The 56552-nt window shown below is 61.2% G+C and carries 53 protein-coding genes and 1 other RNA gene; 26 read left to right on the top strand and 28 right to left on the bottom strand.

All coding sequences use genetic code 11. The features are described 5' to 3' along the window. Nucleotides 1–31 precede the first annotated feature (31 nt). The 3 genes from P3C29_RS03020 (at nt 32) to P3C29_RS03010 (ending at nt 2481) form a co-directional block, all read left to right on the top strand. On the top strand, nt 32–349 hold the full coding sequence (locus tag P3C29_RS03020) for a DUF2388 domain-containing protein (RefSeq protein WP_010167882.1): 318 nt from the start codon (nt 32–34) through the stop codon (nt 347–349). Between the two features lie 160 nt (nt 350–509). Then, nucleotides 510–1181: an outer membrane beta-barrel protein gene (locus tag P3C29_RS03015; RefSeq protein ID WP_201125650.1), complete on the top strand. Its 672-nt coding sequence runs from the start codon at nt 510–512 to the stop codon at nt 1179–1181. Between the two features lie 160 nt (nt 1182–1341). Next, the gene (locus P3C29_RS03010) at nt 1342–2481 is read left to right on the top strand and encodes a DegT/DnrJ/EryC1/StrS aminotransferase family protein (protein WP_010167886.1); all 1140 of its coding nucleotides are present in this window, start codon (nt 1342–1344) and stop codon (nt 2479–2481) included. Nucleotides 2482–2523: 42 nt separating this feature from the next. On the opposite strand, the gene gcvH is transcribed toward P3C29_RS03010, so the two are convergent. From gcvH to P3C29_RS02965, 9 genes are all read right to left on the bottom strand, one after another. Beyond that, nucleotides 2524–2907, bottom strand: coding sequence for a glycine cleavage system protein GcvH (gcvH, locus tag P3C29_RS03005; RefSeq protein ID WP_010167888.1), 384 nt, complete (start codon nt 2905–2907; stop codon nt 2524–2526). A gap of 51 nt (nt 2908–2958) precedes the next feature. Then, the gene (gene gcvT, locus P3C29_RS03000; RefSeq protein WP_010167890.1) at nt 2959–4041 is read right to left on the bottom strand and encodes a glycine cleavage system aminomethyltransferase GcvT; all 1083 of its coding nucleotides are present in this window, start codon (nt 4039–4041) and stop codon (nt 2959–2961) included. A 156-nt stretch (nt 4042–4197) separates the two neighbouring features. Then, nucleotides 4198–5814, bottom strand: a complete 1617-nt coding sequence (locus tag P3C29_RS02995; RefSeq protein WP_275963887.1) for an iron ABC transporter permease — start codon at nt 5812–5814, stop codon at nt 4198–4200. A gap of 178 nt (nt 5815–5992) precedes the next feature. After that, nucleotides 5993–6997 carry an extracellular solute-binding protein gene (locus P3C29_RS02990; RefSeq protein WP_169386881.1) on the bottom strand — a complete coding sequence of 335 codons (1005 nt, stop codon included), beginning with the start codon at nt 6995–6997 and terminating at the stop codon, nt 5993–5995. A gap of 95 nt (nt 6998–7092) precedes the next feature. Beyond that, the gene (locus P3C29_RS02985) at nt 7093–8310 is read right to left on the bottom strand and encodes a 2-octaprenyl-3-methyl-6-methoxy-1,4-benzoquinol hydroxylase (protein ID WP_275963991.1); all 1218 of its coding nucleotides are present in this window, start codon (nt 8308–8310) and stop codon (nt 7093–7095) included. Between the two features lie 9 nt (nt 8311–8319). Next, entirely contained in the window at nt 8320–8805 is a 486-nt protein-coding gene (locus P3C29_RS02980; RefSeq protein WP_010167898.1) for a DUF4442 domain-containing protein, read from the bottom strand. After that, on the bottom strand, nt 8798–9985 hold the full coding sequence (gene ubiH, locus P3C29_RS02975) for a 2-octaprenyl-6-methoxyphenyl hydroxylase (protein WP_275963886.1): 1188 nt from the start codon (nt 9983–9985) through the stop codon (nt 8798–8800). Before ubiH ends, P3C29_RS02980 begins: the two co-directional genes overlap by 8 nt. Further along, nucleotides 9982–11304: a Xaa-Pro aminopeptidase gene (gene pepP, locus P3C29_RS02970; RefSeq protein ID WP_010167901.1), complete on the bottom strand. Its 1323-nt coding sequence runs from the start codon at nt 11302–11304 to the stop codon at nt 9982–9984. Before pepP ends, ubiH begins: the two co-directional genes overlap by 4 nt. Before the next feature lie 20 nt (nt 11305–11324). Further along, the gene (locus P3C29_RS02965) at nt 11325–11882 is read right to left on the bottom strand and encodes a YecA family protein (RefSeq protein ID WP_003213952.1); all 558 of its coding nucleotides are present in this window, start codon (nt 11880–11882) and stop codon (nt 11325–11327) included. Nucleotides 11883–12020: 138 nt separating this feature from the next. Between P3C29_RS02965 and P3C29_RS02960 the strand changes: the two genes are divergently transcribed. From P3C29_RS02960 to P3C29_RS02945, 4 genes are all read left to right on the top strand, one after another. Continuing rightward, nucleotides 12021–12230, top strand: coding sequence for a TIGR02449 family protein (locus tag P3C29_RS02960; protein ID WP_003213954.1), 210 nt, complete (start codon nt 12021–12023; stop codon nt 12228–12230). After that, nucleotides 12227–12544: a cell division protein ZapA gene (locus P3C29_RS02955; RefSeq protein ID WP_003213956.1), complete on the top strand. Its 318-nt coding sequence runs from the start codon at nt 12227–12229 to the stop codon at nt 12542–12544. The genes P3C29_RS02960 and P3C29_RS02955 overlap by 4 nt, the downstream gene beginning before the upstream one ends. Nucleotides 12545–12574: 30 nt before the next feature. Further along, a non-coding RNA gene (gene ssrS, locus P3C29_RS02950) (6S RNA) lies at nt 12575–12753 on the top strand. Nucleotides 12754–12809: 56 nt separating this feature from the next. Continuing rightward, on the top strand, nt 12810–13439 hold the full coding sequence (locus P3C29_RS02945; RefSeq protein WP_275963885.1) for a 5-formyltetrahydrofolate cyclo-ligase: 630 nt from the start codon (nt 12810–12812) through the stop codon (nt 13437–13439). Between the two features lie 7 nt (nt 13440–13446). Here the strand turns inward: P3C29_RS02945 and P3C29_RS02940 are convergent, their stop codons facing one another. Further along, nucleotides 13447–13596, bottom strand: coding sequence for a hypothetical protein (locus P3C29_RS02940; RefSeq protein WP_003213959.1), 150 nt, complete (start codon nt 13594–13596; stop codon nt 13447–13449). Nucleotides 13597–13792: 196 nt separating this feature from the next. On the opposite strand from P3C29_RS02940, the gene P3C29_RS02935 reads away from it, so the two are divergent. The 4 genes from P3C29_RS02935 to P3C29_RS02920 all read left to right on the top strand — a co-directional run bounded on the left by P3C29_RS02935 (nt 13793) and on the right by P3C29_RS02920 (nt 19182). Further along, on the top strand, nt 13793–14242 hold the full coding sequence (locus P3C29_RS02935; protein WP_201125655.1) for an EVE domain-containing protein: 450 nt from the start codon (nt 13793–13795) through the stop codon (nt 14240–14242). 139 nt (nt 14243–14381) lie between these two features. After that, entirely contained in the window at nt 14382–15347 is a 966-nt protein-coding gene (locus tag P3C29_RS02930) for an HlyD family efflux transporter periplasmic adaptor subunit (RefSeq protein ID WP_275963884.1), read from the top strand. Then, a complete protein-coding gene (rbbA, locus tag P3C29_RS02925) occupies nt 15344–18064 on the top strand; it encodes a ribosome-associated ATPase/putative transporter RbbA (RefSeq protein WP_275963883.1) in 2721 nt (906 codons plus the stop codon). Before P3C29_RS02930 ends, rbbA begins: the two co-directional genes overlap by 4 nt. Continuing rightward, the gene (locus tag P3C29_RS02920; RefSeq protein WP_275963882.1) at nt 18064–19182 is read left to right on the top strand and encodes an ABC transporter permease; all 1119 of its coding nucleotides are present in this window, start codon (nt 18064–18066) and stop codon (nt 19180–19182) included. The genes rbbA and P3C29_RS02920 overlap by 1 nt, the downstream gene beginning before the upstream one ends. Before the next feature lie 118 nt (nt 19183–19300). Here the strand turns inward: P3C29_RS02920 and P3C29_RS02915 are convergent, their stop codons facing one another. Next, nucleotides 19301–19708, bottom strand: a complete 408-nt coding sequence (locus P3C29_RS02915) for a flagellar basal body-associated protein FliL (RefSeq protein WP_201125657.1) — start codon at nt 19706–19708, stop codon at nt 19301–19303. Between the two features lie 149 nt (nt 19709–19857). On the opposite strand from P3C29_RS02915, the gene P3C29_RS02910 reads away from it, so the two are divergent. The 3 genes from P3C29_RS02910 (at nt 19858) to glpT (ending at nt 23148) form a co-directional block, all read left to right on the top strand. After that, entirely contained in the window at nt 19858–20835 is a 978-nt protein-coding gene (locus P3C29_RS02910; protein ID WP_010167930.1) for an NADPH:quinone oxidoreductase family protein, read from the top strand. 75 nt (nt 20836–20910) lie between these two features. Further along, nucleotides 20911–21528 (top strand): flagellar basal body-associated protein FliL, encoded by a 618-nt coding sequence (locus P3C29_RS02905; RefSeq protein ID WP_275963881.1) that lies wholly within the window; start codon nt 20911–20913, stop codon nt 21526–21528. Nucleotides 21529–21810: 282 nt separating this feature from the next. After that, nucleotides 21811–23148, top strand: coding sequence for a glycerol-3-phosphate transporter (gene glpT / locus P3C29_RS02900; RefSeq protein ID WP_010167932.1), 1338 nt, complete (start codon nt 21811–21813; stop codon nt 23146–23148). On the opposite strand, the gene P3C29_RS02895 is transcribed toward glpT, so the two are convergent. Together P3C29_RS02895 and P3C29_RS02890 are read right to left on the bottom strand one after the other, a co-directional pair. Then, entirely contained in the window at nt 23145–23798 is a 654-nt protein-coding gene (locus P3C29_RS02895) for a gamma-glutamylcyclotransferase (protein ID WP_010167933.1), read from the bottom strand. The two genes, glpT and P3C29_RS02895, sit on opposite strands and share 4 nt — an antisense overlap. A gap of 40 nt (nt 23799–23838) precedes the next feature. Further along, on the bottom strand, nt 23839–26232 hold the full coding sequence (locus tag P3C29_RS02890) for a TonB-dependent receptor (RefSeq protein ID WP_275963880.1): 2394 nt from the start codon (nt 26230–26232) through the stop codon (nt 23839–23841). 327 nt (nt 26233–26559) lie between these two features. Between P3C29_RS02890 and P3C29_RS02885 the strand changes: the two genes are divergently transcribed. Then, nucleotides 26560–27036, top strand: a complete 477-nt coding sequence (locus P3C29_RS02885; RefSeq protein WP_201125660.1) for a sn-glycerol-3-phosphate transporter — start codon at nt 26560–26562, stop codon at nt 27034–27036. A gap of 52 nt (nt 27037–27088) precedes the next feature. Here the strand turns inward: P3C29_RS02885 and P3C29_RS02880 are convergent, their stop codons facing one another. The 6 genes from P3C29_RS02880 to P3C29_RS02855 all read right to left on the bottom strand — a co-directional run bounded on the left by P3C29_RS02880 (nt 27089) and on the right by P3C29_RS02855 (nt 34394). Next, nucleotides 27089–28057, bottom strand: coding sequence for a CDP-6-deoxy-delta-3,4-glucoseen reductase (locus P3C29_RS02880; RefSeq protein ID WP_201125661.1), 969 nt, complete (start codon nt 28055–28057; stop codon nt 27089–27091). Then, nucleotides 28057–29523, bottom strand: a complete 1467-nt coding sequence (gene ubiD, locus P3C29_RS02875) for a 4-hydroxy-3-polyprenylbenzoate decarboxylase (protein WP_003213983.1) — start codon at nt 29521–29523, stop codon at nt 28057–28059. Before ubiD ends, P3C29_RS02880 begins: the two co-directional genes overlap by 1 nt. Before the next feature lie 89 nt (nt 29524–29612). Further along, the gene (locus tag P3C29_RS02870; protein ID WP_275963879.1) at nt 29613–31598 is read right to left on the bottom strand and encodes an acyltransferase family protein; all 1986 of its coding nucleotides are present in this window, start codon (nt 31596–31598) and stop codon (nt 29613–29615) included. A 155-nt stretch (nt 31599–31753) separates the two neighbouring features. Beyond that, nucleotides 31754–33013: a transcription termination factor Rho gene (gene rho, locus P3C29_RS02865; RefSeq protein WP_008438874.1), complete on the bottom strand. Its 1260-nt coding sequence runs from the start codon at nt 33011–33013 to the stop codon at nt 31754–31756. A 234-nt stretch (nt 33014–33247) separates the two neighbouring features. Continuing rightward, nucleotides 33248–33577 (bottom strand): thioredoxin TrxA, encoded by a 330-nt coding sequence (gene trxA / locus P3C29_RS02860; RefSeq protein ID WP_003213989.1) that lies wholly within the window; start codon nt 33575–33577, stop codon nt 33248–33250. 121 nt (nt 33578–33698) lie between these two features. Continuing rightward, the gene (locus P3C29_RS02855) at nt 33699–34394 is read right to left on the bottom strand and encodes a FadR/GntR family transcriptional regulator (protein ID WP_201125663.1); all 696 of its coding nucleotides are present in this window, start codon (nt 34392–34394) and stop codon (nt 33699–33701) included. A gap of 254 nt (nt 34395–34648) precedes the next feature. Between P3C29_RS02855 and P3C29_RS02850 the strand changes: the two genes are divergently transcribed. The 4 genes from P3C29_RS02850 to P3C29_RS02835 are packed head-to-tail and all read left to right on the top strand — an operon-like array spanning nt 34649 to nt 37495. Further along, a complete protein-coding gene (locus P3C29_RS02850; RefSeq protein WP_275963878.1) occupies nt 34649–35434 on the top strand; it encodes a transporter substrate-binding domain-containing protein in 786 nt (261 codons plus the stop codon). A gap of 21 nt (nt 35435–35455) precedes the next feature. Beyond that, nucleotides 35456–36124 (top strand): amino acid ABC transporter permease, encoded by a 669-nt coding sequence (locus P3C29_RS02845; protein WP_003213995.1) that lies wholly within the window; start codon nt 35456–35458, stop codon nt 36122–36124. Then, a complete protein-coding gene (locus tag P3C29_RS02840; protein ID WP_275963877.1) occupies nt 36121–36771 on the top strand; it encodes an amino acid ABC transporter permease in 651 nt (216 codons plus the stop codon). Before P3C29_RS02845 ends, P3C29_RS02840 begins: the two co-directional genes overlap by 4 nt. Beyond that, nucleotides 36758–37495 (top strand): amino acid ABC transporter ATP-binding protein, encoded by a 738-nt coding sequence (locus P3C29_RS02835; protein WP_201125664.1) that lies wholly within the window; start codon nt 36758–36760, stop codon nt 37493–37495. The genes P3C29_RS02840 and P3C29_RS02835 overlap by 14 nt, the downstream gene beginning before the upstream one ends. Nucleotides 37496–37499: 4 nt before the next feature. Here the strand turns inward: P3C29_RS02835 and P3C29_RS02830 are convergent, their stop codons facing one another. The 4 genes from P3C29_RS02830 to P3C29_RS02815 all read right to left on the bottom strand — a co-directional run bounded on the left by P3C29_RS02830 (nt 37500) and on the right by P3C29_RS02815 (nt 42115). Continuing rightward, nucleotides 37500–38090, bottom strand: coding sequence for a hypothetical protein (locus tag P3C29_RS02830; RefSeq protein ID WP_275963876.1), 591 nt, complete (start codon nt 38088–38090; stop codon nt 37500–37502). Further along, complete coding sequence (locus P3C29_RS02825) at nt 38056–40515, bottom strand: fimbria/pilus outer membrane usher protein (RefSeq protein WP_275963990.1); 2460 nt, start codon at nt 40513–40515, stop codon at nt 38056–38058. Before P3C29_RS02825 ends, P3C29_RS02830 begins: the two co-directional genes overlap by 35 nt. 55 nt (nt 40516–40570) lie before the next feature. Next, the gene (locus P3C29_RS02820; RefSeq protein ID WP_275963875.1) at nt 40571–41287 is read right to left on the bottom strand and encodes a fimbria/pilus chaperone family protein; all 717 of its coding nucleotides are present in this window, start codon (nt 41285–41287) and stop codon (nt 40571–40573) included. A 123-nt stretch (nt 41288–41410) separates the two neighbouring features. Next, nucleotides 41411–42115, bottom strand: coding sequence for a DUF1120 domain-containing protein (locus P3C29_RS02815; protein ID WP_345952305.1), 705 nt, complete (start codon nt 42113–42115; stop codon nt 41411–41413). A 431-nt stretch (nt 42116–42546) separates the two neighbouring features. Here P3C29_RS02815 and ppx point away from each other — a divergent pair, with 431 nt between their 5' ends. Beyond that, nucleotides 42547–44049 carry an exopolyphosphatase gene (gene ppx, locus P3C29_RS02810; RefSeq protein WP_275963874.1) on the top strand — a complete coding sequence of 501 codons (1503 nt, stop codon included), beginning with the start codon at nt 42547–42549 and terminating at the stop codon, nt 44047–44049. Between the two features lie 232 nt (nt 44050–44281). On the opposite strand, the gene ppk1 is transcribed toward ppx, so the two are convergent. Next, complete coding sequence (gene ppk1, locus P3C29_RS02805) at nt 44282–46510, bottom strand: polyphosphate kinase 1 (protein WP_010167964.1); 2229 nt, start codon at nt 46508–46510, stop codon at nt 44282–44284. A gap of 18 nt (nt 46511–46528) precedes the next feature. Further along, the gene (hemB, locus tag P3C29_RS02800) at nt 46529–47542 is read right to left on the bottom strand and encodes a porphobilinogen synthase (protein WP_010167966.1); all 1014 of its coding nucleotides are present in this window, start codon (nt 47540–47542) and stop codon (nt 46529–46531) included. Between the two features lie 229 nt (nt 47543–47771). Between hemB and P3C29_RS02795 the strand changes: the two genes are divergently transcribed. Then, nucleotides 47772–48410: a DedA family protein gene (locus P3C29_RS02795; protein WP_010167968.1), complete on the top strand. Its 639-nt coding sequence runs from the start codon at nt 47772–47774 to the stop codon at nt 48408–48410. Here P3C29_RS02795 and P3C29_RS02790 read toward each other — a convergent pair. Beyond that, entirely contained in the window at nt 48391–49626 is a 1236-nt protein-coding gene (locus tag P3C29_RS02790; protein ID WP_275963873.1) for a sterol desaturase family protein, read from the bottom strand. The genes P3C29_RS02795 and P3C29_RS02790 overlap by 20 nt on opposite strands. A 115-nt stretch (nt 49627–49741) precedes the next feature. Between P3C29_RS02790 and elbB the strand changes: the two genes are divergently transcribed. Then, nucleotides 49742–50407, top strand: coding sequence for an isoprenoid biosynthesis glyoxalase ElbB (gene elbB, locus P3C29_RS02785; protein ID WP_201125669.1), 666 nt, complete (start codon nt 49742–49744; stop codon nt 50405–50407). Here the strand turns inward: elbB and P3C29_RS02780 are convergent. Continuing rightward, complete coding sequence (locus tag P3C29_RS02780) at nt 50404–50856, bottom strand: YaiI/YqxD family protein (RefSeq protein WP_010167973.1); 453 nt, start codon at nt 50854–50856, stop codon at nt 50404–50406. The two genes, elbB and P3C29_RS02780, sit on opposite strands and share 4 nt — an antisense overlap. A 2-nt stretch (nt 50857–50858) precedes the next feature. Then, complete coding sequence (locus P3C29_RS02775) at nt 50859–52754, bottom strand: FTR1 family protein (RefSeq protein ID WP_275963872.1); 1896 nt, start codon at nt 52752–52754, stop codon at nt 50859–50861. Between the two features lie 306 nt (nt 52755–53060). Here P3C29_RS02775 and P3C29_RS02770 point away from each other — a divergent pair, with 306 nt between their 5' ends. Genes P3C29_RS02770 through P3C29_RS02755 form a run of 4 tightly spaced genes read left to right on the top strand, consistent with a single transcriptional unit; the run spans nt 53061 to nt 56204 of the window. Next, nucleotides 53061–54458: a hypothetical protein gene (locus P3C29_RS02770; protein WP_275963871.1), complete on the top strand. Its 1398-nt coding sequence runs from the start codon at nt 53061–53063 to the stop codon at nt 54456–54458. Nucleotides 54459–54468: 10 nt separating this feature from the next. Continuing rightward, nucleotides 54469–54840, top strand: coding sequence for a YcfL family protein (locus P3C29_RS02765; RefSeq protein WP_003214024.1), 372 nt, complete (start codon nt 54469–54471; stop codon nt 54838–54840). 29 nt (nt 54841–54869) lie between these two features. Next, the gene (gene lpoB / locus P3C29_RS02760) at nt 54870–55457 is read left to right on the top strand and encodes a penicillin-binding protein activator LpoB (protein WP_275963870.1); all 588 of its coding nucleotides are present in this window, start codon (nt 54870–54872) and stop codon (nt 55455–55457) included. Nucleotides 55458–55460: 3 nt separating this feature from the next. Further along, nucleotides 55461–56204 (top strand): penicillin-binding protein activator LpoB, encoded by a 744-nt coding sequence (locus P3C29_RS02755; protein WP_134327516.1) that lies wholly within the window; start codon nt 55461–55463, stop codon nt 56202–56204. The last annotated feature ends 348 nt before the right edge of the window (nt 56205–56552 follow it).

Below are 56552 nucleotides of genomic sequence, written 5' to 3'. Positions count from 1 at the left end.
TGTACAGATAACCCAGTCGGAGTCACCCATCATGCGTCTAAAATATGCTGTCGCTACCCTCGCTGTGCTTTCCCTTCCTGTCGGTTCAGCCATGGCCGACAGCTTCTGGCGTAATGTCATCTCATCGGGTGCCACCACCGGCTCGACGTACCTGACCTTCAAGGACCACAAAATGGTGGTCGCCGCTCAAGACGACGCCGGTAGCTTCGTCGCCAGCGACGGCAGCATCCGTGGCCCATACCTGGAAGCTGCGATGCAGAAGGTCCGCGCCGATAACCCTGGCCTGAAAGCCACGGACATGGACCTGGCCAACGCGATTCTGGCGAAAAACGCCATTGCTTCCGAGTAACACCGCCACCTGAAAAATGCCGCTCTTTGGGAGCGGCATTTTTTTGCCCAATTTTCCTACGGTCAATGCTGGCGATTCCCCATTCGAACAGGAAAAGTCCTGTCGAGCTGCCCGCACGCCACGCAACAAGCTGTCGATTCCCTTTAGCCCAAGTGAATCGATGACCATGCAAAAACTCTCCTGCGCGCTTCTGCTCGCCGCGATTGCCACCCCCCATGCCCAGGCAGAAGGCTGGTACGGGTCGGCAAAGCTCAACAGTGCTCGCCAGAATCTCTCCAGCGCCCTGCTGACCAGCCCCCGCGTCACCGATCGGGTGTCGGCCCCTGATAGCAGCAAAACCTTCACCGGATCATTCGCCTTGGGTTATGCCTTTGCCGATGGCTGGCGCCTGGAAGGGGAATACACCACCCCCAGCCAGTCGAACTTCAAATCCCAATGGGCGCCATTCAATGCCAACGTCAACAGCCTGCAGGCCGACAGCCAGCGCTTGATGCTCAATGGTTATAAAAACATCCCGATCAACGAGTGGCTGTCGTTCTACGGCATAGCGGGAGTGGGTTTGGCCCAGATTGACGCCGAGGGTTACCAGACCAACAAGACCCGGCGCTTCGCCAGCAACCGCCAGCACAATTTCGCCTACAGCGTAGGCCTGGGGCTGGACGCCAAGGTCAGCGAAACCCTGACCCTGGGCACCGGCTGGCGCTACGTGGACATGGGCAGGATTGAAACCGGCTACAACACCTTCGCCAACCGTATCAACGCCCGCGACGAGCAGCTGAAGGGCAAGCTCAAGGAGCAGAATGTGTTTCTGGAGGCCCGCGTAGCCTTCTAGGCCAAGCCCCAGGGATGCCGCCGCCAAGGCGGCATTTTTTGACCAGAGGGTGACGATTCATTCACAGACGACAGGCTATATTCAGTCGAACCGTGCAACCATGCCCGGCATTGATATGCTTTTTTCTCATCGTCTACCTGAAACGGATGCCTTCAACGCCATGAGCCAACTGCCCTTTCTGCCGTTTTCCAAGCCCACCATTGATGAAGCCACCATCTCGGCGGTGGGCGACGTACTGCGCTCCGGCTGGATCACCAGCGGGCCGAAAGTGCAGGCGTTCGAAGCGCAGCTGTCGGAATACTTTGGCGGGCGCCCGGTGCGCACCTTCAACTCGGGCACCTGCACCATGGAGATTGCCTTGCGCATCGCCGGCATCGGGCCCGGGGATGAAGTCATCACCACCCCGATCTCGTGGGTCGCCACTGCCAACGTGATTCTGGAGGTCGGCGCCACGCCAGTGTTCGCCGATATCGACCCGGTCACCCGCAATATCGACCTGGCCCAGGTAGAAGCGGCAATCACCCCGCGCACCAAGGCGATCATCCCGGTGTACCTGGCCGGCCTTCCCGTGGACATGCCGCTGCTCTACGCACTGGCCAACAAGTACAACCTGCGCATTGTCGAAGATGCTGCCCAGGCCCTGGGCTCCAGCTGGGATGGCGAACGTATTGGCTCTACGGGCGATTTCGTGTCATTCAGCTTCCAGGCGAACAAGAACATCACGTCGTCCGAAGGCGGCTGCCTGGTGTTGAACACCCCTGAAGAAGCACGCCTGGCCGAGAAATATCGCCTGCAAGGCGTTACCCGCACCGGCTTCGACGGCCTGGACGTGGACGTGCTCGGCGGCAAGTTCAACATGACCGACATTGCAGCGGCCATCGGCCTGGGTCAGTTTGCCCATATCGAGAAGATCACCGCCCACCGCCAGGCACTGGCGCGGCACTATTTCGAGTGTTTCGGCAGTGATTTTGAAGCGCAGTACGGTGCGCAATTGCCACCGGCCGATTTCGAAAACAGCAACTGGCACCTGTTCCAGCTGGTACTGCCGGAGCGCCAGGACGGTTTGCCGGCCCGTGCCACATTCATGGAGCAGATGCAGGCCCATGGCGTCGGCATTGGCTATCACTACCCGCCGATCCACCTGCTGAGCTTGTACAAGGCGCAGGGATTCAAGGAAGGCATGTTCCCGGTAGCGGAAAAAGTGGGGCGTTTGATTGTGTCGCTGCCGATGTTCACGGCGATGACGAAAGCGGACGTAGAGCGTTCGGTAGCGGCGGTAAAAGCGGTGTTGAAGCGCTGACAAAACCTTTGCGGGAGCCGGTTGCCGGCTCCCGCAGCGGGATCACTCGCCGATGGCAGCCTTGTAACCGGCAGCGTCCAGCAGTTTTTCCAAGTCAGCCGGGTTGCTTGGCTTGAGCTTGAAGATCCAGGCGCCGTAAGGGTCGGAGTTCAACAGCTCTGGCTCACCGCTCAAGGCGTCGTTCACCGCGATCACTTCGCCAGCAATCGGCGAGTAGATATCCGAAGCGGCCTTCACCGATTCAACCACGCCGGCCTGGTCAGCCGCCTTGAACACGTTGCCGACTTCGGTCAACTCAACGAACACCACATCCCCCAATGCTTCCTGGGCATGGTCCGAGATCCCGACGGTCACGGTGCCGTCAGCTTCCAGACGGGCCCATTCGTGACTTTCGGCAAAACGCAGGTCGGCAGGGATATCGCTCATAGTCTGTGTCCTCAAGAAAAAATGTCAGCGGCCATTGGCCCGCCGGAAAAGTTAAATCAATGTTTTGCCATGGCGCACGAACGTCGGCTTGACCACCCGAACCGGGTACCACTTGCCGCGGATTTCCACCTCGGCCCGGTCAGCAGTCGCCGACGGCACACGTGCCAGGGCAATGGATTTGCTTAGCGTAGGAGAGAAACTACCACTGGTGATCTCTCCTTCGCCAACATTGGCGATACGAACCACCTGATGTGCGCGTAAAACCCCACGCTCCTCCAGCACCAGGCCGACCAACTTGGACTTCACACCTGCTGCTTTTTCGGCTTCCAGGGCGGCACGGCCGATGAAATCACGCCCGGCCGGCTCCCAGGCGATGCTCCAGGCCATGTTGGCCGCCAAGGGCGATACGTCCTGGTGAATATCCTGACCGTAGAGGTTCATGCCGGCCTCAAGGCGCAGCGTGTCGCGGGCGCCGAGGCCGATGGGGGAAATGCCTGCGCCGACCAGATCGTTGAAAAACGCCGGGGCCTGCTCGGCCGGCAGGACAATTTCCAGGCCGTCTTCACCGGTATAACCGGTGCGCGCAATAAACCAGTCGCCATCGGCCAGGCCTTCAAAGGGCTTGAGCTGGTGGATCAAGGTGGCGCGAGACTGAGTCACCAGCTCAGCGATCTTCTGCCGGGCGTGGGGGCCCTGAATGGCAAGCATGGCCAACTCGGGACGCTCGTGAAGCCGGGCCTGATAGCTGCCGAGCCGGGCCTGCATCCAGGCCATGTCCTGGTCACGGGTAGCGGCGTTGACCACCAGCCGGTAACCACTCTCGGTACGGTAGACAATCATGTCATCCACCACGCCGCCTTGCTCGTTGAGCATGGCGCTGTACAACGCACGGCCGCAGCCGTGCAATCGGTCAACATCATTGGCCAGCAAATGCTGGAGCCATTCCTTGGCCTGGGGGCCTGTGATATCGATCACGGTCATATGGGATACATCAAACACCCCGCAATCGCGTCGCACCTGATGGTGTTCCTCAACCTGCGAGCCGTAATGCAAAGGCATATCCCAACCGCCAAAATCGACCATTTTCGCGCCAAGGGCGAGATGCAGGTCATACAGAGGCGTGCGCTGTCCCATGGGTTTCTCCTTCCGGGCGTGGCGAAGGTGCGGACGGTTGCCGTTCGGGCTACACACCTTGAAATACAAGGCCTGTAGCCGCGTTCAGCGACCCGATCTGGAAGATCGACCGCACCGAATGCCGCGCATTGTAGCCTCAAGGCGTAGGACTGGCACCTAGCCGATTTGTCTCGCCGAACGTCGGATCAGCCCGATGACCGGTAACAGGCCCACCAACACCAGGGTCAGGGCCGGCAGAGAAGCCCGCGCCCACTCGCCTTCGCTGGTCATCTCGAAAATCCGGACCGCCAGCGTGTCCCAGCCGAACGGGCGCATCAGCAAGGTGGCCGGCATTTCCTTGAGCACATCGACAAACACCAGCAACGCCGCACTCAGGGTGCCCGGCAGCAAGAGTGGCAGATACACTTTGCAAAACAGTCGCGGCCCGCTGACTCCCAGGCTGCGGGCAGCTTCGGGCAAGGACGGACGGATTCGCGCCAGGCTGTTTTCCAGCGGCCCATAGGCCACCGCAATGAAACGCACCAGATACGCCAGCAAGAGCGCCGACAGGCTACCCAGTAACAGCGGTTTGCCGGCGCCACCCAGCCAGCCTGAGACCGGGATCACCAGTTCGCGATCCAGGTAGCTGAACGCCAACATGATCGACACCGCCAGCACCGAGCCCGGCAGCGCGTAACCCACGTTGGCCAGGCTGATGCCGGAGCGGATGGCCCGCGTGGGTGCCAGGCGATGGGCGAACGCCAGCACCAGGGCCACGCTGACGGTGATCAGGGCCGCCATCCCCCCCAGGTACAGGGTATGGACGATCAGACCGGCGTAGCGCTCGTCCAGGTCGAAGCGGCCGCGCTGCCAGAACCAGGCCACCAGTTGCAGCATCGGAATCACAAACGCGCAGGCAAACACCAAGCCGCACCAAACGCTGGCCGCCACCGCCGTGAACCCGCGCAGGTGGTACAGCGCCTTGCCGCGAGGCCGCTCATTGCTCGGCCGGCTGGCGCCCCGGGCGCGGCGTTCGCCGTACAGCACCAACATCACCACCAGCAACAAGAGGCTGGCCAACTGCGCCGCACTGGAAAGACTGAAAAAGCCGTACCAGGTCTTGTAGATGGCGGTGGTAAAGGTGTCGAAGTTGAACACCGAGACCGCGCCGAAATCCGCCAGGGTTTCCATCAGCGCCAGGGCTACGCCCGCACCGATGGCGGGGCGCGCCATGGGCAACGCTACGCGCCAGAATGCCTGCCATGGCGACTGGCCCAATACCCGCGCCGCTTCCATCAGGCCTTTGCCCTGGGCCAGGAAGGCCGTGCGCGCCAGCAGATAAACGTAGGGGTAGAACACCAGCACCAGCACGATGATCACGCCGCTGGTTGATCGCACGCGTGGCAGGCGCAAGCCCATGCCGAACACGTCGCGCAACAGGGTTTGTACCGGGCCGGAGAAGTCCAGCAGGCCGACGAACACGAAGGCCAGGACGTAGGCGGGAATCGCGAAAGGCAGCATCAAGGCCCAGTCCAGCCAACGCCGGCCGGGGAATTCGCAGAGGCTGGTCAGCCACGCCAGGCTGACGCCCAGCAGCGTGACGCCCACACCAACACCCAGCACCAGGGTCAGGGTGTTACCCAACAGGCGCGGCATCTGGGTTTCCCAAAGATGGGACCAGATCTGTTGGTCGATGGTCTGCCACGACAGCAACAGGACGCTCAGCGGCAACAGCACCAGGGCGGCGACGGTGAAGACCGGCAGGTACCAGCGGCGTTGGGCGGGATGGGCCAAAAGGATCGGATCTCTGGGAATAATATCTTGAACTCGCCACAACACAGTGTGGGAGCCGGGCTTGTCGAACCGTCGCACCGCCGCGATGCAGGCACCACGGTGTGTCAGTCACACCGTGGTGATGCTATCGCAGGCAAGCCAGCTCCCACACTGTCTTGCGGTGTCTTGAAGAGTCTACTTAGTTCCAGCCAGCCCGATCCATCAAGCGAATGGCCTCAGCCTGACGTTTGCCCGCCACTTCCACCGGCAATGTATCGGCCACAAACTTGCCCCAGGTCGCGACTTCCGCCGACGGCGGCACCGCCGGGTTGGCCGGGAATTCCTGGTTCACGTCCGCAAAGATCTTCTGCGCTTCCGGCGTGGTCATCCACTCCACCAGCGCCTTGGCGGCCTCCGGATGTGGCGCATGTTTGGTCAGGCCGATGCCCGACAGGTTGACGTGCACCCCACGGTCGCCCTGGTTCGGCCAGAACAGCTTCACCGCCAGGTCCGGCTTCTGCTTGTGCAGGCGGCCGTAGTAGTAGGTATTGACGATACCGACGTCGCACTGCCCGGCATTGATCGCCTCCAGCACGGCGATGTCATCGGAGAACACGTCGGTGGACAGGTTGTTGACCCAGCCCTTGACGATCTCCTCGGTCTTGGCCGCGCCGTGGGTTTCGATCAGGGTGGCGGTCAGCGACTGGTTGTAGACCTTCTTCGCGGTACGCAGGCACAGGCGGCCTTCCCACTGCTTGTCGGCCAGGGCTTCGTAGGTGGTCAGGTCGCCCGGCTTCACGCGATCAGTGGAGTAGGCGATGGTGCGCGCGCGCAGGCTCAAGCCGGTCCAGGCATGGGCCGAAGAGCGATATTGAAGGGGAATATTCTTGTCGATCACCGCGGAGGTGAACGGTTGCAGGATGCCCATCTGCTCGGCTTGCCACAGGTTGCCGGCGTCGACGGTGAGCAGCAGGTCGGCGGTGGCGTTTTCACCTTCGGCCTTGATGCGCTGCATCAGCGGCGCTTCCTTGTCGGTGATGAACTTGATCTGCACGCCGGTCTTCTTGGTGTAGGCGTCGAACACCGGCTTGATCAGTTCGTCGATACGCGAGGAGTAGACCACGACTTCGTCGGCCGCCTGCACGGTGGTGCTGCCGATAAGGGTGAGTGCCAGGGCAGTCAGGAGGCGCTTGGGTGCCAACATGGGTGCGGTCTCTCATTTGCAAAAAGAGGGCAAATGATAAGGACTCACATTTGGTAGCGCTCGGCGGAGGCGTTACCAGATGTTGCACTGCCCCCTCAGGCCTTGGCCAGCTCCGGTAAATCCCCGGTCAAACCCAATGCCTGGCGCACGAACAGCGCCTTGGCCTCGGGCATCTGCTCGACCACCTTCAACCCGGCATTGCGCAACCAGCGCAACGGCAGTTGATCGGCCTGGAACAACCGTTCAAAACCTTCCATCGCAGCCATCAGCGCCAGGTTGTGCGGCATGCGCCGACGCTCGTAACGGCTGAGCACCTTCACCTCCGCCAGGCGCTCGCCGCGCTCATTAGCGGCCAACAGCACCTCGGCCAGCACCGCCGCGTCGAGGAAACCCAGATTGACGCCCTGCCCCGCCAGCGGATGAATGACGTGGGCCGCATCGCCAATCAACGCCAGCCCCTCGGCCACGTAACGCTTGGCATGGCGCTGACGCAACGGCACGCACAGCCGTGGATCGGCGCTTAACACCGTGCCCAGGCGGCCTTCGAAGGCCAGCTCCAGCTCACGGCAGAAGCTTTCGTCGTCCAGCGCCATCAAACGCTCGGACTCACTCGGGGTGGTCGACCAGACGATCGAACACCAATCCTCCTGCCCGTCCCGCACCAGCGGCAAGAAGGCCAGCGGGCCGTTATCGGTAAAACGCTGCCAGGCCGTGCGCTGATGCGCCTGGCTGCTGCGCACGCTGGTGACGATGGCGTTGTGCAGATAATCCCACTCTCGGGTGGCGGTGCCCGTGAGGCGGCGCACGGCCGAGTTGGCACCGTCTGCTGCGACCACCAGCGGCGCGCGCAAGGTGCGGCCGTCGGCCAGGGTCAGCAGCCAGTCATCACCGGAGCGACGCATCTGCTCCAGGCGCGCATTGGCCAGCAGGCCCAGGTCGCAGTCATGCAGGCGATCGAGCAAGGCATCCTGGACCACACGGTTTTCGACGATATGCCCCAGCACCTCGGCATGCACGCTGGCCGCCGAGAAGTGGATCTGCCCGGTGCCGCTGCCGTCCCACACCTGCATCTCGGCGTACGGGCTGGCGCGTCGCTCGACGATCCCGTCCCACACGCCAAGGCGCTCGAGGATGCGCTGGCTGGCCGCCGACAAGGCGCTCACCCGCGGCTCGAACGCGGCTTGCGGGTCGAACGGCTTGACGCTGAGCGGGCTGCCATCGAGCAGCAGCACCTGCAGGCCACTGCCCTGCAACGCCAGCGCCAGGGCGCTTCCGACCATTCCGGCCCCGACAATCAGCACATCTGCGCGCATGTCCATGCTTTAAGCCTGTCTCGATTGCGGCTTGCGCCGCACGTAAAGGGTTTTGTCGACCCGCGCCACCAGGGTGCCGGAGCCGTCATGAATCTGCACCTTGAGCTGCGGCAGGTATTTGTCGCCGCTGGCGGTGTGCTGGCGAATCTCGTCCAGCAAGGCATCGTCGATGGAGAATTCGGCATACACCGGGCCCTTGCCCGGCGAGATGAAATCGATGCTCGCGGCCTTGTCCCAGACAATGTAGTCGCGGCCCAGGTTCTCCATCAGCAACAGCATGTAGAACGGGTCGACCATCGAATACAGGCTGCCGCCAAACTGCGTGCCCACGTAATTACGGTTGTACCAGCCCAGGCCCATGCGCACCTTGGCGTGACGGAAATCGGCGCTGAGGTGCTGCACCCGAACCCCGGCACCGAGGTACGGCGGGTACAGGGTCAGGAACCAGCGCAGCAGCCGCGCCTTGCCCAGGCGTTGGGTCAGCCACTCACGCATCGGGACGGGTGCCCAGGCCCATGGCCTGGCGGGCGAACCAGCGTTTGGCCGGCGGCAGCAAGTCCAGGCCCAGCAAGCCCATGTTGCGGCCCAGCGCTACCAACGGCTGGGCACTGCCAAACAATCGGGTCACCTGATCGGAGAAACCAACCGTGAGTTTCTGGTCCATGCGCTGACGCTCGCGGTACGCCTGCAGTGTCGCCAGGTCGCCCGGTACTGCCGGCCCGGCCAACAAGGCCTCGGCCAGGGCGTAGGCATCGCGCAGGGACAGGTTGAAGCCCTGGCCGGCAATCGGGTGCAGGCTGTGGGCGGCATTGCCGAGCACGGCCAGATGGGAGCGCACTTGCTCTTCCGCTTCCACGAGGGTCAACGGGTACAAGTAACGGGCACCGACCTGCTTCAGGGTGCCCAGGCGGTAGCCGAACACGCCCTGCAATTCACTGAGGAAGCTGCGCTCGTCCAGCTCGGCCAGACGCTGGGCGTCCATGCCGATGCGGGTCCACACCAGCGCGCAACGGTTGTCCGGCAACGGCAGCAAGGCCATCGGCCCTTCGTCGGTGAAACGCTCGAAGGCCTCGCCGTTGTGGGCTTCGCTCGGGGTGATGTTGGCGATCAGCGCGCTCTGGTTGTACGGGCGTTTTTTAACGCCGATACCCAGTTGTTCGCGCAAGCCGGAACGGCCGCCATCGGCCAGCACCGCAAGGTCGCACTCCAGCTCGGTTTCGTCATTCAGGGTCAGGCGGTAGCCATCGGCAAGCGGCTCCATGCGGGTGACTTCCGCCGGGCAGCGCCAACTGACCACCTCTTTGTCCAGGCCTTGCCACAGGCATTGGCCGAGCCAGGCGTTTTCCACCACGTAGCCGAGGGCGGGCACGCCTTCTTCCATGGCCGACAGGCGCGCAGTGGAGAAGCGGCCACGGTCCGACACATGAATCTGCTTGATCGGCTCGGCGCGGCGGGAAATCTCCTGCCACACGCCCAACCGTTGATAAATCTGCCGAGCGCCGAAGGACAGCGCCGAAGAGCGCGCGTCATAACTCGGCTGGTAACTGTCGCCGGGGGCGAACGGCTCGATCAGCACGATCTTCCAGCCACGGGCCTTGGCCCCCGCCTGCAACGCCAAGGCGAGGCTGGCGCCCACCAGGCCGCCGCCGATAATCGCCAGGTTGACCCGGCTCATCGGGCGCTTGCCATCAGTGCTTCGATCTCGGCAACGGACTTGGGCACGCCACCGGTCAGAATTTCACAGCCTTGCTTGGTCACCACCACGTCGTCCTCGATGCGTACGCCAATGCCACGCCATTTCTTCGCCACGTTCTGGTTGTCGGGCGAGATGTAAATCCCCGGCTCAACGGTCAGCGCCATGCCGACTTCCAGCACCCGCCACTCGCCGCCCACCTTGTATTCGCCCACATCGTGCACATCCATGCCCAGCCAGTGGCCGGCGCGGTGCATGTAGAAGGCTTTATAGGCTTCGCTGGCGATCAACTCGTCGACGTCACCCTGCAACAATCCCAGCTTGACCAGCCCGGCGGTGATCACTTGCACCGTCGCCTCGTGGGCCTGGTTCCAATGCTTGTTCGGGGCGATTTCGGCAAAGGCGGCTTCCTGGGAAGCCAGCACGATTTCGTAAATCGCCTTTTGCTCGGCGGAGAACTTGCCGCTCACCGGCCAGGTGCGGGTGATGTCGCTGGCGTAGCAGTCGATCTCACAACCGGCATCGATCAACACCAGGTCGCCGTCCTTGAGCACTGCGTCATTCTGCTGGTAATGCAGGATGCAACTGTTGCGCCCGGAGGCGACGATGGAGCCATAGGCCGGCATCTTCGCCCCGCCCTTGCGAAACTCGTAATCCAGCTCCGCTTCCAGGCTGAACTCATACAAACCCGCGCGACTGGCCTGCATCGCCCGCACATGGGCCGCGCAGGAAATCCGCGCGGCCTCGCGCATCACCTTCACTTCTGCCGCCGATTTATACAGGCGCATGTCGTGAAGCAGATGATCCAGGGCAACAAATTCGTTCGGTGGCTGGGCGCCGAGGTGCGCTTTAGAGCGGATCACGTTGATCCACTCCATCAGGTGCCGGTCGAACTCGGCGTTGCTGCCCATGGCCGAGTACACCCGGTCGCGGCCTTCGATCAGGCCGGGCAGGATGTCGTCGATATCGGTGATCGGAAACGCGTCGTCGGCGCCAAACTCGCGGATCGCGCCTTCGGTGCCGGCCCGCAGGCCGTCCCACAGTTCGCGCTCGGCATTGCGCTCACGACAGAACAGCACGTACTCGCCGTGCTGGCGGCCGGGCATCAGCACGATCACCGCTTCCGGTTCCGGGAAGCCGCTCAGGTACTGAAAGTCGCTGTCCTGACGGTAGACGTGCTCGACGTCACGGTTGCGGATAGCAACCGCGGCTGCCGGCAGGATGGCGATGCTGTTGGGTTCCATCTGCGCCATGAGCGCCTTGCGGCGCCGGGTGTATTCCGCTTTGGGGATATGGATCATGGGCAGATGGGCTTCCTTTCTTAGTGCAGCGACGGCTTGGGTGCAGCGGGCTCAGCCGATTTACGGGTCTCGGTGAACAGCAGCAGCGGCGCGACGCGCAGGTATTCCATGACTTCCATGTAGTCGCTTTCGCCGTCTTCGGACTCTTCCAGGGCGTCTTGCACCTGCGAGATGGCGGCCAGGTCTTGCAGCACTTCCTGGGCATCGGTGCTCAGGTCGAGGCCGCCGGCGTTCACGCCAAAGCCGTGGAGGAAGCCTTGGCACCATTGGCCCAGTGCTGCAGCGCGCTCGGTGAGCGGTGCGTCATCGGTAGGCAGCAGCAACACGACGGTGACGTCATCACCGGTCAGTTCGCCTTTGACCATCTCTTGCAGGCCGATAAGGGCGTTGCGCACGTTTTCGGTGGGCTCGGTTTCCAGCAGCTCGGCGACGTCGGCCAGCCAGTTGTCGGCATCAAAGCCGACACCGGTGCAACTGCGGCCCAACAGCACGCCGTGCAGCTCGGCAGGCGAGCAAGGATGACCGCTGGAGCTCAGCAGTTTGGAAAAAGCATCGTACGGGGAGTTCTGAATGGGCATGGTGAGCTAGGCGCCAGACGGCGCAATGTCTAGAATGAAGCGCTGTATCCTAGCATCGGCAGACGTACCAAGACTATCGAGGGCGTCAGATCGTTTATCCAGCAGTTGCCATTCATCAGACAAATCCAGTGGAACCCAATGGAAGACACCGACCTGCAAGCGCTGATGGCCAGACTCGAGCTGCTAATTAACCGGGTCGAGCAACTTAAGAGCCAAAACGGACTCCTATTAGCTCAGGAAAAGACCTGGCGCGAGGAACGCGCTCACCTCATTGAAAAAAACGAAATCGCCCGGCGTAAGGTCGAATCGATGATTTCGCGCCTGAAGGCCCTGGAGCAAGACTCATGAGTTCAAGCAATAGCGTCACCGTGCAGATTCTCGACAAAGAATATTCGATCATCTGCCCACAGGAAGAACGCAGCAATCTGGTGAGCGCTGCCCGCTACCTGGACGGCAAGATGCGTGAAATACGCAGCAGCGGCAAAGTCATCGGCGCCGATCGCATCGCCGTGATGGCCGCGCTGAACATTACCCACGATTTACTGCATAAGCAGGAACGGCCTGACGTGCAGGCCAGCGGCTCGACGCGTGAGCAGGTACGCGACCTGCTGGAGCGGGTCGATCTGGTACTTTCTACCGATCCAGAGCCACCCAAGGGCTGATTGCGGCGTCGGTTTCGGGTATACTCGCCCCACTCCCTGGCGTGCTTGCCAGTCGGCGATGTCCCTGAGCCGATTCGCACTACCCTGGAAGTTACACGTTGGGCTGGTGTGCATGTCCGCTAGACGGAAAGCCTTAAAGCCTACTGTTTCTTCCACCTTGAACTTTCGGGTTCAAGGGCTAAGTCGACAGCGGTTCTGTCGGGGAGCCTGATTCCCAAATCCAATGCCAGTCTCAGGACTGGCATTGTTTTATGAGCCGAAAACCATGACCGAACCTGCGCCGCTTTCCCGCCCGCAACTTCGACGCATGCTGCGCAAAGCCCGCCGCGCCCTCACGCCCAGCGAGCAACGCCAGGCCGCCCTTGGCCTGTATCGGCAACTGGCACAGCACCCGCTGTTTCGCCGGGCCAAACACATATCCTTATACCTGCCGACGGACGGTGAAATCGATCCGCGCCTGCTGCTGCGCGCTGCACAGCGCCGGGGCAAGGCGACGTACCTGCCGGTGCTCAGCGCGTGGCCGCGAACCAAGATGGTGTTCCAGCGGGTGCGCCCTGGCGAGAAGCTGAGCCCCAACCGTTTTCGCATCCTTGAGCCACAGGTGAATGTCAGCCGTCAACGCAAGGTCTGGGCGCTGGACCTGGTGCTGCTGCCTTTGGTGGGCTTCGATGATGTGGGTGGGCGACTGGGCATGGGCGGCGGCTTTTATGACCGCAGCCTCGCCTACACGGCCCGCCGCAAATCCTGGCGCAAGCCGACGCTGTTGGGCCTGGCTCATGAATGTCAGAAGGTCGAACGATTGGCGCAGGCAAGCTGGGATGTACCGCTTGAGGGCACAGTCACCGATAAGGATTGGTATAGGGCAGGGACGCTACTGGAATCAGCAGCGCCTTAAAGACGGGTCAGCGCTTGAACGGTTGCGGCTGTTGCTGTGCGAGTTCAATCGGTGCGTCAGTCTTGTTCGACCACAAGCTCTGCGCATAGCCGGTGGTCACAACGCCCAGGCCGAACAAAATAACCAAAATCCATAGTAAATCCGGTTTGCGTTTCATCGATTGCCCCCCTTCAGGCATCTTGCACACGATGACAGCAACGTTCCATTAGTAGTCCGTGCCAGCTGCGTCAAGCTCAAAACCCCGGCATTCTGCGGTAACGTGAACCAACACGCAAACCTTGACGCCAACCGACCGTCGGTTTGTCATAAAATTGCAGGACAACTTTCCCAATCGCCTTTTGAGGAGAAAAAACATGGCCTATTGGCTGATGAAATCCGAGCCCGATGAACTGTCGATCACCGGCCTGGAAAAGCTCGGAGAGGCCCGGTGGGATGGGGTTCGCAACTATCAGGCACGCAACTTCCTGAGGGCGATGGCAGTGGGTGACCACTTCTTTTTCTACCATTCCAGTTGCCCGGAACCGGGGATTGCCGGCATCGGCAAAATCGTCGAGGCGGCCTACCCGGACCCCACCGCACTGGAGGCTGACAGCCATTATTTCGACGCCAGGGCGACACCCGAAAAGAACCCGTGGAGCGCAATCAATGTCGCCCACGTCGAGACGTTCCCGAAGGTCCTGGGGCTGGGTTATCTGAAACAGCAAACCGCCCTCGCCGACTTGCACCTGGTACAAAAAGGCAGCCGCCTTTCGGTGATGCCCGTCACCGCCGAGCAGTGGGCCGCGGTGCTCGGCCTGCGCTAAAAGGCAGAACCCTGCGGTCACGCCCATGGCGCATGCATCTGCGCGTCAACCGGGTTAGGCTGGCGCTTCATTTGACCCGCATCAAGGGCCTTCGGGCAGGATCGGTCAAACTAGGACGCTAACGCCGCAGGATGCACCCATGTCGACGAACCACCGCACCTCCCATCTTTTCGCCATTCCATTGATTGTCTTGCTGCTGGCTGCCGGCGGCTTCGGCTATTGGCAATCCACCCAGGACCGCCTGCCCGAAGGCTTGAGCATGGGCAATGGCCGGCTGGAATCGACTGAAGTGCAGATCGCCACCAAGATCCCCGGGCGCCTGGCTGAAGTGCGGGTGGATGAAGGCGACAAGGTGCTCAAGGGCCAGTTGCTGGCGCGCATGGACACCCGCACCCTGGAAGCCCAGCGCGCCCAGGCCGAAGCCGAAGTGCTGCGGGCCAGGGAAAATTTCGCAGCCGCCGAAGCCAATGTGCAACTGCGCCAGAGCGAGCAACTGCTGGCCAGCCAGGAACTCAAGCGCACCCAGGAACTGTACAAACGCGGTTTCGCCAGCGGCCAGCTGATCGACCAGCAGCAGGCGCGGCAAAACACCGGCAACGCCGCCGTGGTCGCCGCGCAAGCGCAGGTCAATTCGGTAAAAGCCGCCATCGGCGCCGCCCAGGCCCAGGTCGCGCAACTCACCAGCGAAATCGAAGACAGCAGCCTGCGGGCGCCCATCGACGGCATCATCCAGCTACGCCTGGCCGAACCCGGCGAAGTGCTCGGCGCCGGCGGCCGCGTGTTGCTGCTGATCGACCCCAACGACCAATACATGAACCTCTACCTGCCCGCCTCAGTGACCGGTCGCCTGACCGTCGGCAGTGAGGCGCGGATCCTCCTCGACGCCCTGCCGAAGCAGCCGCTGCCGGCGAAAATCAGCTTTGTCGCGGCCAAATCGCAGTTCACCCCCAAGGAAGTGGAAACCCGTGACGAGCGCCAGAAGCTGGTGTTCCGGGTCAAACTGCGCCTGACCGAACCGAGCGCCGTGCCACAAGCCAAACCGGGCATGCCCGGCGCCGGCTATGTGCGCACCGCTGACCTGGACTGGCCGGCCAACCTGCAATGAACGGCCTGGCGCTGCACGCCACGGGGATCAACCATCGCTACGGCAAGCAACAGGCGCTGATCGAGATCGCCTTCAGCCTGCCCGCCGGCACCCGCTGCGGCCTGATCGGCCCGGACGGTGCCGGCAAGTCGAGCCTGCTGGGCTTGATCGCCGGGGTCAAAAAGCTTCAACAAGGCGAGCTGGAAGTACTCGGTGGCTCCATCGAAGACCGCCGTCACCGCAACAGCCTGTACCCGCGAATCGCCTTCATGCCTCAGGGCCTGGGCGGCAACCTGTACCCCGAACTGTCCATCAGCGAAAACATCCGGTTCTTCGCCACGCTGTTTGGCCTGTCGAAAGCCGACTGCGACCAGCGCATGCACAACCTGCTGCTGGCCACCGACCTCGCGCGCTTCGCAGACCGCCCTGCCGGCAAACTCTCCGGCGGCATGAAACAGAAACTCGGCCTGTGCTGCGCATTGATCCACGACCCTGATTTGTTGATCCTCGACGAACCCACCACCGGCGTCGATCCGCTGTCCCGTCGACGCTTCTGGGAACTGGTAGAAACCGTACGCAGCGAACGCCCACAACTGACGCTGCTGGTGGCCACGGCCTACATGGAAGAAGCCGAGCAGTTCGAACACTGCCTGATGCTCGACCGCGGCAAGCTGATCGCCGACGGCCTGAGTAGCGAACTGGCCGCCGCGACGCCCAGCGGCAAACTGGATGAAGCCTTCACCCATTTCCAGGGCGACAGCGCCCACAACAACCAGCCGCTGGTGATCCCGCCACGCCAAGGGGACAACACCGACATCGCCATCGAAGCCCACGACCTGACCCTGCGCTTCGGCGATTTCACGGCGGTGAACAAGGTCAGCTTTGCCATTGGCCGGGGCGAGATCTTTGGTTTCCTCGGCTCCAACGGCTGCGGCAAGACCACCACCATGAAAGTCCTCACCGGGCTGATGCCGGCCACCGAGGGCACGGCCACGCTGCTGGGCAACCCGGTAAACGCCAAGGACCTGGCCACCCGCAAGCGCGTGGGCTTCATGTCGCAAAGCTTCTCGCTGTATGGGGAACTCAGCGTGCGCCAAAACCTGGTGCTGCACGCACAGTTGTTCGACCTGCCCAAAGCCGAGAGCGGCCAGCGCATCGACGAGTTGATCAAGCGTTTTGACCTGGGCGACGTCGCCGAGCAGCCTTCCGGCGAGTTGCCCCTGGGTCTGCGCCAGCGCTTGTCCCTGGCGGTGGCGGTGCTGCACCGCCCGGAAGTGCTGATCCTCGATGAGCCGACCTCGGGCGTCGACCCGGCCGCCCGGGATGATTTCTGGCGGTTGCTGATCGAGCTGTCCCGGGAACAGGGCGTGACCATCTTCCTGTCCACCCACTTCATGAACGAGGCCCAGCGCTGCGACCGCATCTCGCTGATGCACGCGGGCAAGGTGCTGGCCTGCGACACGCCGGATGCGCTGCAACAGCAGTTCCACGGCGACACCCTGGAGGCGGCGTTTGTCACCTGCCTGGAGCAAGCCCAAGGCGCACCTGAAGCCGCAGCCGCCTCCACCGAAACCGTCAGCGAACCCATGGCCCCGCCCGTCAGCAAACGCGGATTCAGCGGCGCCCGCCTGTTGGCCGTCGCCAGCCGCGAAGGCAAGGAACTGCTGCGGGACAAGGTGCGCATGGCCTTCGCCCTGCTGGGTGCGATTTTCATGATGGTGATCTTCGGCTACGGCATTTCCCTGGACGTGGAAAAGCTCGCTTTCGCCGTCTACGACCAGGACCAGACGCCGCAAAGCCGCGCCTACCTGGAAGCCTTCCGCAGCTCGCGCTACTTCGCCGAACAGCCGCCGATCACCGACGCCAGCGAACTGCACAAACGCCTGCAACGCTCGGAAATCAAACTGGCGCTGGAGATTCCGCCGGGGTTCGGCCGTGACCTCTACGCTGGCCGCCAACCCGCCGTGGCCGCCTGGCTCGACGGTGGCATGCCGTTCCGTGCGGAAACCAGCCGCAACTATGTAGAAGCGGTGCACCAAGCCAATCTCCAGCAACTGGCCGAACTGAACAGCACACCGCTGAACCCGCAAGCCGCCGCCAAACTGGAAACCCGCTTTCGCTACAACCAGGACGTGGTCAGCGTGAACGCCATCGGCCCCGGCGTGATGGCCCTGATCCTCGCGTTTATCCCGGCGATGCTCACGGCCCTGGGAATCGTGCGGGAGAAGGAACTGGGCTCGATCACCAACTTCTACGCCACACCGCTCACCCGCCTGGAATTCCTGCTGGGCAAGCAGGCGCCGTACCTGGCCGTGAGCCTGATCAACCTGGGGCTGCTGGTGGCGATGAACCGCTGGCTGTTCGGCGTGCCGTTCAAGGGCAGCGGCGTGACCCTGGCCTTTGGCGGCCTGCTGTACGTGCTGGCCACCACCAGCATGGGCCTGTTGATTTCCGCGTTCACCCGCACCCAGATCGCAGCGATCCTCGGCACCATGATCATCACCAGCCTGCCGACCATCCAGTTCTCCGGGCTGATCGTACCGCGCTCGTCCCTGGAAGGCGCCGCCGCGTTGATGGGCATGCTGTTCCCGGCGGGGTACTTCCTCGACATTGCGGTGGGCACCTTTACCAAGGCCCTGGACCTGCGCCAGTTATGGCCGCAGTGCCTGGCGCTGTTCGGGTTTTTCCTGGGGTTCACCGGGCTTAGCCTGATCATGCTCAAGAAGCAGGAGGCCTGATGCACACGTTCGCCCATATCCTGCGCCTTGGCATCAAGGAACTGACCAGCCTGCGCCATGACAGCGTGTTGCTGCTGTTCCTGTTCTACGCGTTTACCGTCGCCATCTATATGCCCGCGGCCGGCTCGGTGATCGGCGTGCACAACGCCAGCGTGGCCTTTGTGGATGAAGACCACAGCGCGCTGTCCCGCCAACTGGCCGAAGCGCTGCAACCGCCGGAGTTCCAGCCAGCGGTACCGCTGCCCTATGACCAACTGGACAACGTGATGGACAGCGGCCAGTACACCTTTGTAATCAACGTGCCGGCGAATTTCCAGGCCGACCTGTTGGCCGGGCGCCAGCCGGGGGTGCAGGTCAACGTCGACGCCACGGCCATGAGCCAGGCGTTCATGGGCGCCGGGTACATCGGGCGGATTTTCCAGCGTGAGTTGCTGACCTATGGCGGCCAGTCCGATGCCGCTCAAAAGGCCCCGGCGCTGCTGACCACCCGGGCACTGTTCAATACCAACCTGGAAGGCGGCTGGTTTTTGGCGGTGATTCAGATCGTCAACAACATCACCATCCTCGCCATCGTGCTGACCGGTACCGCACTGCTGCGTGAACGCGAACACGGCACCCTCGACCATTTGCTGGTGCTGCCCCTGACGGCGCTGGAAATCATGCTGGCGAAAATCTGGAGCAACATGCTGGTGGTGGTGCTGTGCACCTTGCTGTCGCTGGAAGTGGTGGTGAAAGGTTTGCTCGGCGTGCCGCTGGCCGGGTCGCTGACCTTGTTTTTGCTGGTCACCGCGCTGTACCTGTTTGCCAGTACCGCCCTGGGTATCTTCCTCGCCACCCTCGCCCGCTCGACGCCGCAGTTCGGCCTGCTGGCGATCCCGGTGATTATCCCGATGCTGTTGTTGTCTGGCGGCAGCACACCGCTGGACAGCATGCCGCAGTGGTTGCAATGGGTGATGCAGGGCTCGCCGTCGACGCACTTTGTGAGCCTGAGCGCGGCGATTCTGTTCAGGGATGCGGGGGTGAGCGTGGTGTGGCCGGACTTGCTGGCACTGGCGGCGATTGGGTTGCTGTTTTTTGCGGTGGCGTTGGCGCGGTTCAGGAAGAGCCTTGCCTCCTGAGGTGCCTGTCAGGGCCTCTTCGCGAGCAAGCCCGCTCCCACATTCAACCGCATTCTCATGTTAGAACTCGGTCAAGTGTGGGAGCGGGCTTGCTCGCGAAGGGCGCGCAGCGACCGGCTTACTGGATGATCAGGTTGTTGAACAACAAATCCTCAACCTGCGGTTTGCCGGTCTCGTCGTTCATCACTTGCTGGGTTTGCTTCAGGGCTTCCTGACGCAGTTTTTCCTTGCCGTCGACGCTGCTCATGGTGTCGTTGGTTTGCTGGGTAAACAGCGCCACCAGTTGGTTGCGAATCAACGCATCGTTGGCTTTGACGGCAGCCGCCGCCTCGGGGCCGGTCACGCGCAACGCGATATCCGCCTTGAATACCCGCAGCTTCGCGGTGCCATCCAGGCCGTAATTGCCGACGAACGGCGGGCTCAGGCTGATATAGCTGACCTTCGGCGCGTCGCCTTCTTTGGCTTCTTCGGCCAGGACTGCCGTCGGCAGTGTCAGGGCCAGCATCAACAGGATCCACGCTTTCACAGTTCATTCCTCAATTCGGTTGCCCAGTAGCATAACGCTAGCAGCCCTGAGCACAAGCTTATGGCGACTTATCAGGCCGGGGCATGCTCGTTGACCCGTCGCCCTGCCCACCTACACTTATCGGCCAACACGCCAAAAGGAATAGTCCGATGAAAGCTGTGCTGTGCAAAGCCTTCGGCCCCGCCGAAAACCTGGTGCTGGAAGACGTCGAAAGCCCGGCGATCAAGAAGAACGAAATCCTGTTGGACGTGCATGCCGCCGGGGTCAATTTCCCGGACACCCTGATCATCGAGGGCAAGTACCAGTTCAAGCCGCCGTTCCCGTTTTCACCGGGCGGTGAGGCGGCGGGCGTAGTCAGCGAGATCGGCGAAAAGGTCAGCCACCTGAAAGTCGGCGACCGGGTGATGGCGCTGACCGGCTGGGGCAGCTTCGCCGAGCAGGTCGCCGTGCCGGGCTACAACGTGCTGCCGATCCCGCCGAGCATGGACTTCAACACCGCCGCCGCCTTCAGCATGACCTACGGCACCTCGATGCACGCCCTCAAGCAGCGCGCCAACCTGCAACCCGGGGAAACCCTGCTGGTGCTCGGTGCTTCCGGCGGCGTCGGCCTGGCCGCGGTGGAAATCGGCAAGGCCATGGGCGCCCGGGTGATCGCCGCGGCCAGCAGCGCCGACAAGCTGGCGGTGGCCAAGGCCGCCGGTGCCGATGAGTTGATCAACTACAGCGAAGCCAGCCTCAAGGACGAGATCAAACGCCTCACCGGCGGCAACGGTGTGGATGTGATCTACGACCCGGTAGGCGGCGACCTGTTTGACCAGGCCATCCGCGGCATCGCCTGGAATGGCCGGCTGCTGGTGGTGGGTTTTGCCAGCGGGCGCATTCCCGAGCTGCCGGTCAACCTGGCGCTGCTCAAGGGAGCGGCGGTGGTCGGGGTGTTCTGGGGCTCGTTTGCCCAGCGCCAGCCGCAGGACAACGCGGCCAACTTCCAGCAACTGTTCGGCTGGTTTGCCGAGGGCAAGCTCAAGCCGCTGGTGTCTCAGGTGTACCCGCTGGAGCAGGCCGCGCAGGCGATCAATGACCTGGGCCAGCGCAAGGCTGTCGGCAAGGTCGTGGTGCAGCTACGCTGACGATTGTTTCATTTTGTCCACGAGGTGCCTGGGCCCATGATCGGCCGAGGCACTTACTCATTGGCAGGAAGAATAATGGTCACACGGTTGCGCGCGCTGTTCCTGGGGGTATTGATGGTGGTGTCGGCCCAAGCCCTTGCCCATAAAGAGGACAAGGATGTACGTGGGCTGAACAACGTGACGGTGCTGATCGTGCGCCATGCGGAAAAACCCGATGAGGGCCCGCTGCTGAGCCCCAAGGGCGAACAACGGGCGGCGGCCTATGCCAGCTATTTCGACCCGCTGCTGTTGAATGGCATCTCGGTGGTGCCCCAGCGGCTGATCGCCACCAGCGACAGTAAGGAGAGCTCCCGTCCTCGCCTGACCCTGACACCCTTGGCTCAGCGCCTGCAGCTCCCGCTTGAAACCCCCTACTCAGACGATCAAGTCGGCAAGCTGGTGAAGTCCCTGCGCAAGTCCAACCAGGCGCAAACCGTGCTGATCGCCTGGCATCACGGGCATATCGACAAGCTGATCGAAGCTTTCGGCGGCGACGGCCCGGCGCTGACCGGCATGAAGAAATGGCCGGAAAATGTGTATGACTGGCTGATCGTGTTGCGCTTCGACGATCAGGGCCAACTGGTGGAATCCCGCAGCCAGAAGGTCCAGGAGCACCTGCTTCCGGGTGATATCGCAGCCGCTAACGGCAGCTGAGCCGGATCGCTGTCTGTGGCGAGGGAGCTTGCTCCCGCTGGGTCGCGAAGCGGCCCCAGAAGATGGGCCTGCTGCGCAGTCCAGCGGGAGCAAGCTCCCTCGCCACACGTTCGTGATACCCCGCCTGAAAACGCCCCTCACTTGCCTCTAAGCGACATGTTCGTAAAAGAACATGCAATTGCACTCAATTCCTATGCCCGCAGATAAGAGGCGGTGCTATTTTCGGTAACGAAACTGTAACATTCGCATCCGCAGTCAAAACAAGAAATCTGGAGCTCTTGAATGTTTGCTTTCTTCCGTCCTGCCGCACATCAGGCGCCCCTGCCTGAAGAAAAAATAGACAGCACGTATCGACGCCTGCGCTGGCAGATCTTCGCCGGTATTTTCTTCGGTTACGCCGGGTACTACCTGCTGCGCAAAAACTTCTCCCTGGCCATGCCCTACCTGATTGACGAGGGTTACACCCGTGGCCAGCTGGGCCTGGCGATGTCGGCGATTGCGATTGCCTACGGCCTGTCCAAGTTCCTCATGGGCCTGGTGTCCGACCGCTCCAACCCGCGCTACTTCCTGCCCTTCGGCCTGCTGGTGTCCGCCGGGGTGATGTTCATTTTCGGTTTCGCACCCTGGGCAACGTCCAGCGTGACCATGATGTTCATTTTGCTGTTCATCAACGGCTGGGCCCAGGGCATGGGCTGGCCGCCAAGTGGGCGGACCATGGTGCACTGGTGGTCGCAGAAGGAACGCGGCGGCGTGGTTTCCGTCTGGAACGTGGCGCATAACGTGGGCGGTGGCTTGATCGGCCCGCTGTTCCTGCTGGGCATGGCCTGGTTCAACGACTGGCACGCGGCGTTCTACGTCCCGGCCACCGTGGCCCTGCTGGTGGCGGCGTTTGCCTTCATCACCATGCGTGACACCCCGCAATCGGTGGGCCTGCCGCCTATCGAGCAATACAAGAACGACTACCCGGAAGGCTACGACGCCAGCCACGAAGACGAATTCAGCGCCAAGGAAATCTTCGTCAAGTACGTGCTGCGCAACAAAATGCTCTGGTACATCGCCTTCGCCAACGTCTTCGTCTACCTGCTGCGCTACGGCGTGCTGGACTGGGCACCGACGTACCTCAAGGAAGCCAAACACTTCGACGTGGATAAAACCTCGTGGGCGTACTTCTTCTACGAGTGGGCGGGCATTCCGGGCACGCTGCTGTGCGGCTGGATGTCGGACAAGATCTTCCGTGGCAACCGTGGCCTGACCGGCATTGTGTTCATGGGCCTGGTGACCGTGGCGACCCTGGTTTACTGGCTCAACCCGCCGGGCAACCCGATGATCGACATGATCGCGCTGTTCTCCATCGGCTTCCTGATCTACGGCCCGGTGATGCTGATCGGCCTGCAGGCGCTGGAACTGGCACCGAAGAAAGCCGCTGGTACCGCAGCGGGCTTTACAGGCTTGTTCGGTTACCTGGGTGGCTCAGTGGCAGCGAGTGCGGCCATGGGCTACACCGTTGACCATTTCGGCTGGGACGGTGGCTTTGTGCTGCTGATCGGCGCGTGCCTGCTGGCGATCGCGTTCCTGATCCCCACCTTGTGGCACACCAATAGCGTCAGTACCGCACGTTAATCGTCGGAACAGCCTTTGGAACAACGCTTGAGCCGCGCCTCCAGATTCTTGTCTGGCATGGCGTGGCTACGCAGGGCGTTGACGGTCTGCTCGACATAATCGCGCGTAGTGCCGTAACGCCCGCAAGCGCTTTGCAACACGTGATTCAGCACAATGTCGGGCAAGTTACCGGCATAACTGGGCAGGTGCCGCTCCAGCACAAATCCCAATGCCTGCACCTGGCTGCCATCTTCAAGACGGCAGGTAAGCCAATGTGGCCGGTAGGAGGGGTAAGGCATCTCGCGCTGCCACAGGGCATACAGCGAGGCCTCCAGTTGATCTTCCGGCAGGCGATAAGCGAACCCGCTGCACGAGCCACCGCGATCCAGGCCAAACACCAACCCCGGTATTTCCGGCGTGCCCCGATGCTCATGGGACCACAGGTACAAGCCCCGGTGATAACCGTAGACCCGTGCCCGCATCCGTTGTGTCGACGAACATTCAGGTCGCCAGATCAGCGAACCGTAAGCGAACAGCCAGACCGGTCCCCCCTTATGCCGGGCCATGGTGGCCTGCATCGAACTCATCAACTGTTCGTGAGTGAGTTGCGGCCCCAGATCGAGCCGCGGAGGGTAAGCCAATTGCAAAAGATCAGATTCAATGGCGGTCATGGCAGATCGCTTAGGTCTCCTTTGTTGTTACGAGAAGCTGTTACCAGTTGTAAGCAACTTTACCGTAATAGAACGCGCCGCTGTAACCGTACGGCGAAAAAGTGCTATAGGCCAAATTGCCACCACTGCTGGCGTAGGCATTGAGTTTTTCCGGGTACTTGTCGGTGACGTTGTCGCCGCCGACGGTGAAGGTCCAGTTTTTCAGCTTGTAGTCGGCCGACAGGTCCAATAGCCAGGCTGCCTTGAAGCTCTGGTCGTTGGTGGGGTCTGCCTGATAGCTGGTGAATGAACCATAGCGCACCAAATTACTGTGCAGCGCCCAATTGCCGAAACTCAGGTCGTTGCCCAGGCTCAGCTTGTGTTGGGGCGTGGTGTCGCCCAACAGGCCGATGCGCTCGCGACGGTCCACCCGCACCAGGCTCGCCCCCAGGCTATCCAATACCGACGGGTTGGCTTTTACGTCGGTGACCTTGGTGTGGTTGTAGTTGTAGCCCACGGTGCTGTTCCAGCGCACACCGTTATCCAGTTGGTAGCGATAGTTGGCCACCAGGTCGATGCCATTGGTGGTGGTGTCGGTGGCGTTGGTGAAGTAGCGCACGGTGGTGTAATTGATGTTGCCGACGCCGTTGGCCTGCAGATACGCGAGCGCCGCCGGGTTCTTGCTCAGGTCCAGGTTGGAGGACAGGCTGATGCGGTCGCTGATGTCGATACGGTAGACGTCGGCGGTCACCGTCAGGTTGTCGGTCGGCTCCAGCACCAGGCCGAGGCTGTAGTTGCGTGACTTCTCGGCTTTCAGGTCTTCAGCGCCGAGCAGGCGCGCCACCTGGCTGTTGGCAGGGAAGGTGCCGGCTTCCTGGATGGTGTTGCCGATCAGTTGCGACGAGGTGTAAGCGAAGTTTTGCTGTGCCAGGGATGGCGCGCGGAAGCCGTTGGAAACACTACCGCGCAAGGCCACTTGCGGGGTGAAGTCGTAACGGGCCGAGAGCGAGCCGCTGACGTTGGAGCCAAAATCACTGTAATCCTCGTGACGCACGGCAGCCGAGGCGCTGAGTTTTTCGGTGAAGTTGGTTTCCAGGTCCAGGTACTGCGCCCAGTTATGCCGCGTGCTGGTACCGGCGTCGGAATCACGGAAGCCGCCCAGGCCCGAACTGCCGGTCTGGTAGTAGGACGCCGGATCACCCGCCTTGATTTGGTAACCCTGGTCCAGGTACTCGCCACCAAACGCGACCGACACCGGGTACGGCAACCAGCCCAGGCTGAATTCCCGCGACAGGTCCAGGCTGAGTTGCTTCTGGTCATTGACCAGGGTGCCGTTGTCGAACTTGCGCGGCGTGGCCAGGCCCAGCGAGGTGTTAATGGTTTCGGTGCCGATCTGGTACTGGTTCTTGCCGTAGTTGACCGACACATCGTAGTGCCAGTCATAGGCCAACAACCCGCGCAGGCCCACCGCCAGGGACGTGTCTTCCACGTCACCGCGAATCAGCGGCAGGTAACCGTTGGGGTTGAGCGCAGGAATGTTGTTGCTCGCGTTGCTGGCCCGGTAGAACGCTGCGGTCTCGCCACGGGTCTTGCTGTAGCCGCCAAACGCGTAGAACTCAGCCGCGTCGCTGAAGGAATATTCCGAATTGAGAAACAGCTTGCCCTGATCGGTGGCCGGTTCGCCCTGGCGGAATACGCGCTGGCCATAGGTCGTCGAACCGACGCTGCCCGGCCGGAAATCCTTGCCGGCGCGGTTGGTGTAATCGTTGTCGGCACCTTCGGCCGAGAGGTTGATAAAACCGTTATCCCCCAGCGCCACGCCGGTGTTGCCGCTGAGATTGCGCTGGATACCGTCGCCCTTTTTGTATTCACCGAACTTGCTGGTGATCGAGCCGCCGTGGTCGTCATGCTTGAGGATCACGTTGATCACCCCGGCAATCGCATCCGAGCCATAGCGGGCGGAGGCGCCGTCACGCAGCACTTCGATATGGTCCACCGCCGCCAGCGGGATCGCATTCAGATCCGCCGGGGCCGAGCCGCGCCCAACTGCACCACCGAGGTTGACGAAGGCGCTGGTGTGGCGACGCTTACCGTTGACCAGCACCAATACCTGGTCCGGTGACAAGCCGCGCAATTGCGCCGGGCGCACCAGTTCGGCGCCGTCCACCAGGCTTGGGCGTGGGAAGTTGATGGAAGGAATCAAACGGGCCAATACCGCGCCCAGTTCGTCAGAACCGGTGCTGCGCAGGGTGTCGCCGGAAATCACATCGATGGGTGACAGCGAAGCACTGGCGGTGCGCTCTTGGGCGCGGGTGCCGGTGACGATGACTGTGTCGAGTTTGGGTACATCGGCAGTGGCCGTTTCGGCGGCTGCCACTGGATTGAATCCCACAGCGGTCAGCAAATTAGCCGACAAAATCGCCGTGTACAGCAGGTGCTGCTTGTTGCTCCCCATACCGCTCCCCTTGGAATCAAAGGCCAGAACGTCAATGCTCTGAGCTCGTACGATCGATCCGTGTGGCGGACGGTGGCGGTCATTTATTGGTTATTGGCAGAAAGTCGGTAGTCCGTTGTCATATAGCTTAATGATATTTATGTAACAAATTAAATACCTTTAAAGAATAAGCGAATGCATAAGCACCGCCCGTCCGCTCATCAGGATTGAGCCGTGCACGCCCGGTACCTTCAGCGCGCGTTCAGCCTTTATGGGGCCTGAGCCTTCAAAATGGCCACCTGTCACGACCCACTTAGCCGCCCAATCACCGACTATCGAGGTCGCACCATGAAATATCGACTTTCCAGCCTGCTGTTCCTGGCACAGGCCACCACCGCCCTGGCGGTCGAAGCACCAAGCCAGGACGAAAAAGGCTTCTGGTACGCCCAGACAAGCGTCTACACCCGGCACTTTGCGCCGGACAAGGACCACAACAATCATCAGGATTTGATCGGCCTGGAGCGCAATGAAGCGTCAGGCCTGGTGTATGGCGGGGCAACGTTTCGCAACTCGTTCAGCCAGCGCTCGTACTACGTCTACGCCGGCAAGCGCTACGACATGACCGATTATCCGGTGTACCTGAAGCTGACGGGCGGCGTGATCCAGGGCTATCGCGGCAAGTACCGCGACAAGATTCCACTGAATGGGCTGGGCGTAGCGCCGGTGATCATCCCGTCGGTGGGCACTCACTACGGGCCGGTCGCCGCCGAGCTGGTGTTGCTCGGGTTCAATGCGGCGATGGTGACGACAGGCGTTCGGTTCTGATTGGGCCGCTGAAGGGCTTCTGTGGTGAGGGAGCTTGCTCCCTCACCACATGTTACGGACGGGGCGCGTAGGCAAATACATCGGCGCGCATCTGGTGCGCATCCATGCCGGCGTCGACCAACGCATCCAGCGTGCCATAGATCATTGCCGGTGAACCGCTGGCGTAGACGTGCACGGCCTTGAGGTCGCTGATGTCTTCGCAGACCGCTTCATGCAACAACCCGCAACGCCCTTCCCAGCCGCACAGGTCGCTGACCACTTTGTGCAGGAACAGGTTGGGCAATTGCAGCCACTGGTCCCAGTGCTCGATGTCGTAGAAGTCTTCCGGCCGGCGTACACCCCAATACAGATGCACCGGGTGCTTGAAGCCGCTGGCGCGGCAGTGTTCGATCAGGCTGTGCATCTGCGCCATGCCGGTACCGGCGGCGATCAGCACCAGCGGCCCGTCAGGCAGTTCCGCCAGGTGGGTGTCGCCAAACGGCAGCTCGATACGCGCCATCTGGTTGCGCTGCAACTGCTCCAGCAGGCTGCGCGCACTGTCTTCCCGAGCCAGCACATGCAATTCCAGCTCGCGCCCGGCGTGGGGCGCCGAGGCCAGGGAGAACGCCGACTTCTCGCCGTTTTCCCGCTCGATCATCAAGTATTGCCCGGCGTGGTAACGCACCGGCTTGCCCGCCGGGGCCCGCAGGCGCACGCGCCATACGTCACCGCCCACTTCAACGCATTCACTCAGTTGGCAAGACAATTTGCGCACCGGCAACTCTCCCGGCGCCAGCACGCCATCCCACAAGACGATGCAATCTTCCAGCGGTTCGGCAATGCAGGTATAGAACTCGCCATGGTCACGCACCTCACCGGCTTGCTGCACCCGGCCTTCCACCAACAGCGCCGCACACACGTGACACACGCCATTGCGGCACGCCTGAGGGCAATCGTAGCCCAGGCGTCGCGCGCCCTCGAGGATCCGCTCGCCGGGGGTCAACTCAAGTACCGCACCGGAAGGCTGCAGGGTTACACGCATCAATCTATTCCTAATTCTTTCCAGAGCGCATCGACACGAGCAGTTACCGCTTCGTCCTTGACGATCACGCGGCCCCATTCGCGGGTGGTTTCACCCGGCCATTTATGGGTGGCATCCAGGCCCATTTTCGAGCCGAGGCCCGATACCGGCGAGGCGAAGTCGAGGTAGTCGATCGGCGTGTTATCGATCATCACGGTGTCGCGCTTGGGGTCCATGCGCGTGGTGATGGCCCAGATCACGTCGTTCCAGTCCCGGGCGTTGATGTCGTCGTCGGTGACAATAACGAACTTGGTGTACATGAACTGTCGCAAAAACGACCACACACCCAGCATTACCCGCTTGGCGTGGCCCGGGTACGACTTCTTCATCGTCACAATGGCCATGCGGTACGAGCAGCCTTCCGGCGGCAGGTAGAAGTCGGTGATTTCCGGAAACTGTTTTTGCAGGATCGGCACAAACACTTCGTTCAACGCCACGCCGAGGATCGCCGGCTCATCCGGTGGACGGCCGGTGTAGGTGCTGTGGTAGATCGGTTTGATGCGATGGGTGATGCGCTCGACGGTGAACACCGGGAAGCTGTCCACTTCGTTGTAGTAGCCAGTGTGGTCGCCGTACGGGCCTTCATCGGCCATCTCGCCCGGGTGAATCACCCCTTCAAGGATGATTTCGGCGGTGGCCGGCACTTGCAGGTCGTTGCCACGGCATTTCACCAGCTCGGTGCGGTTACCACGCAACAGGCCGGCGAAGGCGTACTCGGACAGGCTGTCGGGCACCGGCGTCACAGCGCCGAGAATGGTCGCCGGGTCTGCGCCCAGGGCCACGGACACCGGGAAGGGCTGGCCGGGATGCTTTTCGCACCACTCACGGAAATCCAGCGCGCCGCCACGGTGGCTCAACCAGCGCATGATGACCTTGTTGCGGCCGATCACTTGCTGACGGTAGATACCGAGGTTCTGGCGGTCCTTGTTCGGGCCCTTGGTGACGGTCAGGCCCCAGGTGATCAGCGGGCCGACGTCGCCGGGCCAGCAGGTTTGCACGGGCAGCATGCCGAGGTCGACGTCATCGCCTTCGATGACCACCTCCTGGCATACCGCGTCTTTCACGACCTTGGGGGCCATGGCAATGATCTTGCGGAAGATCGGCAGCTTGGACCAGGCATCCTTCAGGCCCTTGGGTGGCTCGGGCTCCTTGAGGAAGGCCAGCAGCTTGCCGATCTCGCGCAGTTCGCTGACGGACTCGGCGCCCATGCCAAACGCCACGCGATCGGGGGTGCCGAACAGGTTGCCAAGTACCGGGATATCAAAGCCCACCGGGTTTTCGAACAGCAGCGCCGGGCCCTTGTTGCGCAGGGTACGGTCGCAAATCTCAGTCATTTCCAGCACCGGGGAAATCGGCACCTGGATACGTTTCAACTCTCCGCGCTGCTCAAGTTGCTGCACGAAATCCCGAAGATCCTTGAATTTCATTAACCATGCCACCCGTAAAATAGGCGTACATCCTACCTGCTCTTAAGGTCGCTGGCAGCTTATTGAGCAGTATTGCCGACGACACCGACTCAACGAGCCGACGCCTGGCTTTGATTGCGCAAGGCCTTGAACAACGGCTCAAGGAACCCTTCGACATACCGCGAACCGACCGCCGAGAGGTGATTGTCATCGGTGTACAGCGACTGGCCCTCCAATTCCACACGGCACCAATCATTCACATTGCATAGCTTTGGCGCCGGATCCAGCACCTTCACCCCCGGATCAGCAGCCGCGATTTGCTCGAATACGTGGCTGATATAGGCCTGGCGCTGGAGGTGGTCGGCCAGGGGCATTCCCTCCTTGTCGGTGGGCCGGCCGAGCATCGCCAGGCGACTGAGGCGATAAGGCGCACTGAATTCCTGCAGGGGGACTTCCTTGACCAGCCACACCCGATGGCCGCCGGCACGCAATTGCTGCACAAGGGCACGCATGCTTTCATCAAAACGCTGCTCGGCGAAGGCACGGTCATAGGTTCCGGTCTTCGGGTCCAGCAGCGAGAACTCGGTGTCGCCATCACGCTGCCCATAAACGTAGAGGCTCCAGCGCGCTACCAGCACCACGTCGCTAAAGGTTTCCTGGCCCAGCAGTTGGGTGACCTTCTGGTTAAAGCTCAAGCAACCTGGAACGCTTTCTTTGCGATTAAACGGCAGGCAACCGGCATAACCCGCCTGGGTGACACCGACACCATACTTGCTCGCGCCGTCTTGTAACGCCGGAACCAGGGACGTGGCATGGCTGTCGCCCCACACCAACGCGCGTGTCGGGCCCGACTGAGGGCCGAAATGACAAAATCCATGGTGGCGATTTTTCCCCCCATCCACCAGGCAGGCCATCAGGTCCGGGCTCCACGTGCGCGCCTGGGCAAATCGCAAGGCCTCCGGCGACAGGCGCCAAGGCAAGCCCTGCGTCCAGACCAGTCCTTTGCCGAGCAGGCCCACCCCAAGCAGCGCGATACCTGCCGCCACCAGGATTTGCCGACGGCCGGCCAACAACCGACGCTCGCGAAAGGGTGCCTCGATGAACCGCCAGGATCCATAACCCAACAGCAGGCTCAACACAAACAGCGCGCCGAGCTCCCACGGAGTCAGGCCTTCGACACTGGCGTACTTGCCGAACACATACACCGGCCAATGCCACAGGTACCAGGAGTAGGAGATCAGGCCAATCCCTACCAACACACGGCTGCCCAGCAACTTGCCCGCCAGGGTGGCCTGTTGGCCGTTGGCCCAGATCAGGCACACCACGCCCAGCACCGGCAACAACGCTGCAGCGCCAGGAAACGGAGTGCTCGGATCATAGGCAAAGACCGCCAACAAGATCAGGCCAAGGCCGGCAAGGCTGACGGCCTGCGCCAACGCCGGGATTGCGCGGTACTCTCGTACCGGCATCACGGCCAGCATTGCGCCCGCCAACAGCTCCCAAGCACGCATCTGCAGCAGGAAAAAGGCTCTTTCCGGAGCGTGGGCGACCGCCCAGGTGCTCATCCCGAAAGACACCAGCAACAACACGAACAGCGCTGTACGCCAGTGTTTGAGCCGGCTCGACAACAACGTCAGCAGCAGCGGGAAAACAATGTAGAACTGCTCTTCAACCGACAACGACCAGGTATGCAGCAATGGCTTGAGGTCGGACGCCACGTCAAAATAGCCGTCCTGGCGCATGAAAAACAGGTTGGAGATAAACACCACCTGATTGTGCACCGAGCGCCCCAACTCGCTGTAATCCTTGGGCGCCAGCAGAAACCATCCCACCGCCAGCGTGCCGAGCATCATCACAAACAGTGCCGGCAGGATACGCCGGGCGCGCCGGGCCCAAAAACCGATGAAACTGAAACGACCGGCCTCACGTTCCCGCCAAATGATCGAGGTGATCAAATAACCGGAGATCACGAAAAAGACGTCCACACCGACAAAACCGCCGGTAAAGCCCGGTACACCAAAATGAAACAGCACAACCGCGATAACAGCTATGGCACGCAGGCCGTCAATGTCCCTGCGATAAGCGAGAGTGGTCATAAATCTTGTTATTAGCCCGGTCAGATTGACAGCAAGCGGAGTCACGCTCGCCTTTTGTCTCTAAACAGACACACGCCTGCGCCAAACCTCCCTTTTTTGACACAAAAAAATGACGCCCCGTGGGGCGCCATTCTTTTGGACCTGAAGCGGTCGTGTTACTTGCGCTTCATCGACAAGAAGAACTCGTCGTTGGTCTTGGTGGTTTTCAGCTTGTCGATCAGGAACTCGATGGCGGCAACTTCATCCATCGGGTGCAGCAGCTTGCGCAGGATCCACATGCGCTGCAGTTCGTCGTCGGCGGTCAGCAACTCTTCGCGGCGTGTGCCGGAGCGGTTGATGTTGATGGCCGGGAACACACGCTTCTCTGCGATACGACGGTCCAAAGGCAGTTCCATGTTACCGGTACCTTTAAACTCTTCGTAGATCACTTCATCCATCTTCGAGCCGGTTTCAACCAGCGCGGTGGCGATGATGGTCAGCGAGCCGCCTTCTTCGATGTTCCGCGCGGCGCCGAAGAAACGTTTCGGTTTCTCCAGGGCGTGGGCATCGACACCACCGGTGAGCACTTTGCCGGAGCTCGGGATCACGGTGTTGTAGGCACGGGCCAGACGGGTGATGGAGTCGAGCAGAATCACCACGTCTTTCTTGTGTTCGACCAGGCGCTTGGCCTTCTCGATCACCATTTCGGCAACCTGCACGTGGCGGGTTGGCGGTTCATCGAACGTCGAGGCAACCACTTCGCCGCGCACGGTGCGCTGCATTTCGGTCACTTCTTCCGGACGCTCATCGATCAGCAATACGATCAGGTGAACTTCAGGATTGTTACGGGCGATGTTCGCTGCGATGTTCTGCAGCATGATGGTCTTACCGGCTTTCGGCGGAGCGACGATCAGGCCGCGCTGGCCTTTGCCGATCGGGGCGCACAGGTCGATAACGCGACCGGTCAAGTCTTCGGTGGAACCGTTACCGGCTTCCATCTTCATGCGCACAGTCGGGAACAGCGGGGTCAGGTTCTCGAAGAGAATCTTGTTTTTCGCGTTCTCGGGACGATCGTAGTTGATCGTGTCGACCTTGAGCAGGGCGAAATAACGCTCGCCTTCCTTTGGAGGGCGGATCTTGCCAACGATGGTGTCACCGGTGCGCAAGTTGAAGCGACGGATCTGGCTCGGCGAGACGTAGATATCGTCTGGGCCGGCAAGATAGGAGGCGTCTGCAGAGCGGAGGAAGCCGAAGCCGTCCTGGAGAATCTCCAGCACGCCATCACCGGAGATTTCCTCGCCGCTTTTCGCGTGCTTTTTCAGCAGGGAGAAAATCACGTCCTGCTTGCGCGAACGGGCCATATTTTCTATGCCCATCTGTTCGGCCAATTCGAGCAGTTCGGTAATCGGCTTTTGCTTGAGTTCAGTCAGATTCATATAGGAATGACGTAATCATTTATGGAGGGGGGGAAATTAAGCTTTTGGCTTAATGAGGCCGCGCCGCAGAGAAGGCGACAGGATCGCGTACTAATCGAAAAGGAGAGCGTCGGCGACGGCTTGCAGGGGGCAGTGGAGAAACCAGTGCGGGGCCGAATGTACCACCTGAGTTTCGGAGCGTCTAGCCCTGTATCACGAAAAAGCCCCGCTATTTGCGGGGCTTTTTGAGGACGCTTAGATGTTAGCGTCGAGGAAAGCTTGCAGCTGGGACTTCGACAGCGCGCCGACCTTGGTGGCCTCGACATTGCCGTTCTTGAACAGCATCAGGGTCGGGATACCACGCACGCCGTGCTTGGCCGGGGTTTCCTGGTTGTCGTCGATGTTCAGCTTGGCAATGGTCAGTTTGCCTTCGTAAGTAGTAGCAATGTCGTCCAGGACCGGAGCGATCATTTTGCAAGGACCGCACCACTCAGCCCAGTAGTCAACCAGCACCGGGCCCTGGGCCTTCAGTACTTCGGCCTCAAAGGTCGCGTCGGTGACGTGCTTGATAAGATCGTTGCTCATGGATGTCTCCGGGTTGTAAGCAAAAAAAACGTTGCCCATCATAGCCGCCCTTCCCGCGTTCAGGAAGCCGCAGCTGATTGACTCTTGCTATGGTGGTGCATGAGTTTGGGTATAGCCCAACTCAAGGGGTCACGGGAGTGATGAACGCAATGCCCGTACGCAGCGCCGCGTTACGTACGTGTTCCTGCATGCTTTTCTGCGCCGCCCCGCTGGCGCGCCGAGCCAGTGCACGGAGGATCTTGCGGTGTTCCTGCCAGGTCTCCATGGCCCGCTCTGGCCGGATGAACGGTAGCTTCTGGCTCTCCAGAAACACCTCCGCACTGGCGCTGAGGATGCTCACCATCGCCTGATTGCCGCTGGCCAGCAGGATGCGACGGTGGAATTCGAAGTCCAGCCGCGCTGCCGCTTCAAAGTCGCCAGCCTTTAATTCCTTGCGCATCCCCTCGACATTGTCTTCCAGAACGTCCAGCTCATCGGTGGTCAACGTCACTGCCGCCAGCCCCGCCGCAAAGCCTTCCAGGGCGTAGCGCAACTGAAAGATATCCAGCGGCGTTGCCTGTGCCGTAAATGGCCAGGCCAACCCCGGGAGGTCTTCGGCAGCTTGCACGAATACGCCTTTGCCCGGCTGCACACTGACCACGCCCAAGGCACTGAGCGATGACAAGGCTTCACGCAACGAGGCCCGGCTCACGCCCAATTGCAGCGCCAAATCACGCTGGGAGGGCAATGCATCGCCCGGCCCGAAGCCCTCATCGGCGATCAATTTGCGGATGGCCTGTAGCGCCACTTCCGGTACGGCTTGGGCGATGGAATTCATAAAAACTCAAATTTCCCGTCAACTGAGCGGCTAGTTGTAAAGCTATTCTCGACGCCCGGCAAGCCACGCCCCAAAGGGGCTCGTGCGGTTTTGGCGGCGCTCGAAAAGGGTGCAGAAAGCGCATCAACTGTTCAGACCAGTAAGACCGCCAGAACTCAACGGCTACCGGCCTTTGCGCGAATAAGAGCAGTACTGGCATGGGCTGTGCACTGGCAACACTCAGAAAATCCTTTCGTCCTTTTCGGAGAGTTGCCATGACCAAGCGTTGCAGCGCCCTGCTCACTGCCCTGTTTGCCAGCCTGATGCTGAGCCAGGCGCCCGCCCAGGCCAACGGTCTGGACGATATCGTCGCCCGCGGCACCCTCAAGGTGGCCGTGCCTCAGGATTTCCCGCCGTTCGGCTCGGTCGGCCCCGACATGAAGCCCCGTGGCCTGGACATCGACACCGCAAAACTGCTGGCCGACCAGCTCAAGGTCAAACTTGAACTGACCCCGGTCAACAGCACCAACCGCATTCCGTTCCTCACCACCGGCAAGGTCGACCTGGTGATATCAAGCCTGGGCAAGAACGCCGAGCGGGAGAAGGTCATCGACTTCTCCAAGGCCTACGCGCCGTTCTACCTCGCCGTGTTCGGCCCGCCTGATGCGCCGATCAGCACCGTTGACGACCTCAAGGGCAAAACCATCAGCGTGACCCGTGGCGCCATCGAGGACATCGAGCTGACCGCCGTCGCGCCTAAGGAAGCCACGATCAAGCGCTTTGAAGACAACAACTCGACCATCGCCGCTTACCTGGCCGGCCAAGTGGACCTGATCGCCAGCGGCAACGTGGTGATGGTGGCTATCAGCGAGCGCAACCCCAAGCGCGTGCCGGCACTGAAAGTGAAGCTCAAGGACTCGCCGGTATACGTAGGCGTGAACAAGAACGAGCCGGCGTTGCTGGGCAAGGTCAACCAGATCCTGGTGGCGGCCAAGGCCGACGGCAGCCTGGAAAAGAACGCAATGCAGTGGCTTAAAGAGCCGCTGCCGGCTGATCTCTGATCGCGGTAACGAGGGTTAGCTATGGCCTATCAATTCGACTTTGTGCCGGTTCTGGCCAATACCGATCTGTTGCTGCGCGGCGCGCTGTTCACCCTTGAGCTGACCGCCATCGGCGCGGTGCTGGGCGTGGCGCTGGGAATCGTCGGCGCCGTGGTGCGGGCGTGGAAAATCCAGCCGTTTAGTTGGATCTTCGGGGTGTATGTCGAGTTGATCCGCAACACGCCGTTCCTCGTGCAGTTGTTTTTCATCTTCTTCGGCCTGCCGTCCCTGGGCCTGAAAATCACCGAATGGCAGGCGGCGGTGCTGGCAATGGTGATCAACCTCGGGGCGTACTCCACGGAGATCATCCGCGCCGGGATCCAGGCGATCCCTCGCGGGCAACTGGAAGCGGCGGCCGCACTGGCGATGACGCGCTTCGAAGCGTTCCGCCACGTGGTGCTGCTGCCGGCGTTGGGGAAGGTCTGGCCGGCCCTGAGCAGCCAGATCATCATCGTGATGCTCGGTTCGGCGGTCTGCTCGCAGATCGCCACTGAAGAGCTGAGCTTTGCCGCCAACTTTATCCAGTCGCGCAACTTCCGTGCGTTTGAAACCTACGCACTGACCACCCTGGTCTACCTGTGCATGGCATTGATGATCCGCCAATTGCTCAACTGGATCGGCCGGCGCTATGTGATGAGGAACGCCCGATGAGTGATTTTTCCTTCTGGGACATCGTGCGTAACCTGGCCACCGGCTTGCAGTGGACCTTGCTGTTGTCGCTGGTGGCGTTTATCGGCGGCGGCGTGATCGGCTTGCTGGTGATGACCCTGCGTATCAGCAACAAGGCCTTCCCGCGCAACGTCGCCCGCACCTACATCGAACTGTTCCAGGGCACGCCGCTGCTGATGCAGCTGTTCCTGGTGTTCTTCGGCATCGCCTTGCTTGGCGTGGACATTTCGCCCTGGCTGGCAGCGGCGATTGCCTTGACACTGTTCACCAGCGCCTACCTGGCCGAGATCTGGCGGGGCTGCGTCGACTCCATCGCCCACGGACAATGGGCGGCGTCCGCGAGCCTGGCCCTGAATCCGCTTGAGCAATTGCGCTACGTGATCCTGCCCCAGGCCCTGCGCATTGCCGTGGCGCCGACCGTGGGTTTCTCGGTGCAAGTGGTCAAAGGCACGGCCGTGACCTCGATCATCGGCTTTACCGAGCTGACCAAAACCGGCGGCATGCTCGCCAACGCTACCTTCGAACCCTTCATGGTCTATGGCCTGGTGGCGCTGGGTTACTTCCTGCTCTGCTACCCCTTGTCCCTCAGTGCGCGCTACCTGGAAAGGAGACTGCATGCCTCTGCTTAGAATTTCCGCCCTACATAAGTATTACGGCGATCACCATGTACTCAAGGGCATCGACCTGAGTGTCGAAGAAGGCCAGGTGGTGGCAATCATCGGCCGCAGCGGCTCGGGTAAATCCACCTTGCTGCGTACCCTCAATGGCCTGGAGTCAATCAACGACGGGGTGATCGAAGTCGACGGCGAATACCTCGACGCCGCCCGCGCCGACCTGCGCAGCTTGCGGCAGAAAGTCGGCATGGTGTTCCAGCAGTTCAACCTGTTCCCGCACCTGACTGTGGGGGAAAACGTCATGCTCGCCCCTCAGGTGGTGCAGAAAGTACCCAAGGCCAAGGCCGCGCAGCTGGCGCGACAGATGCTCGAACGGGTTGGGCTGGGGGAGAAGTTCGACGCCTTCCCCGATCGCTTGTCCGGCGGCCAGCAACAGCGGGTAGCCATCGCCCGGGCGCTGGCGATGTCGCCCAAGGTGTTGCTGTGCGATGAAATCACCTCGGCCCTGGACCCGGAACTGGTCAACGAAGTGCTCAGCGTGGTGCGCCAACTGGCCAAGGATGGGATGACGCTGATCATGGTCACCCATGAAATGCGTTTTGCCCGGGAAGTGGGCGACAAGCTGGTGTTCATGCACCAGGGCAAGGTGCACGAAGTCGGCGACCCGAAAATCCTGTTTGCCAACCCGCAGACCGCCGAGCTGGCCAATTTCATCGGCTCGGTGGAGCGGGCGGACTGACGCATCAGGCCCCGGGAGCCCACTCAAAACCGCCCTGCCCCTCAAATATCGTTTCATCCCTTACGGCCAGTAACGCGATGGGCAGGAAGGTCTCGACGTTGACCAAGGCGGTAAAGCGGCGCCCATGCGCCGGTACCCCCGCTACCTGTGCAACGAGCGTATGGCCCGGCAGCAATCGTCCGGTGGCCGGCTCGTCAGACAAGCGCGGCCTCATCAGCTCAACGGGTTTTCCATCGACCTGAGCCGATTGCAGACTCAAGGTGAAATGCCCCTGGCGCCCAAACCGAAACCCCTGCGCGCCAGCGGGTACACCCGTGAAACGCAGTGCCATGGACACCGGCGCTTCACAGGCAACGCTCAGGCGAAGCGTGCGCGTGCCCAACGGAATATGTGGCTGACCCCGCCCGGCGTGGCGAATCACACCGTAATCAACCCGAGGTTGGCTCAAGGACACACGACAGTTATCCGCCCGAGCCTCGTTGGCCAACATCACCACAAAAAGCAGCAGATAGAGGAACAGTCCGTAACGCAAGCGTCCACATTCAAAATGCTCCGCTGGCTCATAGGGTGCGGCAGACCGCTGAAGCTGTTTCATAGAATTTGTCGTCATTGGATTCTGGCTCAAGGTTCAGTTGCAGCAGGCAGTTGGTTGAGTCTGGCAAGGAAATACTCAACGCTCGCGACTCATCCGGGCTGTTCAGGAAAACCATGCCCTCACCCACTACGCTGGTCAGGAATGCATTGTTGCTGTCGAATACCGAGGCCCCTTGCGGCAAGGGTTGTCCCTGAACGTCCCGAACCTCAAGTAGTAAACGGCGAACCTTCACGACCTCAAAATCGATCGTGTTGAAAGAGCCGCGTCCGGCAGCAACGACCTTGGTACCGTTTTTCAGGTCGATGCGCCTGGGCAGGGATTGGGTTTGCACCTCAACATTGCTGATGTGGTAGGCAGGCAGGCTTGCGATCACCGCCTGCCCCCGATAATCAGTCCAGACAGGCCCCTGCGGGGTCGAGACCTTGGCTGCCCCAACATCGCCCACGGAGACAATTCCAAAGGTGTCCTGGATCGCATAGGGCGAGAACGTCATGCCTCTCTCATGAGCCACCACGCCACCTTGCAATTGGCCGGTATAGCCTGTGCCCAATGAATCGCGCCGTACGCCCAGCCCTATCTGGGTGTAACGCGGTATGGCATTCACACGCGCTTGAACAGACTGTGTACGGCTCGCCTGCTCACGGGCAACCCCCACTTCATAGTTCACATAGTCGTTGACCCGATCACTGAACGCGGTCCCAAGATCGACCCTGTCTCCGCGCCGACTGGCATACGAGGTGACACGGCGATCCCCGCCAAACGGCACAGTGACCTGCAACCGAAGCGAAAGCCCCTTGTCCGACACATCCCCGCGCGTCTCTCGAAGGGTGTTTTTGATCTTGCGCGATCGAGAACCGCCCACCCGGGAGTCCGCAATCACTGCCACCTGAGTGCCATTGAACTGCTGATTCCATGCAGCAAATACGTGTTCGGCCGATTGCCCATCAAATTGCGAACTGCGGGAATAACTGACCGAGAAGCCACCCAGGGATTGATCTGCCCAGCTCAAACCCAACGTGTATTGATTCTTGAACCGGGCATCCAGTTCGTCATGACGCGTCGACGGCCCCGCTTCCAGTACTTCACGATAGCCCCGCGTCTGGGTAGTGGCGCTCACATTCATTTCAATGCCGGCAAACAATGGGCTTCCCAGGGAAACGGAGCTGCGGGCCCCGCTGACGTCATCCTGGCCATCGCGGGACAGGTTCTGACGCACGCCAACCGAAAGACGCTGGAAAAAAATACTGCTCAATACGCCACCCGCCGCCTGGTATTCGTCGGTACTCAACAAGCCAAACCCCAGTGAAGAATCCCGCCCCAACCCCCAAGTGCCACTTCCCATCGCCACGACCGGGGAACTCCCTGCATCCAGCTTTGCGCCACGCACTTTGCCCAGGGAGAAGTAATAACCAGGCACTACCGGTACCGCCCCCGCAAAGGACGCGGCGGGTACGGTGAAACTGTGCCTGCCGCCGCGGGTACCCACGACACTGACCTCAAGATCGCTGGCGCCATTGAGCAATGGCAAGCCCGTCAATGTGAACGGACCTTCCGGTACCAGTGTTGTATGGATCAGCACCCCAGCCTGGCGCACCTCAACCCGGGATGGGCTTTGGGCCAAGCCTTCAACCACCACGCGGCTGCCGCCACCCGGGCTGCGCGACTGACCATCGGGTGAGAGCTGGAAACCAGACATCTGTAACCCACCGAACACCGGATTGTTGCTGGAAATCTGCCCGACCTGGAAGGTCGACTTCAGGGGCGCAAAATCGCGTTGGGCGTACGCATTCACATGTTCGCTGCTGCTGTTGCCGTTGTCGGAGACATAGAATTGGCGACTGCGAACAATCCAGTTCCCAATGTTGAATCCCACTTCGGTATAGGCGGAAACGGAGCGGGAAGAGCCACTGCTGTAGCGCTCCTCGGCCCCCTGCACATCGTAATTCAACAAGGCTGCCGATCCGCCTTGGGAAAAACTCCCGGCATCCCACTCGGGCTCGCGCATTGACGGAGTGGGCACGACCAGCGATACCTCATCGCTGCCAGGACGCAGCTTGACGATCGTCGCGGGATATTCGCCGAGAAAGTCATGACACGCCTGATCGGGAGCAATGCCCTGTCGAATAACGGCCGATGGCACCCTTAACCCGGCCTTATCCAGCAGAGTCGGGGTAAAACACAACTGCCCCTGGTAGTCGAAGCGCGCCTCAACCAAGCCCAATGAGTTGCCGTTGACCTGCAACCCCACCACATGAGCGCCCTCGCGGAATCGCGCCGCGCTGCGAAAATAATGGGCAACCTTCGGGTCAATTCCGTTCGCCGACAAGACGGCGAGATCAAAGCCCTCCCCCAATTCAAGTGCGTGTGCGGGAAGGCTCCACAGCGTTGCCAGGCCGATACACGCCCGGGAAACCGAGGTTCGCATGGGCGGTGCGGACAGGGTCCAATGGTTTGCATGGGTAACATTTCTCATAGCCCGATCACCCCGCCTCGACAACCACGGAGGCTTCGTAGGCGGTCGCCGAATACCCGTAAACCGTCGCCGGTTGAATCTCGATACCGCTGACCCGGGCCACCCCCTCTTCGACGCGGGTCGATAACACCTCGCCAGGCAGGATATAGGTACGAGGCAATATCGCCGGGCTCCTTGACGGCAGCAGGTGCACCTCCAGTCCCATCCGCACAACGTAAGCACTGTCGTTGTGAACCGTCAGCCGACTGCCCCGCAGCGTCCACTTCAGCAACTTCCATGGCTCTTGATGGCGTGGCAAACCTTGTGGGTGCAGGATCAGCGGCAAATCCTGTCGAATGGTAATGCCGATGGTCGCGCGCCCTTCGGCGCGGGCCTGCGGGATACCTTCAAAGGTGACGCGCTTCAAACGCTGAGTCTTGAGCGGCTCCTTCAAGGTGCTGATAAACCGCACCAGCTGTGTCTCACCCGGCTCGACACGGGCGATAGGTGGCGTAACGATCAATAGTGGCTCGGGATCCTCCGGAAGGTTTTGAATGACCGAGTGAAGTAACGCCGGACCAGCGTCGGTATTTTTTACGTTGATCGTCGCCTCACCGTTCTCTTCATAAAGAATAACGACGGATGTTTCTGGCTCCATGCCATCCGCCATTACATAGCCACCCAGCAAAAAAGAAAGATTCGCACACCACAACAGGGTAATAACCGCGTTTAAAAGACGACCCATCGAGTTCTACCCGCAAACAAATAAAGTGCCATTAATCAGCAGAAAATACAGATACGCATATAAACAGCCAGCACGAAGCCACGGCGCATGACCGCCTGCCTAATGCTGGCCGGGTTTATATAGTTAGATCCGAGTGACGACCAACGTGGCAAGTCCGTTCAACGGAATGTCCTTGCTAAGATCCAACGCACTGCCACGATTGATAACGGCCCTGACCACAAGAGTGCCGGTGACTGAAGTCACCATGGCTGGAGTCGGGCTGGTATTACGGCTCCAGGAGTGCTGGTAAGGATGCTTGTCTACGCGGCCGTCACTGCTGTACATCCAGGCACCGGCGGAGCTTGTCCTTTTAAGCGGGTACAGCGCAGTGCCAGCACTGGTCAAGCTGGAGAGCCTGACCGAATAGCCACCGGTACGGTTGGTCCCGACCATGCCCAGGCCAAAATTCTGGCTCTCCGGGAAGCCGGTTCCCAGGATACCCGCCACGGTACTGGTTGCCTGCGAGTCCGTAACGGACAGTGCCATCTGAGCCGCAGCGGTTCCACAGTTGACGGTCAGGGGTAGCGTCTTTTCTTGCAGGGGAAGAAAAGAGGATGGCGGGATGCTCGACGCATTGATCGTATCGTAATCGACAGTGCCGCCGCTGGCGCCAAGACCTACCGTGCAGGCCGCTGGCTTAATGGTGCCGATAACCCTCAGGTTCCCGGAGCCACTTGTATCTGCTTGAGCACCCATACTGGCTGCCAGACACGCAATACCTATTGCCAAACCAAATTTTTTTTTCATGTTCATCCTGTCACTGAAAGTTATCAGGTGCACTTGGCTCACCGGGCAACTCCATGCCCAACAACTATCGACCTTGATAAGCGAGCTACAAATAAATAACACCACGGCACAATCGCCGAGTGACAGTCTCTCTCGTTAGTGCCGAAAGAAAGAATGAGACGACGCCTGATCTAATGTAAGAGCCGTAAAAAAATAATGCCCCTTTAAGTCATCCCGACAGTAGTCCTGACTTAATTATCCGCCTAAACAAATAACCCACGCGTGTAGGGATATTCGCCTTTCCTATTAAAATTAGAAATTTCCGTTATTCCTCTTGCCCTACAGACCAATCGTCAGCCATATCGAGAATCGTCCTACACATCCCGCAAATTTTGCTCAAAGACGCCCATGGGAAAATTCCCCAAGCACTTCGCGTTGGCGTCAGCGGTTGATCGTGGCACGATGGCGAGGTTATCGACCGAGACCCCTTAACCATGCCGCAATCCCAAGCCAAGAATCTGTCCCTGATCGCCGCCATCGACCTGGGCTCCAACAGCTTTCACATGGTCGTGGCCAAGGCCCAGAACGGTGAAATCCGCATCCTTGAGCGGCTCGGCGAGAAAGTGCAACTGGCTGCCGGGATCGACGACGAGCGTCAGCTCAATGAAGAATCCATGCAGCGCGGGCTCGATTGCCTGAAGCGCTTTGCCCAACTGATCAACGGCATGCCCCCGGGCGCCGTGCGGATCGTCGGCACCAACGCCCTGCGGGAAGCCCGCAACCGTGGCGAATTCATCCGCCGCGCCGAGGAGATTCTCGGGCACCCCGTAGAGGTCATCTCCGGCCGCGAGGAAGCGCGCCTGATCTACCTCGGCGTGTCCCACACACTCGCCGACACACCGGGCAAGCGCCTGGTGGCCGACATCGGCGGTGGCAGTACCGAATTCATCATTGGCCAGCGTTTTGAGCCGCTGCTGCGCGAAAGCCTGCAGATGGGTTGCGTGAGCTACACCCAACGCTATTTCAAGGACGGCAAGATCACCCCGGCCCGCTACGCCCAGGCGTACACGGCCGCGCGGCTGGAGATCATGAGCATCGAGCACGCCCTGCACCGCCTGACGTGGGATGAGGCGATCGGTTCGTCCGGCACCATCCGCGCCATCGGCCTGGCGCTCAAGGCCGGCGGCCACGGTACCGGCGAGGTCAACGCCGAAGGCCTGGCCTGGCTCAAGCGCAAGCTGTTCAAGCTGGGGGATGCCGAGAAGATCGACTTCGATGGCATCAAGCCTGACCGCCGCACCATTTTCCCGGCGGGCCTGGCGATTCTCGAAGCAATTTTCGATGCCCTCGAACTGCAACGCATGGACCACTGTGACGGCGCCCTGCGTGAAGGCGTGCTGTACGACCTGCTGGGCCGCCATCACCACGAGGACGTCCGTGAGCGCACCCTCAGCTCGCTGATGGAGCGTTACCACGTCGACCTGGAACAGGCGGCGCGGGTTGAACGCAAGGCGCTGCATGCCTTCGACCAGGTAGCAGCGGATTGGGACCTGGCAGACGGCGTCTGGCGCGAACTGCTGGGCTGGGCCGCGAAGGTCCATGAAGTGGGGCTGGACATCGCCCACTACCATTACCACAAGCACGGCGCCTACCTGATCGAACACTCGGACCTGGCGGGCTTCTCCCGGGAAGACCAGCAGATGCTCGCACTGCTGGTACGCGGCCACCGTCGCAATATTCCGAAGGACAAGTTTGCCGAGTTCGGTGACGAAGGCATCAAGCTGATTCGCCTGTGCGCGTTGCTGCGCTTTGCGATCCTGTTCCACCACATCCGTGGTACCCAGGAAATGCCGCAAGTGGTGCTGCGCGCCAATGCCGACAGCCTCGACGTGGTGTTCCCGAAGAACTGGCTGGATGAAAACCAACTGACCCAGGCGGATTTCGCCCAGGAAGCGGAGTGGCTGACGCGGGTTGGGTTTACGCTGAACGTTCGCTAAAACGATCTACTGTGGCGAGGGGGCTTGTCCCCCGTTGGGCTGCGAAGCAGCCCCAAAACCTGCAAAACTAATCTGACAGACAGGGCGATGTAGCGTTATCAGGGGCTGCTGCGCAGCCCAACGGGGGACAAGCCCCCTCACCACAAAAGCATCCCCTGCTCTGTTGATGCCTATGCGCCCCCAAAAAAACGGCCCTCGAAAGGGCCGTTTTTTTATGCCGCCAAATCCAGCCTCAATTCACCGTCAGAATCGGACTGCCCAGCTTCTCCAGCAACGTCGCCTGGGCGCTGCGCGGGTTCTGGTTGCCGGTCGGGGTGTTGCGCACGTAGCGTCCGTCCGACTGCAGGCTCCAGCTGTGGGTGTTGTCGGTGAGGTAACTCTCCAGCTCCTTCTTGACCCGCATGATCAGCTTCTTGCCTTCCACCGGGAAGCACGTCTCCACACGCTTGTCGAGGTTGCGCTCCATCCAGTCGGCGCTGGAGAGGAACATCTGCTCCTCGCCGCCGTTGAGGAAGTAGAACACCCGCGTGTGCTCCAGGAAGCGCCCGATGATCGAACGCACGTGGATGTTATGGGAAACCCCGGCGATGCCCGGACGCAGGCAGCACATGCCACGCACCACCAGGTCGATACGTACGCCCGACTGGCTGGCCTTGTACAGCGCACGGATGATCTTCGGATCGGTCAGCGAGTTGAACTTGGCGATGATGTGCGCCGGCTTGCCGTCGAGGGCGAACTGGGTCTCGCGGGCAATCATGTCGAGCATGCCCTTCTTCAGGGTGAACGGCGCGTGCAGCAGCTTCTTCATGCGCAACGTCTTGCCCATGCCGATCAACTGGCTGAACAGTTTGCCAACGTCTTCACACAAGGCGTCATCGGAAGTCAGCAGGCTGTAGTCGGTGTAGAGCTTGGCGTTGCCGGCGTGGTAGTTGCCGGTCCCCAAGTGGGCGTAACGCACGATCTCACCGGCTTCACGGCGCAGGATCAGCATCATCTTGGCGTGGGTCTTGAAGCCGACCACGCCGTAGATCACCACCGCGCCGGCCGCTTGCAGCCGGCTGGCCAGTTGCAGGTTGGATTCCTCGTCGAACCGCGCGCGCAGTTCGATCACCGCCGTCACTTCCTTGCCGTTACGCGCGGCATCCACCAGCGCATCGACGATTTCCGAGTTGGCGCCGGAGCGGTACAGGGTCTGGCGCACGGCCAGCACATGCGGGTCCTTGGCGGCCTGGCGCAGCAGGTCGACCACCGGGGTGAAGGACTCGAACGGGTGCAGCAGCAGAATGTCCTGCTTGCTCACCACGCTGAAGATGTTCTCGCTGTTTTGCAGCAGTTTCGGGATCTGCGGGGTGAACGGCTTGTATTGCAGCTCCGGGTGACTGTCCAGGCCGGTGATGCTGAACAGGCGCGTGAGGTTCACCGGACCGTTGACCTGATACAGCTCGCTCTCGCTCAGGTTGAACTGCTTGAGCAAGTAGTCGGACAGGTGTTTCGGGCAGGTGTCCGCCACTTCAAGACGTACTGCGTCACCGTAGCGACGGGAGAACAGCTCGCCGCGCAGGGCACGGGCCAAGTCTTCGACGTCTTCGGAGTCCAGCGCGAGGTCGGCGTTACGGGTCAGGCGGAACTGGTAGCAGCCCTTGACCTTCATGCCCTGGAACAGGTCGTCGGCGTGAGCGTGGATCATCGACGAAAGGAATACATAGTTATCGCCAGGCCCCCCCACCTCTTCCGGTACCTTGATGATCCGTGGCAGCAACCGCGGCGCCGGGATAATCGCAAGGCCCGAGTCGCGACCGAAAGCGTCGATACCTTCCAGCTCGACGATGAAGTTCAGGCTCTTGTTCACCAGCAACGGGAACGGGTGCGTCGGGTCGAGGCCGATCGGGGTGATGATCGGCGAGATTTCGTCGCGGAAGAAGCGGCGTACCCAAGTCTTGAGCTTGGTGGTCCAGTAGCGGCGACGGATGAAGCGGACCTGATGTTTTTCCAGTTCCGGCAACAGGATGTCGTTGAGGATCGCGTATTGGCGGTCCACGTGGCCGTGCACCAGCTCGCTGATACGGGCCAGGGCCTGATGCGGTTGCAGGCCGTCGGCGCCGGCTTGTTCACGGGCGAAGGTGATCTGCTTTTTAAGGCCGGCGACGCGAATCTCGAAGAACTCGTCCAGGTTGCTGGAGAAAATCAGCAAAAACTTCAGCCGTTCCAGCAAGGGGTAGGACTCATCCAGTGCCTGTTCCAGCACGCGGATGTTGAATTGCAGTTGTGACAGCTCGCGATGGATGTACAGGCTGCTGTCATCCAGGTTGGTAATCGCAACCACCGGCGCCGGCGCGGCAGCTGGCGTTTCGGCTGCCGCAACGGGTGGAGCCGGCTCCAGCTCCGGCGGGGTCTCGGTGACTTGTTCGACCACCGGGTGAGCGTCTTTTACGGCAACTTCTGTGAGTCCTTCGGTATTCATCGAGTGTTCCTGTGAGGGCTATTGTTGCTCTCTAAGCAATTGGGCGGCGCGGGCGGCGAAGTAAGTCAGGATGCCATCAGCACCCGCGCGTTTAAAGGCAGTCAGGGATTCAAGAATCACCCCTTCACTCAACCAACCATTCTGGATCGCGGCCATGTGCATGGCGTATTCACCGCTCACCTGATAGACAAAGGTCGGCACCTTGAATTCCTCTTTGACCCGATAAAGGATGTCGAGGTACGGCATCCCGGGCTTGACCATGACCATGTCGGCGCCTTCGGCCAGGTCTGCCGCCACTTCGTGCAGGGCTTCGTGGCTGTTGGCCGGGTCCATCTGGTACGAGGCCTTGTTGGCCTTGCCCAGGTTCAGCGCCGAGCCCACCGCATCGCGGAACGGGCCGTAGTAGGCGCTGGCGTATTTGGCCGAGTAGGCCATGATTCGTACGTTGACGTGGCCGGCCAGCTCGAGCGCTTCGCGAATCGCCTGGATACGGCCGTCCATCATGTCTGACGGCGCCACCACCTGGGCACCCGCCGCCGCATGGGACAAGGCCTGCTTGACCAGCGCATCAACGGTGATGTCGTTCTGAACATAGCCTTCTTCGTCGAGAATGCCATCCTGACCGTGGGTGGTGAACGGGTCCAGGGCCACGTCGGTGATCACCCCCAGTTCCGGAAAGCGTTCACGCAAGGCACGGGTGGCGCGCTGGGCGATACCGTCCGGGTTCCAGGCTTCGGCGGCGTCCAGGGACTTGAGCCCGGACGGCGTGACCGGGAACAGCGCCAGCGCCGGAATCCCCAGTTCGACCCAGTTCGCCGCCTCTTCGAGCAGCAAATCAATGGTCAAGCGCTCCACACCCGGCATCGACGCCACCGCTTCCCGACGATTTTCACCGTCCAGCACAAACACCGGCAGGATCAGATCATTCACCGTCAGGACGTTTTCACGCACCAGACGACGTGAAAAATCATCACGACGGTTGCGACGCAGACGGGTGGCGGGAAACAAACGGTTGGCGGGGGTAAAGCTCACGGCAGACTCCTGAGCCCGGCTTGACGGGCGAGCGTGACAGTTATAAGCGGCCATTATGACGAAGGAATTACAGTTGTGGTTAGCTCATACACCGTAAGGCAACAGCCGTGCGACCTGTAGTCGCATTCGTCGTTTATGTAGGAATTGTTCACTTCGTGACACATCTCGATACTTTCATGAATGTTCACGAAGGCGTAGGCTGCGCGTTCATTTCGCCAGCACCCAGACCATGCTTCAACAATTTCTGCATGACTTCGGCTACTTTGCGCTGTTCCTAGGCACCTTCTTCGAAGGCGAAACCATTCTGGTTCTCGCAGGCTTCCTGGCGTTCCGTGGATACATGGATATCAACCTGGTGGTGGTCGTTGCCTTTTTCGGCAGCTACGCCGGCGACCAGTTGTGGTACTTCCTGGGGCGCAAGCACGGCCGCAAGCTGTTGGCACGCAAACCGCGCTGGCAATTGCTGGGCGATCGCGCGCTGGAACATATCCGCAAGCACCCGGACATCTGGGTGCTGAGCTTCCGCTTTGTCTACGGTTTGCGCACCGTGATGCCGGTGGCCATTGGCTTGTCGGGCTACCCGCCGGGGCGCTACCTGTTGCTCAACGGGATCGGCGCCGCCGTATGGGCCGCGGCACTTGGGGCTGCGGCTTACCATTTCGGCGCGGTATTGGAAGGCATGCTGGGCAGCGTCAAGAAGTATGAGCTGTGGGTACTGGGCGCACTGCTGGTGCTGGGCCTGGGCCTGTGGCTACGCCGGCGCATCAAGAACGCCCGCCTGACCCGTGAAGCCTGCGCCGCTGAAAAGGTTCGCCTGGCGGCAGGCGAACCGGAAAAAGCCGAAAAGCCTACGACGCCAGTCGAGTAAGCCGGTCTCTGCAACAGTAGAGGCCGATGCCGCTGAGCAAGCTGTAACTGACCAGGCCCAGCCAGCCCAAAGAGCTGGCCGGCCACAGCCCCACCAGCGGCGCCAACCACACCAATGGCACATTCAACGCCAGGCGCACCAGCTCGGCCTTCAGCGCCCACGGGCGATTCTCCAAAGCAACGCCAAGAGTGAACAACCCCAACGCCATCGCACTCCAGCCCAACACCAGGGCGGCGGTCGGCAAGCCCTCGCCAAAATTCATCAGATAGCTGCCAAACCCCACGTACGCGGCAAACTGCAGGGCGATATATATCTGTTGGCGCCCATCCAGCGGCACCTCGAATTTGCGGAACTGGCTCAAGTCCGGCTTGGCCATCGGGTACTTCGCCGCCACATCCGCCGGGCGCCAGCCGGTGCGCATGAACCAGATACGCAGCTTGTCCCACCTGCTTTCAGTACGCCGCGCGTCACTCCACAGCTGTGCATAAAACTGCAGGTTGGCCCACAGCGGGTTCCAGCTGGCCAACGGCGCGGTCACGCCAAAGATCACCGGCTCGTTGTCGTCTTCTTCCTGGAAGGAGCCGAACAGGCGGTCCCAAATAATGAACACCCCGCCGTAGTTGCGATCCATGTAGAGAGCGTTCTGTGCGTGGTGGGCCCGATGATTGGATGGCGTGACGAAGAACCACTCGTACCAGCCGAGCTTGGGCACATGACGCGTATGCACCCAGAATTGATACAGCAGGTTGAGGGAAGCCACGCTGATAAACACCACCAGCGGCACGCCGAGTACGGCCAGCGGCAGGTAGAAGATCCAGCTCAGCAGGAAGCCGGTGCTGGTCTGGCGCAAGGCGGTGCTGAGGTTGTAGTCCTCGCTCTGGTGATGCACAGAATGGGCGGCCCAGAGGATGTTGCGCTCATGGCCCATGCGATGCAGCCAGTAGTAGCAGAAGTCGTAGAACACGAAGGCGAACACCCAGGTCCAGACGCTCTGGGCCGACAGTTCGATGATCGCCAGGTGCTTGAGGGCGAAGGCATAGGTGAGGATGCCCACCCCTTTGGTCAGCAGCCCTGTGGTGGTGGACAACACGCCGGTGCTGAGGCTGTTGATGGCGTCGGCCACCCGGTAGTTGCGCTGGCCGCGCCGGTAGTCGGCCAGCAGCTCGACCACAATCAAGGCAATGAAAAACGGTACCGCGTAAGGGACGAAGTCCATGGGCAAGTCCGGTCAATTATTGTTACATCTAGAGTAGGTGTAGCGGCTGGATATCCCATTGGCAATGAGTGACAAATGAGTAGACATTTAACGCCATGAATCAGGAGAAATGCCCATGAGCAAAAAGATTGCAGTGATCCTTTCCGGCTGTGGCGTGTACGACGGGGCCGAGGTTCATGAAAGCGTGATCACCCTGCTGCGCCTGGACCAGCGCGGTGCCGAGGTGCAGTGTTTTGCACCGAACATTGCCCAGTTGCATGTGATCAACCACCTGACGGGCGAGGAAATGCCCGAGTCGCGCAACGTGCTGGTGGAGTCGGCGCGCATTGCCCGAGGCGACGTGAAGGACATCCGTGACGCCAACGCCGAGGATTTCGACGCGCTGATCGTGCCCGGCGGGTTTGGTGCGGCAAAAAACCTGTCGAACTTTGCCGTGGAAGGCGCCGGCTGCAGCGTCAACCCGCAGGTGCTGGAACTGGCTGAGGCGTTTGCCGAAGCGGGCAAGCCAGTCGGGCTGATCTGCATCTCGCCGGCCCTGGCAGCGAAGATCTATGGGCCGGGCGTGACCTGCACCATCGGCAACGATGCCGACACCGCGGCCGCCATGGACAAGATGGGCGCTACCCACCAGGAGTGCGCGGTGGACGACATCGTCGAAGACAAGGCGCGCAAGCTGGTGAGCACCCCAGCCTACATGCTGGGCAAGCGCATCAGCGAAGTGGCGTCAGGCATCAACAAGCTGGTGGACCGGGTGCTGGAGCTGACCCACGAGAACGACTAAGCCTTCATCAACCGGGTCAGGATCCGATCCAGTGAGTTGGCAAACGCCTGCTTCTCCTTGTCCCCATGGGGCGGCGGGCCACCGCCCATCTGGCCCTGCTCGCGCAGGTCGGTGAACAGGTTACGCACCGCCAGCCGCTCGCTCATGTTTTGCGGGCTGAACTCCTTGCCTCGCGGGTCCAGCGCCGTCACGCCCTTCTTCACCAGGCGGTCGGCCAGCGGCACATCGCTGCAGATCACCAACTCGCCGGGCACCGCGTGCTCCACCAGGTAGTCATCGGCCGCGTCCGGGCCGCTGGGCACCACGATCAGCTTCACACACGCGAAGCTCGGCTTGATCTGGCTCTGCCCGGCCACCAGCACCACTTCAAACTGGCGCTTGAGGGCGAACTTCACCACCTGATCCTTGGCCGCCCGCGGGCAGGCGTCGGCATCGATCCACACGCGCATGGCTAGGCCACCACGCGGCGTTTTTCAGCCAGGCGGCTGCGGCCGTACAGCACCACAATCGCCAGGATGGCCACCGCCTGGGCACCCAACGAATACGCATCGGCGTGGATTCCCAGCCAGTCGAAGTCAAAGAACGCCACCGGCCGGGTACCGAAGATCCCTGCTTCTTGCAATGCCTTGACGCCATGCCCGGCGAACACCACCGACAGCGCGCACAGCAACGCCGCGTTGATGCCGAAGAACAGCGCCAGCGGCAGTTTCGCCGAGCCCCGCAGAATCACCCAGGCCAGGCCCACCAACAGCACCAGCGCCGTGGCACCACCAGCCAAAACCGCGTTGTGCCCGGCCGGGCCGGCCTGCAGCCACAGGGTTTCGTAGAACAGGATCACTTCGAACAGCTCGCGGTACACCGAGAAGAACGCCAGCATGGCAAAGCCGAAACGCCCGCCACCGCCCACCAGGCTGCTCTTGATGTAGTCCTGCCAGGCCGCTGCGTGACGGCGGTCGTGCATCCACACCCCGAGCCACAGCACCATCACGCTGGCAAACAGCGCGGTGCAGCCTTCCAGCAACTCACGCTGGGCGCCGCTGACGTCAATCACATACGCCGCCAACGCCCAGGTGGCCAGACCGGCCAACAGCGCCAGGCCCCAGCCGACGTTGACGCTGCGCACCGCCGATTGCTGGCCGGTGTTACGCAGGAACGCGAGGATCGCCGCCAGCACCAGAATCGCTTCCAGGCCTTCGCGCAGCAGGATCAGCAAACCGGAGATATAGCTCAGGGACCAACTCAGGCCATCGCTGCCCAGCAGCCCGGCAGATTCGGTGAGCTTGCCCTTGGCCACGTCCAGGCGCTGCTGGACCTGCTCGATCGGCAAACCGTCCTGCAACGACTGCCGGTAGGCCATCAGGGCCTTTTCGGTGTCCTTGCGCACGTTGGCGTCGACGTTGTCGAGGGAGCTTTCAACCAGCTCGAAACCTTCCAGGTAAGCCGCTACCGAGAGGTCATAGGCCTGTTCATGCTCGCCGTTGCGGAAAGCGGCGAGGCTTTTGTCGAGGGTGGCCGCGGTGTAGTCGAGCAACTGTGCCGGGCCACGCTTGACCTGCGGCGGTTGGGCGCGCTGGGCACGGAAGGTGGCGACGGCGTCCGGGCCTTCGGCGGCCAGCACTTCATTGGGGGTCTGGCGCGCAAGGTCGGCGAGGTTGAAGGACTTTTCGCTTTTCGCGGCAGCCGGGTCGGCCGTGAAGCCAGCGATGTAGGTGGCCAGGTCCCAGCGTTGGCGGTCGTCCAGTTGATCGGCGAAAGACGGCATGTCGGTGCCTTCCACGCCCAGCCCAAGGGTGTTGTAGATCGCGTAGAGGCTCAAGCGGTCGAGGCGTGCCGCGTCCCGCAGGTTGGCGGGCGGCGGGGTCATGCCGACGCTTGCCGGACCATCACCCGCGCCGGTGGCACCGTGGCACACCGAGCAGTTCTGGGCATACAGCGGCGCACCACGGGTCGGGTCGGGGGTAATGGCCGGTGCCTGGCTGACTTCATATGCCACCGCCAGCTTGGCGCCCAATTGCCGGGCCTGGTGGGCAACCGCCGCGCCATCCTGATGGGCCGTCACGGCTGCGAGCAGTTCATCCACGCCTTTTATCAGCTCGGCGCGCTCGGGTTTTTCCGGTAGCTCAGCCACCAACCCCTGCAAAACCCCAAGAAATTCCACCTGTTCGCGGTATTCCGAATCATCGATGACCTTGCCCGCCTCCACCGTCGGCGGGTAGTCCGCGCCGATGTAGTCCAGTAAATGCAGGGCCTGGGGGGCACCCTCGGCAGTTGCGGCCAGCAGGTTGAAACTGCACGACATCAACGCCGGCAACACCAGCCAGGCGAGAAAACGGAAGGGGGCAATCATGAATGAATCTCAAAGGGAAATACGAAGTAACACATTGTCAAACCTTAAGGGCTTTGACTCAAGGCGTTAGTGATTTGGGATGGGGGATTCCAACACTGAGGTAGTGGCATCTCATTGTAAAATGGATCCAAAAGGCCATTGTTTTGCCAGCAATGCGGCTTATAATGCCGCGCCTTCGTTATTGCGAAATGGCATTTTGGCTCCTCTTTTTATGAGGAATTGGCAGGACCGCTACGCGCTCCTGCCATGGGTGATTCGGCCCGACCAGCACATTCGGCCGATTACGTTCAGGGAAGAAGCTCTTCGATGGCATCTCGCGCCTATACCTCGCTCGCGCTCGCGGCGGTCACGTTGTTGTCCGGTTGTTCGATGTTTCGCAGCTACGACACCGAGCTGCAAGCCACCAACCAGCAGTTGGCCACCGGCAATGTCGACGGCGCGCTGACCCTGCTTGAGAAGAACAACACCGGCGACGACAAGGACCTTCTCTACTACTTCGAAAAGGGCGAATTGCTGCGGGCCAAGGGCGACCTGACCGGCAGTCAGACCGCCTGGCGCAGTGCCGACCTGCAAGTCTACAAGTGGGAAGAATCGGTCAAGTTCGACACCGACAAGTACCTCGCACAGTTCGGCGCCTTCCTGGTCAATGACAAGGTCCGCCGCTACGAAGGCTACGACTACGAAAAAGTCATGCTCACCACGCAGATGGCCCTGAACCTGCTGGCACTGAATGACTTCGACGGCGCCCGCACCGAAATCAAGAAGACCCACGAACGCGAAGCGGTGATTGCAGACCTGCGGGACAAGGAATACCTCAAGAGCGAAAACGAAGCCGAGCGCCAGGGCATCGCGACCCAGTTCAAGGACCTGCGCGGCTACCCGGTGGAAAGCCTCAATGCCCCGGAAGTGGTGGGCCTGAAGAACAGCTACCAGAGTGCGTTCAGCCATTACCTGGCCGGTTTCGTCTACGAAGCGCTGGGCGAAAAGGACCTGGCCGCACCGGGTTATCGCAAGGCCGCCGAACTGCGCCCCAACACACCGCTGCTGGAGCAGGCCCTGCTCGACCTGGATAAATCCAAAGTCGGCGCCGACGAGACCGACGTGCTGATCGTGGTGCAAAGCGGCCTGGCACCGGCCCGCGACTCGATTCGCCTGCCATTGCCGATCCCCATCGACGGCCACCTGGTGATCACCCCGCTGTCGTTCCCGGTGATCAAGCCCGATACCTCCACCGCGACCTTCGCCCAGATCGGTGTCGACGGCCAGCAGCAGAACCTCACCGCCCTCAACAGCACCACCGCCATGTCCCGCCGCGCCCTGCGGGATGACATGCCGGGGATCATCCTGCGCACCACCGTGCGCGCCGTCACTCGCGGTATCACCCAGAACAACCTGAACAAGACCAACCCGATGGCGGGCCTGGTACTCGGTATCGCCTCGGCCGTCACCGAAGGCGCCGACACCCGCACCTGGCGCACTTTGCCGGACATGACCCAGGTGACACGCCTGCGCCTCAAGCACGGCGAACATCAGGTCAGCCTGCCCAACGCCCTGGGCGGCACGCTGGTGACGGTCAAGGCCGACCAGCGCTATCAGGTGATCACCCTGCGCGTGGTCGGCAACCAGGTATTCGCCGGTGGTCTTGCGGCCCACGTGGTGCAGAGCCATCCGCCCCAGGCAGTCGCCACTCTCAAACAACCTTAAGGAGCACGCTATGCGTCACTTCATCCTCGGCGCCCTGGCGCTGATCCTGCTGGCCGGCTGCGCCACCCCGCCACCGCCGGAACCCGGCAGCGCCGCGAGCAAAATCGTGGTGATGGGCAAATTCAAGGGCATCGCCGTGGGCGCTATCCGCGTCGCCCGGGAAAACGGTTTCCTGACCGCCAAGGTGCAGCTGAGCAACATCACCAGCAGCAACCAGATGATGTATTACCGCTTCGCCTGGCTGGGCGCCGATGGCTTCCCGGTGGGCGATGAAGAGACCTGGAAGGTGCTGAACCTCTACGCAAACCAGGCGACCTTCCTGCCGGCCATCGCCAACCTGCCCCAGGCGGCGGACTTCCGTCTTGAAGTCAAAACCCCTTGAGCCGTCCACCCTTTTTGAGAGACTTATCCATGTTTGCACGCTTCTCGTTCCTCGCCGTGGTGGCCGTTCTGGCCAGCGGCTGCGCCAACACCTCGCCGGTACTGGGCGGTAAAAACATCAGCTACGGCGACACCAAGGCCGTGGAACTGGTGACCAACGAGTTCGGTTCCACCGACCTGCAGATGATCGCTGAAAGCATGACTCGCTCCCTGGCACAGTCCGGCATTCTCCAGGGCCGCCCGGTGGTGCAGGTGTATGACGTGAAGAACAAGACCAGCGAGTACATCGACACCCGCGAGATCACCACGTCGATCAAGACCCAACTGATGAAGACCGGCACCGCCCGCTTCGCCAGCGACAACACCGACATGCAGAGCCAGGTCGACCAGTTGAAGTTGCAGAACCAGAGCGGCCTGTACAAGAAGTCCACCGTGACCAAGACCGGCAACATGGTCGCTGCCAAGTACCGCCTGGAAGGCTCCATCAGCTCCATCGTCAAGCGCAGCTCGGACTACAAGGACGTGTTCTACAAGTTCAGCCTGCAACTGGTTGACGTGGAAAGCGGCCTGGCCGAATGGATGGACGAAAAAGAAATCCGCAAGACCACGGAGCGCTAAGCAATGCGTGCATGGATTGGCATGATCGGCCTGCTGTGCGCCTTTGGCGCCTCGGCCGCACCGAAGATCGCGGTAACCGACCTGGCCTACGAGGCCCGGGTGGAGGAGTACATCCACCAGGTCGCGGCCAGCAACAACTTCCAGGCCAGCGCCTACAACGCCAGCGGCGGGTCGAGCTACAGCGAGTACGAAAGCCGTACCAGCTACATCGAGCAAACCGAACTGCGCAAGTTCAGCGGCGACATCAAGGGTGAAATCCTCAAGTCCCGGCAGTTCCAGCTGGTGCAGGGCACGCCTTACACGGCTGACGCCAAGGGCGATGTGTACGACGTGATCAAGCGGATCAAGGCCGGCAACTTCAAGGGCGCGGACTACGTGCTGTTCGGCACCTTGTCGGACATCGACTTCACCCAGGATGTGAATGCGCTGGACCACACCAACAGCTATTCGGCGGTGCTGGGCCTGACGCTGGTGGCAGATTTCAGCCTGATCAACACCCGCACCTTTGAAATCACCTCGGCGTTTACCGCCATGGGCGAAGGCCAGGACACCAAGCTGGTGAACAACCGTGACGTGCGCGTGAGCCTGAACCGGCCGCGTGTGGTGCGGGAAGTGTCGAAGGCGTTGGGAGAGGATGTGGCACGGCAGTTAGCCGAACAACTCGGCGGTGGTTATCAGGAAGCACCTGGGCAGCCTGCATTGCGCAATAACCTGCCACGGGATGAAGCGCCGAAGATCTTGCGCTGATCACTGGAAGTACAAGCAACATAAATCAACTGTGGGAGCGGGCTTGCTCGCGAATGCGGTAGATCAGTCAATACATCTGGTGACTGACACTACGCATTCGCGAGCAAGCCCGCTTGTATGCTAGGACTTGAAGGGAGGAGGAGGGACAAAGCCCGATTCTGACTGTTGGCGCAGTACAGACCGTGGGAGATTTCGCCCCTCCTCCTTTCACCCAAGCGCCGATAAAGAATGCATCTGGCTAWGACCGACGATAGGAACAAGCCTGCGCCTCTGGGTGAGCCCTTCAAGTGCTCAAAACCATAGCCCGGAGGAAGTCCCATGGCAATGCCAGTTCCTGTCTCAAAGCCG

It is taken from the genome of Pseudomonas sp. 1912-s, assembly GCF_029269205.1.
In the GTDB taxonomy this organism is placed as follows: Bacteria; Pseudomonadota; Gammaproteobacteria; order Pseudomonadales; family Pseudomonadaceae; genus Aquipseudomonas.
This window is presented reverse-complemented; position numbering and strand designations above follow the sequence as displayed.

Bases quoted from the DNA above. Each gene is read 5' to 3' on its own strand.
- P3C29_RS03020 (WP_010167882.1), top strand. From the start codon at position 32: ATGCGTCTAAAATATGCTGTCGCTACCCTCGCTGTGCTTTCCCTTCCT.
- P3C29_RS03015 (WP_201125650.1), top strand. From the start codon at position 510: ATGACCATGCAAAAACTCTCCTGCGCGCTTCTGCTCGCCGCGATTGCC.
- P3C29_RS03010 (WP_010167886.1), top strand. From the start codon at position 1,342: ATGAGCCAACTGCCCTTTCTGCCGTTTTCCAAGCCCACCATTGATGAA.
- gcvH (WP_010167888.1), bottom strand. From the start codon at position 2,907: ATGAGCGATATCCCTGCCGACCTGCGTTTTGCCGAAAGTCACGAATGG.
- gcvT (WP_010167890.1), bottom strand. From the start codon at position 4,041: ATGGGACAGCGCACGCCTCTGTATGACCTGCATCTCGCCCTTGGCGCG.
- P3C29_RS02990 (WP_169386881.1), bottom strand. From the start codon at position 6,997: ATGTTGGCACCCAAGCGCCTCCTGACTGCCCTGGCACTCACCCTTATC.
- P3C29_RS02985 (WP_275963991.1), bottom strand. From the start codon at position 8,310: ATGCGCGCAGATGTGCTGATTGTCGGGGCCGGAATGGTCGGAAGCGCC.
- P3C29_RS02980 (WP_010167898.1), bottom strand. From the start codon at position 8,805: ATGCGTGAGTGGCTGACCCAACGCCTGGGCAAGGCGCGGCTGCTGCGC.
- ubiH (WP_275963886.1), bottom strand. From the start codon at position 9,985: ATGAGCCGGGTCAACCTGGCGATTATCGGCGGCGGCCTGGTGGGCGCC.
- pepP (WP_010167901.1), bottom strand. From the start codon at position 11,304: ATGATCCATATCCCCAAAGCGGAATACACCCGGCGCCGCAAGGCGCTC.
- P3C29_RS02965 (WP_003213952.1), bottom strand. From the start codon at position 11,882: ATGCCCATTCAGAACTCCCCGTACGATGCTTTTTCCAAACTGCTGAGC.
- P3C29_RS02960 (WP_003213954.1), top strand. From the start codon at position 12,021: ATGGAAGACACCGACCTGCAAGCGCTGATGGCCAGACTCGAGCTGCTA.
- P3C29_RS02955 (WP_003213956.1), top strand. From the start codon at position 12,227: ATGAGTTCAAGCAATAGCGTCACCGTGCAGATTCTCGACAAAGAATAT.
- P3C29_RS02945 (WP_275963885.1), top strand. From the start codon at position 12,810: ATGACCGAACCTGCGCCGCTTTCCCGCCCGCAACTTCGACGCATGCTG.
- P3C29_RS02940 (WP_003213959.1), bottom strand. From the start codon at position 13,596: ATGAAACGCAAACCGGATTTACTATGGATTTTGGTTATTTTGTTCGGC.
- P3C29_RS02935 (WP_201125655.1), top strand. From the start codon at position 13,793: ATGGCCTATTGGCTGATGAAATCCGAGCCCGATGAACTGTCGATCACC.
- P3C29_RS02930 (WP_275963884.1), top strand. From the start codon at position 14,382: ATGTCGACGAACCACCGCACCTCCCATCTTTTCGCCATTCCATTGATT.
- rbbA (WP_275963883.1), top strand. From the start codon at position 15,344: ATGAACGGCCTGGCGCTGCACGCCACGGGGATCAACCATCGCTACGGC.
- P3C29_RS02920 (WP_275963882.1), top strand. From the start codon at position 18,064: ATGCACACGTTCGCCCATATCCTGCGCCTTGGCATCAAGGAACTGACC.
- P3C29_RS02910 (WP_010167930.1), top strand. From the start codon at position 19,858: ATGAAAGCTGTGCTGTGCAAAGCCTTCGGCCCCGCCGAAAACCTGGTG.
- P3C29_RS02905 (WP_275963881.1), top strand. From the start codon at position 20,911: ATGGTCACACGGTTGCGCGCGCTGTTCCTGGGGGTATTGATGGTGGTG.
- glpT (WP_010167932.1), top strand. From the start codon at position 21,811: ATGTTTGCTTTCTTCCGTCCTGCCGCACATCAGGCGCCCCTGCCTGAA.
- P3C29_RS02895 (WP_010167933.1), bottom strand. From the start codon at position 23,798: ATGACCGCCATTGAATCTGATCTTTTGCAATTGGCTTACCCTCCGCGG.
- P3C29_RS02890 (WP_275963880.1), bottom strand. From the start codon at position 26,232: ATGGGGAGCAACAAGCAGCACCTGCTGTACACGGCGATTTTGTCGGCT.
- P3C29_RS02885 (WP_201125660.1), top strand. From the start codon at position 26,560: ATGAAATATCGACTTTCCAGCCTGCTGTTCCTGGCACAGGCCACCACC.
- P3C29_RS02880 (WP_201125661.1), bottom strand. From the start codon at position 28,057: ATGCGTGTAACCCTGCAGCCTTCCGGTGCGGTACTTGAGTTGACCCCC.
- ubiD (WP_003213983.1), bottom strand. From the start codon at position 29,523: ATGAAATTCAAGGATCTTCGGGATTTCGTGCAGCAACTTGAGCAGCGC.
- P3C29_RS02870 (WP_275963879.1), bottom strand. From the start codon at position 31,598: ATGACCACTCTCGCTTATCGCAGGGACATTGACGGCCTGCGTGCCATA.
- rho (WP_008438874.1), bottom strand. From the start codon at position 33,013: ATGAATCTGACTGAACTCAAGCAAAAGCCGATTACCGAACTGCTCGAA.
- trxA (WP_003213989.1), bottom strand. From the start codon at position 33,577: ATGAGCAACGATCTTATCAAGCACGTCACCGACGCGACCTTTGAGGCC.
- P3C29_RS02855 (WP_201125663.1), bottom strand. From the start codon at position 34,394: ATGAATTCCATCGCCCAAGCCGTACCGGAAGTGGCGCTACAGGCCATC.
- P3C29_RS02850 (WP_275963878.1), top strand. From the start codon at position 34,649: ATGACCAAGCGTTGCAGCGCCCTGCTCACTGCCCTGTTTGCCAGCCTG.
- P3C29_RS02845 (WP_003213995.1), top strand. From the start codon at position 35,456: ATGGCCTATCAATTCGACTTTGTGCCGGTTCTGGCCAATACCGATCTG.
- P3C29_RS02840 (WP_275963877.1), top strand. From the start codon at position 36,121: ATGAGTGATTTTTCCTTCTGGGACATCGTGCGTAACCTGGCCACCGGC.
- P3C29_RS02835 (WP_201125664.1), top strand. From the start codon at position 36,758: ATGCCTCTGCTTAGAATTTCCGCCCTACATAAGTATTACGGCGATCAC.
- P3C29_RS02830 (WP_275963876.1), bottom strand. From the start codon at position 38,090: ATGAAACAGCTTCAGCGGTCTGCCGCACCCTATGAGCCAGCGGAGCAT.
- P3C29_RS02825 (WP_275963990.1), bottom strand. From the start codon at position 40,515: ATGCGAACCTCGGTTTCCCGGGCGTGTATCGGCCTGGCAACGCTGTGG.
- P3C29_RS02820 (WP_275963875.1), bottom strand. From the start codon at position 41,287: ATGGGTCGTCTTTTAAACGCGGTTATTACCCTGTTGTGGTGTGCGAAT.
- ppx (WP_275963874.1), top strand. From the start codon at position 42,547: ATGCCGCAATCCCAAGCCAAGAATCTGTCCCTGATCGCCGCCATCGAC.
- ppk1 (WP_010167964.1), bottom strand. From the start codon at position 46,510: ATGAATACCGAAGGACTCACAGAAGTTGCCGTAAAAGACGCTCACCCG.
- P3C29_RS02795 (WP_010167968.1), top strand. From the start codon at position 47,772: ATGCTTCAACAATTTCTGCATGACTTCGGCTACTTTGCGCTGTTCCTA.
- P3C29_RS02790 (WP_275963873.1), bottom strand. From the start codon at position 49,626: ATGGACTTCGTCCCTTACGCGGTACCGTTTTTCATTGCCTTGATTGTG.
- elbB (WP_201125669.1), top strand. From the start codon at position 49,742: ATGAGCAAAAAGATTGCAGTGATCCTTTCCGGCTGTGGCGTGTACGAC.
- P3C29_RS02780 (WP_010167973.1), bottom strand. From the start codon at position 50,856: ATGCGCGTGTGGATCGATGCCGACGCCTGCCCGCGGGCGGCCAAGGAT.
- P3C29_RS02775 (WP_275963872.1), bottom strand. From the start codon at position 52,754: ATGATTGCCCCCTTCCGTTTTCTCGCCTGGCTGGTGTTGCCGGCGTTG.
- P3C29_RS02770 (WP_275963871.1), top strand. From the start codon at position 53,061: ATGGCATCTCGCGCCTATACCTCGCTCGCGCTCGCGGCGGTCACGTTG.
- P3C29_RS02765 (WP_003214024.1), top strand. From the start codon at position 54,469: ATGCGTCACTTCATCCTCGGCGCCCTGGCGCTGATCCTGCTGGCCGGC.
- lpoB (WP_275963870.1), top strand. From the start codon at position 54,870: ATGTTTGCACGCTTCTCGTTCCTCGCCGTGGTGGCCGTTCTGGCCAGC.
- P3C29_RS02755 (WP_134327516.1), top strand. From the start codon at position 55,461: ATGCGTGCATGGATTGGCATGATCGGCCTGCTGTGCGCCTTTGGCGCC.